Below are 51,773 nucleotides of genomic sequence, written 5' to 3'. Positions count from 1 at the left end.
TAAAAAAACTCCCCCCCCCTGCGGTGGGCGCCCCCCCCCCGCGGGGGGGCCCCCCCCCAACCCCCGGCCCCCGCCGGGGCCGGCCCCCCCGGCCGGGGGGGCGCGCTTCTCGCCCCCCCCCGCGCGGAAGGGCTGATGCGGAGGATGGGCCGGCCCGGCGGACGGGCCGGCGCGGCAGGTCAGTTGGCCGTGTCGTCGAGAACCGCGCGCAGGGCCTCCGCGAACTCCGCAGGAGCGCCCTGCTGGCCGAACTCGCCGCCCAGGAAGCCGCCGTGGTGGCTCGGGAAGACGGCGAGCGGGGTGCCGACACCCTCGGCGACGGCGACCGCCGCGCGGGCGGCGAAGGTGCCCTCGGACTCCTTGCCGGCCGCGACGACGATCCGGGTCGGCGCGGCGCGCAGGGCGGTGAAGTCGGGGGCGTAGGAGGTGCAGCCGCGCATGTTCTGGCCGAGCAGCGGGTCGCCGCGCGAGCCGTCGTCCTCGACCGGCAGGCCGAACGCGGCCGGGGAGGGGGCCGGCTCCTCGGCCCAGTTCGCCGGGAACTCGCCCTTGCGGGCGGTCAGCGCCAGGAACTTGGCCATCGCCGGCCCCCAGCCGTCCCGCAGATAGGTGGCGTGGACGTCCGCGCAGACCTCCAGGGCCGCCTCGCGGTCCGGGACGACCTGGGCGGTCGGCGGCTCGTGCGCGACCAGGGTGTGCACCAGGTCGCCGCGCCGGGCGACCAGCGCGAGGGCGTTGACCGCGCCGCCGCTGCTCGCGAAGACGTCCACGGGGCCGGCGCCGAGCGCCTCGACCAGCCGGGCCAGGTCGTCGGCGTGCTCCTCGGGGAGCGTCTCCGTGGCGCCGTCGGTGCGCTCGCTGCGGGACACCCCGCGCGGGTCGTACGTGACGACGGTCCGGTCGGCGAAGTGGGAGGCGAGCGTGGTGAAGCCGGTGGCGTCCATCGGGGAGCCGATCATCAGCAGGGGGCGCTCGTCGGCCCCGGTGCCGGGGCGTACGTCGTAGCGCAGGGTCGCGCCGGCGGTGTCCAGGACGCGGGTGTCGGTCTCGACCATGGTCGTCTCCTCGGTGGTGGGCCTCGCTGCTGTTCATGGGGGTAGACCCCCGGCCCCACCGGAACTCATCGGTCGTACGCGCCCTCCGGGAGGTTCCTCCTCACCCGGCGTCGCACTCGTGATCGGCCGCGTCCACGACGACCCGGTCCAACAGGCCGCGCAGCAGGACCTGTTCGGCTTCGGTGAGGTCGCCGAAGAGCTCGCGCTCGGCCGCGCTCACGGCCGCGTCGACCCGGTCCAGGGCGGCCGCGCCCGCCTCGGTGATCTCCACGATGTGACGGCGCCGGTCGGCCGGGTCGCGCCGCCGCTCGGCGAGCCCCTCCGCCTCCAACTCGTTGAGGATCGCGACCAGTTGGCTGGGGTCGACCTCCATGGCGGCGGCCAGCTCGCGCTGGCTCATGGACCCGGGAGCGAGCTGCATCAGCGTCATCGCGTTCCTCGGGTGCAGTCCGGCGACGCCCAGGGCGGCGCGGATGCGCGCACCGGTGAGCTCCCCGCGGAAGGAGAGGAGGAAGCCGAGGCGGTCGGTCGGGAGAGCTGCCATGTCCTCCACCGTAGCAGCGGCCCTATTGTGGAGCGCGAGAAATCGTTGATACAGTTCAACGATTGAAGCTCACGAATCATTGGAGAACGTCCATGTTCATCGGTTATGCCGTCGTCGCCGCGCTGCTCGCCCTGGCGCTCTCGGCCTCGGCCTTCCTCACCTTCACCCGCAACCCGCAGATCGTCGGCAGCATGACCAAGCTCGACGTGCCGGAATCCTGGCTGCCACGCCTCGCGACGCTGAAGGCGGCGGGCGCGCTCGGCCTGCTCGCGGGGCTCGCCGTACCGGCGCTCGGCGGGGCGGCGGCCATCGGCGTCACGCTCTACTTCATCGGCGCCCTGATCACCCATCTGCGGGCGAAGGACTACGAGGTGGCACCGGTCGTGGTCATCACACTGCTCGCGATAGCCGCGCTGGTGCTGCGCACGGCCTCGGCCTGACCCCCGACCGGGCGCCCCGGCGCGGGACCCCGACCCGGCACCCCGACCCGGAACCTCGAACCGGAACCCCGACCCGACACCCTCGATCCGGCGCCCTCGATCCGGCGCCTCCGATCTGGCGAGACGGAACGTCTTGCGAAGAGGGCGCACCCGGGGTACGTTCAGCGACATGAGACGAGACGTCTCGTCTCAGATGCGGCCCGTCTCGCATCGATCTGTCGCCGACGTACAGGAGATCGCCCTTGTTCCGTGTCCACCTCACCGACGTCACCAAGCGCTACGAAGACCGGCACGGGCGGAGCCGCACGGTGCTCGACCGGATCTCCCTGACCGTCCGCCCCGGTGAACGCCTCGGCGTCGTCGGCGACAACGGCTCCGGGAAGTCCACCCTCCTCCGGCTCCTCGCCGGTCTTGAGGCCGCCGACAACGGCACGGTGACCGTCGAGTCCCCCGGCGGCATCGGCCACCTCGCCCAGACCCTGGACCTTCCCCCGACCGCGACCGTCGGCGACGCCGTCGACCACGTGCTGGCGGACGTACGGGAGCTGGAGCGGGCGATCCGGGCGGCCGAGGCGCGGCTCGCCGGGACCGGTGACCTCGCCGGGTACGCGGAGCTGCTCACCGCCTACGAGGCGCGGGGCGGCGCCGGGGCCGACCGGCGGGTCGAGACCACGCTCCGGCGGCTCGGCGAACCCGGCCCGCTCGACCGGACCCGACCCCTGGACACCCTCTCGGGAGGACAGCGGTCCCGGCTCGCGCTCGCCGCCGTCCTCGCCGCCGAACCCGAACTGCTGCTGCTCGACGAGCCGACCAACGACCTCGACGACGAGGCCGTGGCCTGGCTGGAGGAGCGGCTGCGCACCCACCGGGGCACGGTCGTCGCCGTCTCCCACGACCGGGTCTTCCTCGACCGGGTCACCACCGCCGTCCTGGAGGTCGACGAGGACCGTCACACCGTCCGCCGCTACGGCAACGGCTACAGCGGCTATCTGGCCGGGCGCGCCGCAGAACGGGCCCGCAGACAGCGGGAGTACGAGGAGTGGAAGGCCGAACTCGCCCGGTACAGGACGCTCGCCGACACGAACATCGACCGGTTCTCGGCCATCCCGCGCAAGGCACCGGCCGCGTTCAGCGGGGCGGGCGCCTTCCGGGCCCGGTCACGGGCGCACGGGGCGATGAGCCGGATCCGGGCCGCCCGCGAGCGGCTCGCCCGGCTGACCGCCGACCCGGTGCCGGCGCCCCCGGAACCGCTGCGGTTCCGCGCGGAACCCAGCGGGGAGGGCGCGCCCGTCGACCTCGCCGGAATCCGCGTGGACGGCCGGCTCCGGCTCGACGCCCTGCACCTCGACGCGGGCGAGCGCCTCCTGGTCACCGGGCCCAACGGCGCCGGGAAGAGCACCCTCCTGAAGGTGCTCGCCCGTGAACTCGCCCCGGACGCGGGCACGGTGGCGGTACCGGCCCGGGTGGGGACGCTGCGCCAGGAGACGGCCCCGCCCACCGACCCCCGTACGGTGGGCGAGGCCTTCGGAGCCGATCGCACGGACGAACTGCTCGCCCTCGGCCTCTTCTCCGCCGGAGACCTGACGACCCCGGTCCGGTATCTGTCGACAGGACAGCGCCGGAAACTCGAACTGGCGCGTCTCGTCACCGAACCGGCCGATCTGCTCCTCCTCGACGAGCCGACCAACCATCTGGCCCCGGCGCTCGTGGAGGAGATCGAGGCCGCGCTCGCGCACTACCCGGGCACGCTGGTCGTGGTCACCCACGACCGGCGCCTCAGGGAGGGCTTCCGGGGCCGCCGCCTGGAACTGGCGCCGGCCCCCGCCCTGGTACGGACCGTGAGGACCTAGTCCTCGTCGGAGGAGCCTTCGAGGTCGCCCTCGGTCTCCAGGAACACCTGGCGCAGCGCGGCCAGGGTCTCCGGGTCCGGCTTCTCCCACATGCCGCGCGACTCGGCCTCCAGGAGCCGCTCCGCGATGCCGTGCAGGGCCCAGGGGTTGGCCTCCTTCAGGAAGGCCTGGTTCTCCGGGTCGAGGACGTACTCCTGGGTGAGCTTGTCGTACATCCAGTCGGCGACGACGCCGGTCGTGGCGTCGTACCCGAAGAGGTAGTCGACGGTCGCCGCCAGCTCGAACGCGCCCTTGTAGCCGTGGCGGCGCATCGCCTCGATCCAGCGCGGGTTCACCACACGGGCGCGGAAGACCCGGGAGGTCTCCTCGACGAGCGTCCGGGTGCGGACGGTCTCGGGGCGGGTCGAGTCGCCGATGTACGCCTCGGGCGCCGTGCCCTTGAGCGCGCGGACGGTCGCCACCATGCCGCCGTGGTACTGGAAGTAGTCGTCGGAGTCGGCGATGTCGTGCTCGCGGGTGTCGGTGTTCTTCGCGGCCACCGCGATCCGCTTGTACGCCGTCTCCATCTCGGCGCGCGCCGGGCGCCCTTCGAGCCCGCGCCCGTACGCGTAACCGCCCCACACCGTGTACACCTCGGCGAGGTCCGCGTCGGTGCGCCAGTCGCGGGAGTCGATCAGCTGGAGGATGCCCGCGCCGTACGTGCCCGGCCGGGAGCCGAAGATGCGGGTCGTGGCGCGCCGCTCGTCGCCGTGCTCGGCGAGGTCGGCCTGGGCGTGCGCCCTGACGTAGTTGTCCTCGGCGGACTCCTCCTCCAGGCCGGCGACCAGCCGCACGGCGTCGTCGAGGAGACCGATGACGTGCGGGAACGCGTCCCGGAAGAAGCCCGAGATGCGCAAGGTGACATCGACGCGCGGGCGGCCCAGCTCGGCGAGCGGGATCGGCTCCAGGCCGTTCACCCGGCGCGAGGCCTCGTCCCACAGCGGGCGGACGCCCAGCAGGGCCAGCGCCTCGGCGACGTCGTCGCCGGCGGTGCGCATCGCGCTGGTGCCCCACAGGGAGAGGCCCACGGACGTCGGCCACTCGCCGTTGTCGGTGCGGTAGCGCTCGAGGAGCGAGTCGGCGAGCGCCTGACCGGTCTCCCAGGCGAGCCGGGACGGCACGGCCTTCGGGTCGACCGAGTAGAAGTTCCGGCCGGTCGGCAGGACGTTGACCAGGCCGCGCAGCGGCGAACCGGACGGGCCGGCCGGGACGAAGCCGCCGTTCAGGGCGTGCACGGCGTGGCCGAGCTCGTCGGTGGTGGCGGCCAGCCGCGGCACCACCTGCTCGCAGGCGAAGCGGAGCACGGCGTGCACCTCGGAGCCGTACGCGGCGGCGACCGCCGGGACGGCGTCCACGGACCAGTCCGCCGCCTCCATCGCCTCGACCAGCTCGCGGGCCTTCGCCTCCGCCTCGTCGGCGGTGGTGCGGGTCGCGGCCGACTCGTCGAGACCGAGGGCCTCGCGCAGCCCGGGCAGGGCCTGCGTGCCGCCCCAGATCTGGCGGGCGCGCAGGATGGAGAGGACCAGGTTGACCCGGGCCTCGCCCTCCGGGGCGCCGCCGAGGACGTGCAGACCGTCACGGATCTGGGCGTCCTTGACCTCGCACAGCCAGCCGTCGACGTGCAGCAGGAAGTCGTCGAAGCCGTCGTCCTCCGGACGCTGCTCAAGACCCAGGTCGTGGTCGAGCTTGGCGGCCTGGATCAGCGTCCAGATCTGGGCGCGGATCGCGGGCAGCTTCGCCGGGTCCATCGAGGAGATCTGCGCGTACTCGTCGAGCAGCTGCTCCAGGCGCGCGATGTCGCCGTACGAGTCGGCGCGGGCCATCGGCGGCACCAGGTGGTCGACGAGCGTGGCGTGCACGCGGCGCTTGGCCTGGGTGCCCTCGCCCGGGTCGTTGACCAGGAACGGGTAGATCAGCGGGATGTCGCCGAGCGCGGCGTCGGGGCCGCAGGCGGCGGACAGGCCGGCGTTCTTGCCGGGCAGCCACTCCAGGTTGCCGTGCTTGCCCAGGTGCACCATGGCGTCGGCGCCGAAGCCGCCGTCCTCGGCGCGGGCGGCGATCCAGCGGTAGGCGGCCAGGTAGTGGTGGGACGGCGGGAGATCGGGGTCGTGGTAGATCGCGATCGGGTTCTCGCCGAAGCCGCGCGGCGGCTGGATGAGGACCAGCAGGTTCCCGCGGCGGAGGGCCGCGAGGACGATGTCCCCCTCGGGGTTGCGCGAGCGGTCGAGGAACATCTCGCCAGGCGCCGGACCCCAGTGCTCCTCGACATGGGTCCGCAGCTCCTCGGGGAGCGTCGCGTACCAGCGCTTGTAGTCGGCGGCCGGGATGCGGACCGGGTTCTTGGCGAGCTGCTCCTCCGTCAGCCAGTCCTGGTCGTGGCCGCCGGCCTCGATGAGGGCGTAGATCAGCTCGTCTCCGTCGCCGGAGACCAGGCCGGGCAGGTCCTCGACCGGCCCGAAGTCGTACCCCTCCTCGCGCAGGCGGCGCAGCAGCGAGACGGCGGAGGCGGGGGTGTCGAGGCCGACGGCGTTGCCGATGCGGGAGTGCTTCGTCGGGTACGCGGAGAGGACGAGCGCCAGCCTCTTCTCGGCGTTCGGGATGTGCCGGAGCCGGGCGTGCCGTACGGCGATCCCGGCGACGCGGGCGGCGCGCTCGGCGTCGGCGACGTACGCGGGCAGCCCGTCCTCGTCGATCTCCTTGAAGGAGAACGGCACGGTGATCAGCCGGCCGTCGAACTCGGGGACGGCGACCTGGCTCGCGGCGTCCAGCGGGGAGAGGCCCTCGTCGTTCTCCTCCCAGGCGGCGCGCGAACCGGTCAGGCAGAGCGCCTGGAGGATCGGCACGTCGAGGGCGGCGAGCGCGCCCGCGTCCCAGGCCTCCTCGTCGCCGCCGGCCTGCGCCTCGGCGGGCTTGGTACCGCCCGCCGCGAGGACGGTGGTGACGATCGCGTCGGCGGTGCGGAGCCGGTCGAGCAGCTCCGGCTCGGGGGCGCGCAGCGAGGCCACGTACAGCGGGAGGGCCTGGGCGCCGGCGTCCTCGATCGCCGCGCAGAGCGCGTCGACGAAGGCGGTGTTCCCGCTCATGTGGTGGGCGCGGTAGTAGAGCACGGCGATGGTCGGGCCGGCCGTCGTGCGGGCGGTGCGCTCCAGGGGGCCCCAGGTGGGGGCGGCCGCCGGGGACTCGAAGCCGTGCCCGGTGAGCAGGACCGTGTCGGAGAGGAAGCGGGCCAGCTGCTCCAGGTTGGCGGGACCGCCGTGCGCCAGGTAGGCGTGCGCCTCGGTGGCGACGCCGACGGGGACGGTGGACGCCTCCATCAGCTGGGCGTCGGGGGCCTGTTCACCGCTGAGGACGACCACCGGCTTCCCGGCGGCGCGCACCGCGTCGAGGCCCTCCTCCCAGGAGCGGAGGCCGCCGAGGAGCCGTACGACGACGAGCTCGGCCTCGGCGAGGAGGCCGGTCAGCTCGGCCAGGGGGAGACGGGAGGGGTTGGCGAAGCGGTACTCCACCGGGCCGCCGGCCGCGCGGGCGCTGAGCAGGTCGGTGTCGGAGTGCGACAGCAGCAGAAGCATGGCGAGCGCAGGCCTTCCTCGGGGTTGTCCGCGCCCCGGGTGGTCGTGTGGGTTGGGGCCTCCCCTTGCTCGAGCGAAGCCGAGAGCTTGGGGAAGGGAGTTCCTGACTCACCCGTTCCGGTTCGTGCCGAGGCACGTCCGATACGGGCTCACAGTGGCGGGACCGCGCCGGATTCTCACCGGGCTTCCTCCCCGGGGTCCTGGGACCCCATGCCGTCTGCATAGTAGATCGTGCGGTCGACGGGCCGGGCCGGGTGGCGGAGTCTGCCGGATCACACTGCGGATCACCTGCGGATCACCTGCGGGCGGGATCGTGCACCGGGCCCGCTTCCGGCCCCGGGCCAACCGGCCTCCGCTCCCGAACCCGACCGGCCTCCGCCGCCGGACCGACCGGCCACCGCCCCCGAACCCGACCGGCCTCCGCCCCCGCGGTCGGCGGGCCCACGGCCGATGGGCGGGCCGCTCCGGCGGCCGGATCGTGCCCGGTGGCCGCCCGGCGACCCGTCGGTATGCTCGCCGCCATGCCGCCCACCCCGCCCCCGACGCCCGACCCGGGCGAAGCTCGCATACGGGACCGTGGCGACGCGTGCCCCGGGGCGCTGCGCCTGCACTCCGCCGACGACGGCCGCCTCGCCCGACTCCGCCTGCCAGGCGGCCGTTTGACGTCTCGTCAGGTCGAGACCCTGGCGGACGCGGCGGAGACGCTGGGTGACGGACGGCTCAGCATCACCTCGCGCGGCAACGCAGAGCTGCGCGGCCTCGCCGACGACTGCGGGGCCGAGCTGGCGGCGCTCCTCGACGCGGCGGGACTGCTGCCCTCCCCCACCCACGAACGCGTCCGCAACATCGTCGCCTCCCCCGCCTCGGGCCTCGACGGACTCGGCGCCGCCGACGTGCAGTTGTGGGCCCGCGAGCTGGACAGCCACCTGCGCTCCGCGCCCTGGGCGGCGGCGCTTTCCGGCCGGTTCCTCTTCGTCCTCGACGACGGGCGCGGTGACGTCGCCGGGCTCGGCGGGGATGTGACCTTGGTCGCAGTGGGCGGCGGAGAGGCCGAGCTGCACGTCGGCGGACGGGCCGTCCGCCTCGCGAACTCCGACGCGCCCGGCGCCGCCCTGGCGGTGGCGGGCGGGTTCCTGGCCGCGGCGCGGAAGGCCGGCACCGGGGCCTGGCGGGTCCGGGAGCTCCCGGAGGGGTACGCGGTGGACGTGGCGGAGTCCGGGGTGACGGCGGAGCCCGTACCCGCGCCGGAACTCCCCCAGGGCCCTCCCCTCTCTCCCGGCGTCCTCGGACCCGCCGCCCTCTCCGTACTCGCCCCGCTCGGCCGGCTCACCGCCGCCCAGCTCCGGGCGCTGCTCCCCGCCGACGAGGTCCGGCTCACGCCCTGGCGCGGGGTCGTCGTGGCCGGGGCCGGCGCCGACCGGCTGCCCGCCCTCGACGCGGCCGGGCTGATCACCCGCCCCGACTCCCCCTGGGCCGGTGTCACCGCCTGCACCGGGCGGCCCGGCTGCGCGAAGTCCCTCGCCGACGTCCGCGCCGACGCCGCCCGCGGACTCCCGGAACGCCCCGGGCACCCCGGGCACCCCGGACCCGTCGAGCACGCCGCCGCCCCCGTCCTCCCCGCACCCGCACCCGTCCTCCCCGTGCACTTCTCCGGGTGCGAGCGCCGCTGCGGACACCCGCACGGCGCCTGGACCGACGTCCTCGCCACCGCCGGCGGCGACTACCTGGTGGACGGCGTCCCCACCCCCCGTACCGCCCTGCCCGAAGCCGTGACCGCGGCCCGCACGACGAGATGAGCGAGAGCAACAGGATGTTCGACTACGAGAAGGACGGGGCGGAGATCTACCGCCAGTCCTTTGCCACGATCCGCGCCGAGGCGGATCTGGCGGGCCTGCCCGCCGACGTCGCCCAGGTGGCGGTCCGGATGATCCACGCCTGCGGCATGACCGACCTCGTACGCGACATCGCCTGGTCGCCGCAGGTCGTCACGAACGCCCGCGCCGCCCTCCGGGCCGGAGCGCCGATCCTCTGTGACGCGCAGATGGTCGCGAGCGGTGTCACCCGGCGCCGGCTGCCCGCCGACAACGAGGTGATCTGCACCCTCTCGGACCCGTCCGTGCCGGCCCTCGCCGCCGACCTCGGCACCACCCGCTCCGCCGCCGCCCTCGAACTGTGGCGGGACCGCCTCGAAGGCTCCGTCGTCGCCATCGGCAACGCGCCGACCGCCCTCTTCCACCTCCTGCAGATGGTCGCGGAAGGGGCCGGAAGGCCCGCCGCCGTCCTCGGCATACCGGTCGGCTTCATCGGCGCCGCCGAGTCCAAGGACGCCCTGGCCGCGCAGGACCTGGGCCTCGACTACCTCGTCGTACGGGGCCGGCGCGGCGGCAGCGCCATGACGGCCGCCGCGATCAACGCGATCGCCCACGAAGCGGAGATTCAGAAGTGACCGGCAAGCTGTACGGCGTGGGGCTCGGCCCCGGCGACCCGAACCTGATGACCGTGGCCGCCGTGAAGGCCATCGCCGCCGCCGACGTGATCGCGTACCACTCGGCCCGCCACGGCCGGTCCATCGCGCGCTCGATCGCCGCCGAGCACCTCCGCGAGGACCACATCGAGGAGCGGCTGATGTATCCGCTCACGGTGGAGACCACGGACCACCCGGGCGGCTACCGGGGCGCCCTGAACGACTTCTACGAGGAGGCCGCGGCCCGCCTCGCCGCGCACCTCGACGCCGGGCGCACCGTCGCCGTCCTCGCCGAGGGCGACCCGCTGTTCTACGGCTCGTACCAGCACATGCACAAGCGGCTCGCGGACCGCTACGACACGACCGTCATCCCCGGTGTGACCTCGGTGTCCGCCGCCGCCGCCCGGCTCGGCGAGCCGCTGTGCGAGGCGGAGGAGGTCCTCACGATCATCCCCGGCACCCTGCCGGAGGACGAGCTGACGGCCCGTCTCGCGGGCACCGACTCGGCGGTCGTGATGAAGCTCGGCCGCACCTTCCCCACCGTGAAGCGGGCCCTGGAGCGGGCCGGCCGGCTCGACGACGCCCGGTACGTGGAGCGGGCGTTCATGGCCGGCGAGCGGACCGGCGACCTCGCGGACGTCGACCCCGGGTCGGTCCCCTACTTCTCCGTCGCCGTGCTGCCCTCCCGTATCGACCGCGAACCCGCCGTACGCGAGCGGGGCGAGGTCGTCGTCGTCGGCACCGGCCCGGCCGGCGCGCCCTGGCTCACCCCCGAGTCGCGCGGCGCCCTCGTCAACGCCGACGTCCTCGTCGGCTACACCACCTACCTGGACCGGGTGCCGGTGCTGCGCCCCGGGCAGATCCGGCACGGCTCGGACAACAAGGTGGAGTCCGAGCGCGCCGAGTTCGCGCTCGACCTGGCCCGCCGCGGCCACCGGGTCGCGGTCGTCTCCGGCGGCGACCCGGGCGTCTTCGCGATGGCCACGGCCGTCCTGGAGGTCGCCTGCGAGCCGGAGTACGCGGACGTCCCCGTACGGGTCCTCCCGGGGGTGACCGCGGCCAACGCGGCCGCCGCCGCCGCGGGCGCCCCGCTCGGCCACGACTACGCGACGATCTCGCTCTCCGACCGGCTCAAGCCCTGGGACGTCATCGAGGCGCGGCTGCGCGCCGCGGCCGCCGCCGATCTGGTGCTCGCGCTCTACAACCCGGGGTCGAAGTCCCGTACGCACCAGGTGGCCGCCGCCCGCGAACTCCTGCTCGGACTCCGCTCCCCCGAGACCCCGGTGGTCGTCGCCCGTGACGTCGGCGGCCCCGAGCAGTCGGTCCGGGTGGTGACCCTGAAGACCCTGGAGCCCTCCGAGGTCGACATGCGCACCCTGCTCCTCGTCGGCTCCTCGCAGACGCGGGCGGTCGAGCGGGCCGACGGCCGGACGATCACGTGGACGCCGCGCCGCTACGGGTGACGGCCCCGGCCATCGGCGGAGGTCCGGTCAGTCGCGCGTGAAGGTGCCGAGACCCGTCTCGTCCAGGTACTCGACGCGGACGGTCTTGCCGTCCGGGGAGAACGTGACGCCGGTGAGGCCGACGGCGTTCTCCCCGCGCGTCGGGAAGCTGAACGTGTCGCCGGTGTAGTGCGTGAGCCGGTACGACTGGGGCTCCGGCCCCAGTCGCAGGACCAGACCGCCGTTCTCCTCGGCCACCGTCAGACGTCCGTAGTAGTCGCTGCTGTACGTGCCGGTGTAGGCGCTGTCGGCCTTCGCGGGCGTCGCGTCGGCCGGCGGCTTCGCGAAGTCCGTGTCCGAGCGGCCGGCCTCCGCCTCCTGCTCGTACAGCGCGTTGACGAGCGGCAGCCAGTCCCGGCTCGGCTTCCCTTCCTGCGCGGTGTCGAAGAAGTCGAGGGCGACGGCGTCGGCGACGCCGACCGGCGCGCCGTTGGTGAGGACGACGATGCCGAGCTGCTCGCCCGGCAGCATCGTGACGTTGGTGTGCGCGCCGAGCGCGAACGCGCCGGTGTGGGAGAGGCGGAGCCTGCCCTCGTCGTCGTACGACACGTTCCAGCCGAGGCCGTAGAAACCGGTCCTCGCGGCGGGTGCGTGCGCCGGGTTGGCGACGGACTCGGGGTGGTGGGTGAGGTCCAGGGCGTCCTCGGCGACGATCCGCTTCCCGTCGAGCGAGCCGTTGGCGAGCTGGAGCCGCAGCCAGATCGCCATGTCACGGGCCGAGGAGCTGACGCCGCCGGCGGGGGACTGGGCGTCCGGGTCCCGGACGAACTGCGCCTTCCAGGTCCCGTCGGCCTGCTTGACGTGGCCGTGGGCGCGGTCGGGGTTCGAGACGAAGTCCTGGAAGCTGGAGCTGGTGTCGTTCATTCCGGCGGGCTTGTAGAGGGTGTCCTCGGCGAGCTTCGCCCAGGTCACGCCCTTCTCCGCCGCGACGGCCTCGGCGGCCGCCGTCAGACCGAAGTTGGTGTACGCGTAACTGGCGCGGAACGGCGCGAGGGGCTCGTACCGCAGGTGGGACAGGATGTACTCCTGGTCGTATCCGAGGTCCTCGAGCAGGTCGCCCGCGTGGTCGGGGAGGCCGCTGCGGTGCGAGAACAGGTCGGCGACGGTCACGTGGTCGGTCACCCACGGGTCCTTCAGCCGGAACTCGGGGAGTTCGGGGTTGACCGGCTTCTGCCAGCCCTCCACGCCGACCGCTCCGGAGACGACGGTGGAGGCGATCGGCTTCGACACGGAGGCCAGCTGGAAGACGGTGTCGGCGTCGACCCTGCCCTCCTTGCCGACCTCGCGCACGCCGTACCCCTTGATGTGGACGACCTCGCCCTTGTGGACGACGGCGACGGAGACCCCGGGCACCCCGGTCTTCCTCATCAACTCCGCGACGCTCGGGTCGACCCGGGCGACGGCCCGGTCCACGTCCGCCCGGTCGAGCAGGGGCGGCGGCTGGGCCGGCGGAGGCTCGGGCGTGGGGGTGGGGGTCGGGGGCGGGGTCGGGGCGGTCCCGGCGAGGGAACCCATGCCGAGCACGGCCGCGACCCCCGCTGTGACCAGCCATCGGACGGTAACCACGCTTCCATTGAACGCCCGGAGGAAGCCGCTGTCGCGCCGGGCGGACCGGAGACCGGAACTCGCTGGTCCAGCGACGGAACCGGCCGGTAGAGTCCGCATCCGGCGGTGACCCGGCCCCACCCGGACCGCCCGGCTCCCCCACGAGTCCGCACCCCATCACCTGTCTCCCGCAGGTCCGGAAAGGGCCCTCTCTCTGTGATGACTCGTAACCGGTTGAGCGCCCTGGCCACGACGGCCGCGCTCGCCGCCTCCGGCGGTCTGCTGACCGCCACCCCGGCCGCCGCCGCCGTCTCCTGCGCGGCCCCCGTGTGGAAGGCGGAGTTCTTCGCCAACTCCACCTTCAGCGGCACCCCGAAACTGACGTCGTGCGACAGCGTCATCGCCGAGAACTACGGCTCCGGCGACCCGGCCGGCGGACGGCTGCCCAAGGACGACTTCTCCGTCCGCTGGTCCGTCACCAGGGACTTCGGCTCCGGCGGTCCCTTCACACTCGCCGCGGAGGCGCAGGACGGCATCCGCGTCCACGTCGACGGCGTGCGCAGGATCGACCTGTGGAAGGACGTCTCCACCACGCAGAAGAAGGCCGTCGCCGTGACGATCCCGGCGGGCCGGCACACCGTCAGCGTGTACTACGCGGCCTGGCGGGGCGCCGCGAACGTCAAGTTCGGCTACACGCCGAACACGTCGGCCGCCGTCGACAAGGTCCGCCCGCTCGCGCCGGCCGGCGCGTCCCTCGCGTACGACGGCGCGCTCAACAAGGTCACCGTGAAGTGGGCCGCCAACAAGGAGATGGACCACGCCGGGTACCGCCTCTACCGGCGGCTCCCCACCACCGCCTGGGCCAGGGTCAGCAGCGCCACCGCCCTGATCACCGGCACCTCGTACGTGAACTCCCCGCCGGCCACCGGCGAATCGTTCCTCTACGAGCTCCGCGCCGTGGACAAGGCCGGCAACGAGTCCTGGGGCGGCACCGACCTCACCGTCACCACGGTCGACCGCACGGCCCCGGCAGCGCCCACGTCCCTGACGGCGGTGGAGAACGACACCTCGGGCGCCGTCCTCACCTGGACCGCCCCCACCGCCAAGGACGTGGCCGCCTACCGGGTCTACGTCGGTGACGAGCTCGTCGCCACGGTCACCGGCACGAAGCACGTCCAGCCGTGGGTCGACCCCGGCACCACGTACCGGTACACGGTCAAGGCCGTGGACCGGGCCGGCAACGTGTCCGCCGCCGCCACGACCACCCTCACGACCCGGGGCGACCTCGTCGCCCCCGCGCCGGTCACCGGCCTCAGGGCGACCCCGCGCGAGGACGGCGTGCTCCTGGAGTGGACGCCCGGCCCCGAGGACGACATCAAGCTCTACAAGGTCTACAAGGCCGAGTGGTACGACGACGGCGAGGGCACCACGGGCTGGATCGCCCACTCCGTCACGGAGCTCACGGAGCACGCGACGTCGTTCCTCCACGGCAGCGCGGCCGACGGCGAGACCGTGCTCTACGGCGTCGTCGCCATCGACACCTGGAACAACGTCATCGAGGCGACGGACCCGCGCGTGAACTGGGTCGAGGTCACCGAACTCGGCACTCCCAGCGACGGCTGAGCACCCGGGCGGCGGCCTCCTCCGGGGTCGCCGCCACCGGTACGCCCTCCGGGACCGGGGGGCGCCGGACCACGACGACCGGGAGGCCCGCCTCGCGGGCCGCGGCCAGTTTCGGGGCGGTCGCCGCGCCGCCGCTGTCCTTCGTCACCAGGACGTCGATCCGGTGGCGGGCCAGGATCTCCCGCTCCCCGTCCAGGGTGAACGGCCCCCGGTCGAGGAGGATCTCCGTGCGGGCCGGCATCGGGGCCTCCGGGGCGTCCACCGAGCGGACCAGGAACCACTCCCGGCGGTCCGCGAAGGCCGCGAGGCCCATCCGGCCGGTCGTCAGGAAGACCCGTTCGCCGAGGCCGCCGAGGGCCCCGGCCGCCGCCTCCAGGGAGGCCACGGAGCGCCAGTCGTCGCCCTCCCCCGGGACCCAGCCGGGTCGGCGCAGCGCCAGCAGGGGAACATGGGCGGTGGCGGCCGCCCGGGCCGCGTTGAAGCTGATCCGCTCGGCGAAGGGATGCGTGGCGTCGATGACCGCGTCCACGGCGTGCCCGCCGATCCACTCCACGAGCCCGTCGACGCCGCCGAACCCGCCGATCCGCACCTCGCCCTCGGGCAGCCTCGGGCTCGCCACCCGCCCCGCGAGGGAACTGGTGACCCGGGCCTCGGCGTGCAGCAGTCCCGCCAGGGCGCGGGCCTCGGTGGTCCCCCCGAGAATGAGTATGTGCACAGGAGCCTCTTCGTGACTTCAGGCGGCGGGCGTGAGGCCCAACTCAAGCACACGGGTCTCCGCCCGGGGTGGACGACGGGTGCCTGCGCGACGGCGGCGACGACGGCCGCGTACACCGCGCTCCTGACCGGCGATTTCCCGGACCCGGTGACCGTCACACTGCCGAAGGGCCAGACGCCGTCCTTCGCGCTCACGGCGGAGTCCCTCGACGCCGGCGCCGGTACGGCCATGGCAGCCGTGACCAAGGACGCGGGGGACGACCCGGACGTCACGCACGGCGCCGTGATCCGCTCGACGGTACGGCTCCTGCCGGCCGGCGCGGGCGTCGTCTTCCGGGCCGGTGACGGCGTCGGCACGGTCACCCTGCCCGGCCTGCCCCTGGAGGTCGGCGAGCCGGCGATCAACCCGGTGCCCCGGCAGCTCATGCGGGAGCACGTGGCGCAGGTGGCGGCCCGGCACGGCGGGAGCGGTGACGTCGAGATCACCGTCTCCGTCGACGACGGCGCCGAGATCGCCCGCTCCACCTGGAACCCCCGGATCGGCATCCTGGGCGGCCTGTCGATCCTCGGTACGACGGGGATCGTGGTCCCGTACTCGTGCTCGGCGTGGATCGACTCGATCCGCCGGGGCGTGGACGTGGCCCGCGCGGGCGGTCTGACGCACGTGGCGGGCTGCACGGGCTCGACGTCGGAGCGGACCGTCGCGGCCCTCTACGACCTGCCGGAGATCGCGCTCCTCGACATGGGCGACTTCGCGGGCGCGGTCCTCAAGTACATCCGCCGCCATCCCGTCGGCCGCCTCACGATCTGCGGCGGCTTCGCGAAGCTCTCCAAGCTGGCCGCCGGCCATCTGGACCTCCACTCGGCCCGCTCCCAGGTCGACAAGGGCTTCCTGGCGGAGCTGGCCCGCGCGGGGGGCGCGTCGGAGTCCCTCGCGGCGGAGATCGCCGGGGCGAACACGGGCCTTGCGGCCCTCCGCCTCTGCGAGGCCGCGCACGTGCCGCTGGGCGACCTGGTGGCCGCCCGGGCCCGCGACGAGGCCCTGGAGGTGCTCAGGGGCGCCCCGGTGGCGGTGGACGTGATCTGCATCGACCGGGCGGGGACGGTGGTGGGCCGGTCGACGGCGAAGGGACCGGCCGGCTCCTAGCCGACGGCCTGCGGCGAGACAGGCCGGCCCTTGGCAGGCCTGTCTGCGCCGGGACAGGGCGGTTCCTGGCCGGCCGTCTGCGCCGGGACAGGGCGGTTCCTGGCCGGCCGTCTGCGCCGGGACAGGGCGGTTCCTGGCCGGCCGTCGCCCGGCCGGACGGAGCCGCGCGACAGCCGGCCCCCGGCGGTGGCGGGAACGGGCGGCCCACCGCCGGGCCCTGGCGGTGGCGGGAACGGGCGGCCCTTCGGCGGTCCTCGGCGGGGGCCGGGCCGGGCGGTCACCACGTGCGGCTCCTTCGCCGTCCGCGCTCGTCAGGCCGTGGGGTAGCCGATCTCCTGTGCGTCCTCGGCGAGGTCCGCGAGCGTCACCTCCGGGTTGAGGGCGGCGACGATCTCCGCCGTCAGCGGGCGCAGGGCGAGGACGTGCCGGACCGCGTCGAGGTCGACCGACCGCTCGTAGTAGTCCGACGCCCACTCCGCGTACGCCTCCGCCGAGCGGTCCGTCAGGTGGTGGAAGAGGCCGCCGGAGCCGTCCGGGTCCTCCTGGTCCTCCAGGTCGGTGAACTCGACCGGGCCCGTGTGCCAGGCCGTGTCGGCGGTCTCGCGCCACAGACACGCGGTGGTCACGTGGATCCCGTCCTCGTCCGTGAAGGCGGGCTCCGTCAGGTACTCCCGGAACGCCTCCGGGACCCCGTCGAGCACCCCGGGCCAGGTCTCCCCGTCGGCGACGGCCCCGTACGGGCTCATCGGCGACTCGTGGTCGAAGCCGCGCGCGAAGGCACCCGCCTCGGACAGGACGATCGTGTACTCGCCGCCCTGGCCGTCCTTCATCGACGCCAGCTGCTCGGTCTCCGACCAGTAGGCGTCGAAGGAGTAGTACCGGCTCTCCCACTCCGGGCTCAGCACGGCCTCCACCATCGCGAGCCCCCGGCTGTGGTCGCGCAGTTCCTCGATGCCCGGCAGCGCCCGGGCCACGTCGTAGACAGTCACGTCTCCATGAGACCGCATGCCTCTGACGGCCGACATGCGGCCCCCGGGTCACGAACCTAGGCTTACCAGCACATCACCCCCGTAGCGAGAGGGAGCCCCATGGCCAAGCGAGGCAACAAGAGGCGCGCCCGCAAGAAGAAGAACGCGAACCACGGCAAGCGTCCCAACGCCTGACCGCACGACGTCGGAGCCCTGACGTCCACGCGCGGGGCCCCGGGGATCGGACTCCCCGGGGCCCCGGCGCGTCCGTGCGCCGGCGACACCGACAGGCGTCGGCACGCCTCGGCAGACGGACAGGAAGACAGGCGGACAGGGAGACAGGCGGACAGGCAGGCGCGTCAGCAGGTGTGGCGGTCGCGTGCCGGGTCGTACAGGTGACTGTCGCGGAACTCCGATGCGGCCAGCGTGCGGCCGACCAGGATGACGGCCGTCTTCGTGATGCCGGCCTCCTTCAGCTGCGCCGCGATGTCCTCGAGCGTGCCCCGCAGCACGATCTCGTCGGGGCGGCTGGCCATCGCCACGACCGCCGCCGGGCAGTCCGTGCCGTAGTGGGGGACGAGTTCGGCGACGACCCGGTCCACGTACCGCGCTGCCAGGTGCAGGACGAGCAGCGCGCCGCTGCGGCCCAGGGTCGCCAGGTCCTCGCCCTCGGGCATGGGCGTGGCCTGCTGGGCGATGCGGGTGAGGATGACCGTCTGGCCGACCGTCGGGACCGTGAGCTCCCGCTTCAGCGCGGCAGCGGCGGCGGCGAAGGCCGGGACGCCGGGGACGACCTCGTACGGGATGCCGGCCGCGTCGAGGCGGCGCATCTGCTCGGCCATCGCGCTGAACACCGACGGGTCGCCCGAGTGCAGCCGGGCCACGTCCTGGCCGGCCTCGTGGGCGGCGGCGATCTCGGCGACGATCTGGTCCAGGTCCATCCGCGCCGTGTCGACGAGCCGCGCGTCCGGCGGGCACTCGGCGAGCAGCTCGGTCGGGACGAGGGAGCCCGCGTACAGGCACACCCCGCACGTCGCGAGCGTCCGCGCGCCGCGCACGGTGATCAGGTCGGCCGCGCCGGGACCCGCGCCGATGAAGTAGACGGTCATCGCTCTTCAGAACCTTTCGTTACGGACCACTGCGTGACCGGCATCGCCTGGCGCCAGCCGGTGAAGCCGCCCACGGGGACGGCGGCGGCCACGGCGAGCCGGACCAGTTCGCCGCCGTGGCGGCGGTAGCGGTCGGCGAGCAGCGCCTCGGACTCCAGCGTCACGGTGTTCGCGACGAGCCGGCCGCCTGCGGGCAGCGCGTCCCAGCAGGCGTCGAGGAGGCCGGGGGCGGTGAGGCCGCCGCCGATGAAGACGGCGTCGGGGGCCGGGAGACCGGCGAGACCGTCGGGGGCCGAGGCCGTCACCACCCGGAGGGCGGGCACGCCGAGGCGGTCGGCGTTCCGGGTGATCCGCGCCGCCCGTTCCTCCGACTTCTCGACCGCGACCGCCCGGCAGGAGCGGTGGGCCCGCATCCATTCGATGCCGATGGAGCCGGAGCCGCCGCCGATGTCCCAGAGGAGTTCGCCGGGCGCGGGTGCGAGGGCGGCGAGGGTGGCGGCGCGCACGTACCGCTTGGTGAGCTGGCCGTCGTGTTCGTACGCCTCGTCCGGCAGGCCCGGCACCGTGCCGAGCCGCAGCGCGTCCCGGTCCCGTTCGCAGTCGAGGGCGAGCACGTGGAGCGCGTCGGTCCGCTCGTACGGCCAGTCGGCGGCGGTCCCGTCGAGGACCCGCTCGCGGTCCCCGCCGAGCTGCTCCAGGACCCGGATCCGGGTGCCGCCCCAGCCGGTCTCCCGGAGCAGGGCCGCGACCCGCGCGGGAGTCCCGGGGCCCTCGCCGAGGACGAGGAGCCGGCGCCCGGGGTGGAGCGCGGCGGACAGCGCGGCGAGGGGCCGGGCGACGAGCGAGACGGTCTCGACGGCTTCCAGGGGCCAGCCGAGGCGGGCGGCGGCGTACGAGACGGAGGACGGGTGCGGGTGGATCCGGAGGCGGTCGGCGCCGACGGTCTCGGCGAGGGTGCGGCCGATGCCGTAGAAGGAGGGGTCGCCGCTGGCGAGGACGGCGATCGTCCGGCCCTGGTGGGCGGCGAGCAGTCCGGGGACGGCGGGGCGGAGCGGAGAGGGCCAGGTGACGCGCTCGCCGGGGCAGTCGCCGCCGGGGAGGAGGCCGAGCTGGCGGGGGGCGCCGATCAGGACCTCGGCGGTCCGCAGGACACGGCGGGAGTTCTCGGGGAGCCCGTCCCAGCCGTCCGCGCCGATTCCGACGACCGCTATCGCACCGTTCACCTGCGCGACTTTACGTGAGGGCCGCTTTCCGGCGGTACGTGGCGGGCCCCACTGGGGAACCCGCGCGCGGGCCTCTGGGCGGCTCCTACTTCTGGGCGTTCTGCCCGACGTAGAACAGGATCCAGACGAAGCCGGCGAACGCGTGCGTCGCGAAGACGTAGACGAAGACGCGGAGCATCACGCCGCGCTCTTTCCAGCGCTCCAGATCGGTCATGCGCCCCAGAGTACGGGCCGGAATAGACGGAGGGGTGGCACCGTTGAGCCTGATAGTTTAAGCTTCAACCACTAGCCGCCAGGCACCAGGAACGCGAGAGGTGAGCACGATGCAGTTCGGGATCTTCACCGTCGGCGACGTGACGACCGACCCCACCACTGGCCGCACCCCCACCGAGCACGAGCGGATCAAGAACACCGTCGCCATCGCGCTCAAGGCCGAGGAGGTCGGGCTGGACGTCTTCGCGACCGGTGAGCACCACAACCCGCCGTTCGTGCCCTCCTCCCCCACCACCCTCCTCGGGCACATAGCCGCCCGCACGGAGAACCTGATCCTCTCCACCTCGACCACGCTGATCACCACCAACGACCCGGTGAAGATCGCCGAGGACTACGCGACCCTCCAGCACCTCGCCGACGGCCGTGTGGACCTGATGATGGGCCGCGGCAACACCGGCCCCGTCTACCCGTGGTTCGGTCAGGACATCCGGCAGGGCATCCCGCTCGCCATCGAGCACTACGCGCTCCTCCACAAGCTGTGGAGGGAGGACGTGGTCGACTGGGAGGGCAAGTTCCGCAGCGCCCTCCAGGGCTTCACCTCCACCCCGCGCCCGCTCGACGACGTCCCGCCGTTCGTCTGGCACGGCTCCATCCGTTCCCCCGAGATCGCCGAGCAGGCGGCCTACTACGGCGACGGGTTCTTCGCGAACCACATCTTCTGGCCCAAGCAGCACACCGAGAAGATGGTCCGCCTCTACCGCCAGCGGTACGCCCACTACGGCCACGGCACGCCCGAGCAGGCGATCGTCGGCCTCGGCGGCCAGGTGTTCATGCGCAAGAACTCGCAGGACGCGGTACGGGAGTTCCGTCCGTACTTCGACAACGCGCCGGTCTACGGCCACGGCCCCTCCCTCGAGGAGTTCTCCCGGGAGACCCCGCTGACCGTCGGCTCCCCGCAGGAGGTCATCGAGCGCACCCTGTCCTTCCGCGACTACGTGGGCGACTACCAGCGCCAGCTGTTCCTCGTCGACCACGCGGGACTGCCGCTCAAGACCGTCCTGGAGCAGCTCGACATCCTCGGCGAGGAGGTCGTGCCGGTGCTCCGCAAGGAGTTCGCCAACCTGCGCCCGGCCGGCGTCCCGGACACGGCGCCGCTCCACCCGGCCGTCCTCAAGACCCGTACGCAGAAGGAGTCGTAAGCCATGCAGACCCTGAAGCTGGTCGCCGTCTCCGCCGGCCTCAGCTCTCCCTCCTCCACCCGGCTGCTCACCGACCGGCTCCTCCAGGCCGCGCGGTACCGGCTCACCGAGCAGGAGTACGCCGTCGACGTCCAGGTCGTCGAACTGCGCGACCTGGCCGTGGACATCGCGAACAACTTCGTGACCGGCTTCCCCTCCGGGCGGCTCCAGGACGCGATCGACGCGGTGACCGGCGCCGACGGGGTCATCGCGGTGACCCCGGTCTTCACCGCCTCGTACAGCGGTCTGTTCAAGTCGTTCTTCGACCTGATCGATCCGGCCGCGCTGACCGGCACCCCGGTCCTCATCGGGGCGACCGGCGGCACCGCCCGGCACTCGCTCGTCCTGGACCACGCCCTGCGGCCGCTCTTCGCCTATCTGCGGGCGCTCGTCGTACCGACCGCCGTCTACGCGGCGTCGGAGGACTGGGGCACCGGCGGCGGCGAGGCCTCCCCGACGGGATGGGGCGAGGGGCTGCCCACCCGGATCACCCGGGCCGGGAACGAGTTCGCGGACACGGTCGCGGCCCGGCCGTCCCGGCGGCTCGACGACGACGAGGTCGTCCCGTTCGAGAAGCAATTGGCCGATCTGCGACTGGATTGATCCTTTTGTTACGTTGTGGGGGAGGGTTCCCGACAACGAACGGAGGTCGGCGATGGCCGGCAGGATCGTGGTGGGCGTGGACGGCTCGGAACCGTCCCTGAAGGCGCTGCGGTGGGCGGCCGGGCAGGCCGCCCTCACCGGGGACTCCCTCCAGGCGGTCATCGGATGGGAGTACCCGGCGTCCTGGGCGGCGGCGCCCGGGGTGCCGCCGGACTTCAACCCCCAGATGCTCGCCGAGCAGTCCCTGGACGAGTCCCTGGCCGAGGCACTCGACCCGGCCGTCGCCGCCGGCGTGACCCGGACGGTCGTCAGCGGCAACCCGGCCCAGGCCCTGATCGACCAGGCCGAGGGCGCGTCCCTGCTGGTCGTCGGCGACCGCGGCCACAGCGGCTTCAAGGCGGCGGTCCTGGGCTCCGTCTCCACCAGGGTGACCCAGCACGCCCCGTGCCCGGTGGTGGTCGTACGGGGCGCGGGGGACTGACGGGGCGTCCTCAGGCGGGCACCACGTCCGCCACCACGCACGCCACGTTGTCCGGGCCGCCCAGGTCCCGCGCCAGCGCGACCAGGGCCTCCGCCGCCTCGTCCGGACCGACGCCCGCGGCGAGCGCGCGGCGGATGTCATCGGCCGCCGCGACCGCCGAAAGGCCGTCCGTGCACAGCAGATAGCGGTCGCCGGGCCGCGTCTCGTGGACTCCGAGCTCCGGCTCGGGCGGCACGTCCCCGCCGTCCAGGGCCTTCAGGAGCAGCGCCCGGTCGGGGCGGTCCGCCGCCTCGGCCGGGTCCAGTTCGCCCGCGTCGACGAGGGCCTGCACGACGGTGTGGTCACGGGTGAGGCGGACGAACGCGCCGTCCCGCAGCAGGTACGCCCGCGAGTCGCCCACGTGTGCGAGGGCCAGACGGCCGCCCGTCCACACGGCCGCGGTCAGGGTCGTGCCCGACCCGGCGAGTCCGGAGACCGCGCCGTCGGCCGTGCGCACCGCGTCCTCCAGGGTGTTGAGCACGTCCCCGGCGCGCGCCGAGCGGGCCGGCGGCGGTACGGCCTCCAGCGCTCCGACCGCGGCCAGCGCGGCCCGCTCGCCCTCGGGGCCGTACCCGTCGGCGACGGCCAGCAGGTGCGGGCCCGCGTGGGCCGCGTCCTGCTGGGCGGCGCGGACGAGGCCGCGGTCGAGCCGTACGGCGGTCCGCAGGACGAAGGCGGGTCGCCCGGGCACCCCGGTGGCCGCCCGGGCATCCGCCCCGGCGTACGCGGCGCCCACCCGCCCGGTCACCCGCCCGGTCACCCGATCGCGCACCCCGTCGGCCGTCTCGTCGGTCGTCTCACCGGTCGTCTGGTCGGTCGTCTCACCGGTCGTCTGGTCGGCCGTCTCGTCGGTCGTCTGGTCGGTCGTCTCACCGGTCGTCTGGTCGGTCGTCTCTTCGGTCATCTCGGCGGGTCCCTTCAGCCGGTCCACCAGGGAGGCCGCCAGATCCCGCCGCGCCGCGGTCTCCGACTCGACCCGCGCCCAGTAGCCGCGGATCGCGCGGGCCGCGCCCGACGCGTCCGACGCGTACAGCGCGCAGACCCGTCCCACCTCGGCGAGCGGCATGCCGATGCCGCGCAGCCAGGCGATCAGCCGGGCCCGTTCGAGCTGTTCCACGGCGTAGTAGCGGTAGCCGGTGAACGGGTCGACGCGGGCGGGCGGCAGCAGGCCGAGCTCGTCGTAGCGGCGCAGCGCCTTGGCGGAGAGCCGGGAGGCGCGGGCGAAGTCCCCGATGGTCAGCATCGGCCCGGACACGTTCGCGGGCCTGGGCTCTTCGTCGCGCACAGCTCGATTCTCCTCCCTGTACCGGGCCTTCCGCCCGGCACGCCCGATGCTGTGCCTTCCCCGCGGGGGAAGGTCAACCACCAGGCGGCGCACGCCGTGCGCCGGGTCGGCTCCCGTCGCATGATGCCTTCATGGACATCAAGCTGGAACTGATCGCCGTCCCCGTCACCGATGTCGACCGCGCCAAGGCCTTCTACGAGCAGGTCGGCTTCCACGCCGACCACGACGTGCCCGTCAACGACGACATCCGGTTCGTGCAGATGACCCCGCCGGGCTCGGCCTGCTCGATCGCCTTCGGCAAGGGCCTCACCGAGATGGCGCCGGGCTCCCTGGACAACATGCAGGTGGTCGTCGCCGACATCGAGGAGGCGCATCGCGAGCTCACCGCGCGCGGGATCACGGTCAGCGACATCGCCGACATGCCGTGGGGCTCGTTCGTCTTCTTCGCCGACCCGGACGGCAACCGCTGGGCGGTCCAGCAGACCGCCCCGCGCGGGTAGGAGCGGTCCGTCACTTGCGGTTGTAGAGCCGCATGGTGATCGCTCCGAAGACGAGCACGAGCACCGCCGACCACCCGAGCGACCAGGCGATGTCGGCGGCCGGCCAGTTGCCCGCCATCAGTTCGCGCACCGCCGTCGCCAGGTGGGTCACCGGGCTGTTGTTGACGAAGGCCTGGAGCCAGCCCGGCATCGTCTTCGGGTCGACGAAGACGTTCGACAGGAACGTCAGCGGGAAGATCACCATCATCGAGACGCCCATGACGGACTTCTCGCTGCGCAGCAGCAGTCCGAACATGGTCCAGATCCACGAGAACGCGAACGAGAAGACCACGAGCAGCGCGACCCCGAGCAGCACGCCCACGATCCCGCCGTCGGGCCGGTAGCCGATGAGCATGCCGACGGTCAGCATCACGGCCGAGGCGATCAGATAGCGGACGACGTCGCCGAGGAGATAGCCGACCATCGGCGCCGGCCGCCAGATCGGCAGGGTGCGGAAGCGGTCGAAGACGCCCTTCTCGATGTCGGTGTTGACCGAGACCCCCGTGTACATCGTGATCATCACGACGCTCATCACGAGGATGCCGGGCAGCAGGAACTGGATGTACGACGAGACGGAGCCGGCCAGCGCACCTCCGAAGAGGTACGTGTACATCAGCACCATCATGATCGGGAACGCCGTCACGTCGAACAGCTGCTCCGGCACGTGCTTGATCTTCAGCATGGCCCGCCAGCCGAAGGTCATCGAGGCGGAGAGCGCGCTGGGGCGCGGCGGGCGGGCGTGGCCCACGAGCAGCGCCGCGAGTTCGTCGGCCTTCGGGGCGACGAAGTCGAGCGTGTCGGTCGTCGGGGTGTCCTTGCCGGTGGTGACGGTCATGCCGCCGTTCCTTTCCTGTCCGTCAGTGCCAGGAAGACCTCGTCGAGGCTGGGCTGGCCCAGCGCGAAGTTGTCGACGGTGATCCCGGCCCGCGCCAGCTCGGCCAGGGCCCGCGCGGCCTGCTCGGCGGCGCCGAGGTCCGTCCCGTGGCCGTTGACGGTGGCGGTGAGCGCGACCGGGTCGGCGTCCAGCTGGACGGTGGCGTTCAGGGCGTCCACGAGCACCTGCCGGGCCTCGGGCCGCTGCTCGGGGTCCCGGAGGCGTACGTGCACGGAGCCGGAGCCGACGGAGGCCTTCAGCTCGCCCTTCGTCCCTTCGGCGATCACCCTGCCGTGGTCGATGACGGCGATCCGGGAGGCCAGCTGGTCGGCCTCGTCCAGGTACTGGGTGGTCAGCAGGACGGTGGTGCCCTGGGCGACCACCGCGCGGACGATGTCCCAGACCTGGTTGCGGCTGCGCGGGTCGAGGCCGGTGGTCGGCTCGTCGAGGAACAGCAGGTCGGGGGTGTTGAGGATGGACGCGGCGATGTCGATGCGGCGCCGCATGCCGCCCGAGTAGTTCTTGACCTGCTTGTCGGCGGCCTCCGCGAGCCCGAACGCGGCGAGCAGCTGCGCGGAGCGCTCGCGGGCGGCGGGGCGGGTGTGGCCGAGCAGCCGGCCGAGCAGGACGAGGTTCTCGGTACCGGTCAGGTCCTCGTCGACGGAGGCGTACTGCCCGGTGAGGCTCACCCGGCCCCGCACGGTGTCGGCGTCCTTGACGACGTCCTTGCCGAAGACGCGGGCCCGGCCGGCGTCGGGGCGGAGCAGGGTGGCGAGCATCTTGACGGCGGTGGTCTTGCCGGCGCCGTTCGGCCCGAGGACCCCGTACACGGTCCCGGTGGGCACGCGGAGGTCGATGCCGTCGACGGCACGGTTGCTGCCGAAGACCTTGACCAGGCCCTCGGTCTCGATGGCGAGGTCGGTCATACCGTGGATCCTCCGGGGGAAGAGGGCGCGGAGCAGACGCGCGCGAAAGAGAGCGCTCCTCCCAGTCTCCGTCGACCGCCGCCTGATCGCCAGAGCGGCGGAGGCGGCTCTTCCGCGTGGCGGTGGCTCTTCCGCGTGGCGGCGTCCTCCGGGAGGAGCGCGCCTCCCCCGCCCGGCGGAGGCGGAACGGCCTCCGGGGCGACGGCCGGGGGCGGGGTCCGGCGGGACGCTGGTCCCATGATGAGAATCAAGGCCCTTCCCGACGTGCCCCGTTGGGCCGCCCTCGCCGCCCACGCCGTTCCGCTCGTCGTCCTCCCGTCAGGGCTGTGGCGGCTCGCGCTCGTCGCCGGGCTGCCGGTCATGGAGGACGCCGGGTGGAACGCCATGGGTGTGGGGGAGTCCCTGTACGTCGTCTCCCTCAGCCTCGTGTCCGAACTGCTCGCCTTCCTCACCCTGGGGCTCGTCCGTCCCTGGGGCGAGGTCTTCCCGCGCTGGATGCCGTTCCTCGGCGGGCGCCGGGTGAACCCGGCCGCCGCGACCGGCGCGGCCCTGGCCGGGGTGGCCGGGCTGTGCGCGATCGTCGCCTGGGGCGTGTACGCCGCGTACGCGGACCTGGGTCCCGGTACCCCCTCCACACCGGCGCAGGACGCCCTGCTGGTCGTCTGCTACGCGCCGCTCCTGGCCTGGCCGGTGCTGCTCGCGGCCGTGGCGGTCGCCTACCACCGGCGCCGCCGCGACGGCCGGCGCCGCGACGGCGGGAGGGGTCCTGCCGGGGGTGGGGCCCCTCAGTACGGCGCGGGCCGTCCTTCGGCGTCCTCGTGGGTGTAGAAGAGGTAGTAGGCGGCGGCGCCGTTGAGCGCGCCGAAGGCCAGTCCGAGTCCGCTCGACGACAGGACGCTGGCGCCCGAGAGGCTGTAGAGGAAGCCGACCGCGATGCCGGTCAGGGACGCCCAGGCGGCGGCCCGTGCCTCGCGGGGCAGGGCGCGGCCGTAGCGCCGGAGGACGTAGATCCCGGCGGCGAGGACCACGGCCGAGATGATGCCGAGCCACAGCTGCCCCAGGGTGGTGGGGCCGCCCTGGCGGGCCACGGTCGCCGCGTAGAGGCCGTACAGGACACCGATGACGATCGGGGTGGCCAGGCCGTGCGTGCTGAACGGCTTCCGGACGGGTATCGCTGCGTGTGCGGCCATGGCAGGAGCTCCTTCGTCTCTCGCCCCCCTGCTGCTTCCCGCACCCTCAAGGGCACACCCGCGCCCGGCACCCCGCAAGTGGATCAGGCGGAGGCCGGGCGTGGGGAGCGGGCGAGGCGGAGGCCGGGCGTGGGGTCGGGGCCGTGAGGTCAGGCGGCCGGGCGCACGGCGACCGCGTCGATCTCGAAGAGCATGCCCGGCAGGGCGAGCGCAGCGACGCCGCTGAGGGTCTGGGCCGGCAGCCGCTCGCCGAAGTGGGCGTGCAGACCCTTGCCGAGGGCCTCCAGCTTGGCCATGTCGTGGTCGACGATGTACGAGCCGAGGCGGACGACGTGTTCCGGACCGAGGCCGACGCCTTCGAGGGCGAGCCGCAGGTTGATGAGCGAGAGCTCGACCTGGGCGGCGAAGTCGACGGGGATGGGCGCGCCGGACGCGTCGGAGGCGTACTGACCGCCGATGAAGACGAGCTCGCCGGGCGCGGACACGGCGTGGCTGTAGCCGAAGGGGGTCGGGTCGTGGAGGGTGCCGGGGTTGGTGATGACCCGCTGGTCGACGACGGTCCGAGCGGTGGTGGAGGACTGGGCGGCGGTGGAGGACTGGGCGGTCATGAGTGATCGTTCCTTCCGGAGAGTACGGCCACGGGGAACGCGGCCAGGGTCAGTGCGGCGCCCGCGAGGAGCACCGTGTCGAGGGAGTACGCGTCGGCCAGGAGCCCGCCGAGGAGGGCGCCGAGCGCGATCGCGAGGCAGAAGACGCTCACGTTGAGACCGGTGGCCGTCTCGACGTCGTCGGGGGCGGCGGCCATGAACCAGGACTGGAGCGCGACCGAGACCCCGCCGTAGGCGAGCCCCCAGAGGAGCAGCAGCCCGGCGCCCGCGATCGCCGAGTCGCCGATGAGGAAGCCCGCGAGGAGGACGGTGCCGAGCGCGGCGGCGATGCCCGCGAGCGTGCGGCCCGGGGAGCGGGCGGCACGGGAGCCGACGAGGAAGTTCCCGGCGACCCCCGCGACGCCGTAGCCGAGGAGCAGGGCGCCCAGGAGCGAGCCGGAGATCCCGGAGTGGTCGGTGAGCAGCGGGCGGACGAAGGAGTACGCGAGGAAGTGCCCGGTGACGAGGGCGAGGGTGAGCAGCAGCCCGGCCCGCACGCGCCGGTTGCGGCGGGGGAGGGCGAGGAGGGCGGCCGGGCCCGGGCGAGCGGCGGCGGTGCCGGACCCCGGGCCCGCGCGGACGGCGGCGGTGCCGGACCCCGGGCCCGCGCCCCTGTCCGTACCCACGCCGGCGTCCGCTGCCGCGCCCCTCTCCGCTCCCGCGCCCGCGCCCGCTCCCGCTCCCGCTCCCGCGCCCGTTCCTGCTCCCGCTCCCGCGCCCCTTCCCGGCAGGCGCGGCAGCAGCGCCCGGAGTGCGGCCGCCGCGAGCAGGGCGAGGACCCCGGTGGCCGCGAACGCCCAGCGCCAGCCGGCCCGCTCGGTCAGGAGGGTGCCCGCGGGGACGCCGAGGACCGAGGCGGCGGAGACGCCGCCGAAGATCACGGCGGTGGCCCGGCCCACGGCGCCGGCGGGCACGAGCCGGGGCGCGAGGCCGCCGGCCAGCGCCCAGAAGCCGCCGATGGCGATGCCGAGCAGGACCCGGGCGGCGAGGACGACCGCGAGGTGTCCTGCGAGGCCCGAGACGAGGTTGGCGGCCGCGGCGAGGAGCAGGAAGGCGACCAGGAGCGACCTGCGGTCGGCCCCGGCGGCGCGGACGGTGACGAGCGGTGCGGCGAGGGCCGCGACGAGGCCGGGCACGGTCACCATGAGGGCGGCGGTGCCCTCGGAGACGGCGAGGTCGGCGGCGGCCGGTGTGAGCAGTCCGACCGGCAGCAGTTCGGCGGTCATGACGGTGAAGATGCCGAGCGTCACGGCGGCGACCGCGGGTTGCCCCCCGCGCGCCGTGCCCTTCGCCTTCCCCGTCCCCTCGTTCTCAATCTGGACATCTAACATCCAGAATCACCCCCTTCAGAAGCCCTCCCGCAACCGGGAGGGCGGCCGTGTCAGGCGTTGGCGAACCAGCGGCGGAGCCGTTCGGGCGCTGCCGGTGCCTGGAGTTCGGCCCGCGCCCGGACGTCGTCCAGGGTCTGGGCCATGAGCTCCCGGCGCCAGGCCAGGTCGGCCCGCCCCATGGCCCCGGCGATGGCGCACTCCGCGGCGTACGTCTCCGGCGCCCCCGCGCCGGGTCCCTTCTGGCGGATCTCGGTGCAGCGGAAGGCCTCATCAGGGCCTTCGACCGCGGCGACGACGTCCATCAGCGTGATCCGGTCGAGCGCGCGCGCCAGCCGGAAGCCCCCCTTGGGCCCGGAGACCGAGGTGACGATCCCGGCACGGGCGAGCGCCTGGAGCTGCTTGTTGAGATAGGCGGGGGGCAGCTCGTGATAGGACGCGAGACGCGCGGCGGTGACCGCCCGCCCGGACCCGATCCAGGCCAGGTTCAGGCAGCTGTGCAGTGCCCATTCCACGCCCTCGCTCATCTTCATATCCTGGACCATACATGTCCAGGATAGGGAGCGCAAGGAACGCGGCCGCGGAGGAGGGCCGTTCAGACCTCCGCCGCCAGCGCCGCCAGTCGCCCCAGCGCCTCGTCGAGCATCGCTCGCGGCGGGGAGGCGAGCCCGATCCGGATCGCGTCCGGCGCCGCCCCCGCACCGTCCCGGCCGCCCACCGCGAAGGCGCCGCCCGGGGTGACCGCCACGCCCGCGCGTGCGGCGGCCGCCGCCGTGAAGGCCTCCGCCCGCCAGGGCGCGGGCAGCTCCCACCAGCAGTAGTACGCGTACGGGGAGGTCCGGACGGTCTGCCCGGCGAGCCGGCTCCGGACCAGGGCGTGCCGGGCCCGCGTGTCGGCCCGCTTGGCCGCGACCACCTCCGCGACCGTCCCGTCCCCGGTCCACCGGGTGGCGGCCGCGAGGGCGAGCCCGCCCGCCGTCCAGGCACCGGAGCGCAGGGAGTCCGCCACCGCCGCGCGGAGCCGTCCGGGGACGACGAGATAGCCGACGGTCAGACCCGGGGCGAGGCGCTTGGAGAGGCTGTCGACGAGGAGGACCCGCTCGGGGGCGTGCGCGGCGAGCGGCGCGGGCGCGTCCGGCACGAGGAAGGCCCAGGTGGTGTCCTCGACCGCCGTCAGGTCCAGGTTCCGCAGCAGCTCGGCCAGTTCGGCCCGGCGCCCTTCCCCCGCGGTCGAGGAGAGCGGGTTGTGCAGGGTGGGCTGGAGGTAGACGGCGGCCAGCGGCGCCGCCCGGTGGGCCGCCGCGAGCGCCTCGGGCCGCACCCCCTCCTCGTCGAGGGCGAGCGGGACGAGCCGGATGCCGAGCGTCTCCGCCACCGCTTTGACCAGGGGATACGTGAGGGACTCCACGCCCAGCCGGCCGCCGGCCGGGACGAGGGCGGAGAGGGCGGCGGCGATGGCCTGCCGGCCGTTCCCGGCGAAGAGCACGCTCTCGGGGTCGGGTGCCCAGCCGGGCCGGGCGAGCACGGTCGCCGCCGCGTCACGGGCCTCCGGGGTGCCGGTGGCGGCGGCCGGCCGGGAGACGGCATCGGCCAGGACGTCGGACCGGGCGAGGGCGGCGAGGGCGCGCGCCATCAGCTCCGACTGCCCTTCGGCGGACGGGTAGTTGAGCTGGAGGTCGACGGGTGCGGCGCCGGTGGCCTCGGCGAGCGCGGGCCCCGGGAGCGGGGGCGCGGCCCGGACGAAGGTGCCGCGCCCGACCTCCCCGACGACGAGACCGCGCCGGGCGAGCTCGCCGTACACGCGGATGGCCGTCGAGTTCGCGATGGCGTGCCGGCGGGCGAAGACGCGCTGCGGCGGCAGCCGGTCACCGGGGCGCAGCCGCCCGTCCCGCACGGCGGCCTCGACCCGGTCGGCGATCCTCCGGTACTCCTCCATGACGCCCCCACCCTCCGTGAGACCGATTGCACCGAGAGCAAAGATCTTATTGCACCGAGCAGTTGCGGCTGCCTAGCCTGCGGACATGGACGTCACCCGTACCGTCAACGCCGAGATCCACTACGCGGACAGGGGCGAGGGCCCCGCCCTCCTCCTCGTCCACGGCCACCCCTTCGACCACACGATGTGGCAGCCCCAGCTCGACCACTTCTCGCGCACGCACCGCGTGATCGCCCCCGACCTGCGCGGCTACGGCACCACGCCGCTCGGCGCGTCCCCCCACTCCACCGATCTCGGCGTCTTCGCCGAGGACCTCACCGACCTCCTGGACGAGCTGGGAATCGACGACTGTGTCCTCGCCGGCCTCTCCATGGGCGGCCAGATCGCCATGGAGCTCTACCGCCGCCACCCGGAGCGCGTCCGGGGCCTCGTCCTCGCCGACACCTTCCCCGCCGCCGAGACCGACCAGGGCAAGGCCGCGAGGAACGCCATGGCCGACCGGCTGATCGCGGACGGCGCGGCGGCGATGCGCGGATACGCCGACGAGGTGCTCGACCGGATGGTGGCCCCGTACAACACCCACGCCGCCCCGCACGTGCACCGCATGATGTGCGCGACCGACCCGGCCGGCGCGGCCGCCGCCCTGCGGGGCCGGGCCGAGCGCCCGGACTACCGGAAGACGCTGACGACGGTCCCGTTCCCCGCGCTCGTCGTGGTCGGCAGGGACGACTCGTACACCCCGGTCGCGGACGCGGAGGACATGCACGCGCTCCTCCCCCACTCCACGCTCGCCGTGATCGAGGAGGCCGCGCACCTGCCGAACCTGGAGCGCCCCGAGGCGTTCAACGCCGTACTGGAGAAGTACCTCCGCTCACTCGTACGGCCCAGCTGAACGTTCGGAACGGTACGAACGCTCCGACGATGGGTCCATGAGCCAGAACACGGCACCACCCCGCAGGCCCTCGTCCTCCTCCGCCGCCTGGGCGAGCGGCGGCACGCTCTTCGCGGGCGTCCTCATGCTCGTCACCGGCTTCATGGACGTCTTCCAGGGCATCGCAGGCATCGCCGAGGACGACGTCTACACCCGGGTCGGCGACTACGTCTTCAAGTTCAACCTCACCACCTGGGGCTGGATCCACCTGATCCTCGGCATCGTGGTCGCGATCGCCGGCTTCGGGATCCTCAAGGGGGCGGAGTGGGGCCGGGTCGCCGGTATCGCGCTCGCCTCCCTGAACCTCCTCTTCCAGTTCCTCTTCCTGCCGTACCAGCCGTGGTGGGCGCTGTTCTCGATGGCCATCTCGGTCTTCGTGATCTGGGCGCTCGCGACGGACGAGGCGTACGGCCGCGAAGAGAAGCTCTGAGGGGCGGGCGGACGATGAGACGCACCACGGCAGCGGCCCTGTCCCTGGCCGCCACCACCGCCCTCACCCTCACGGCCACCGGCTGCGACACCGTCAAGGAGACGGCCGGCGACATCGTCTCCACCGCCACGGCTGCCGTCGCCTCGGCCGCCGAGCAGAAGATGAACGAGGTCAAGGACGGGGTGAACGCCACCGGCGACGTGAAGGCCGGCCCGACGAGCACCGACGGGGACCGGACGGTCGCCGAGATCACGGCGACCAACCCGAAGGACGCGAACGCCGACTACACGGTCATGGTCACCTTCCGCGACGCGGACGGGAACCTCCTCGACTCGGTCGTCCTGAGCATCGACGGAGTGGAACCCGGGAAGTCCAAGACCGGTACGGCGCGCAGCAATCGGACGCTCTCGGGCGAACCGAAGGCGGAGATCGCGCAGGCCCTGCGACACTGACGGGGTGGACCGAGTCGAGACGGCGGAGCACGGGGAGACGGCGGAACCCGTGAACAGCAGCCCCGCCGGAGCGACCCCCGAGCCGAGCCCCGAAACTGCCCCGGAGCAGGCCCGGGGGCCGGCCTCCGGGCCGCCGCCCCTCCGGCCCAGGCACCGCGTCACGGCCTGGGCCGCGGGGCTGCTCATGGTGGTGCCCGCCCTGATCTCGGCCTGCCGCGCCCTGGACACGGACGCGACGACCCCCGTCCCCCAACTCCTCTCGGCCCTCCCCTGGCTCACGGTCCCCGCGGCCCTCGCCCTGCTCCTCGCGGCCGCGGCCCGGCGCCGGGTGCTCACCTTCGTATCGGTCCTGGTGCTGGGCGCGACCGCCTGGAGCACCGTGCCGTACATGCCGCAGACCGTCATCCCGTACGGGCTGCCGCTGACGCGCGTGAAGGTCCTCGCGGCGAACGTCGAATTCGGCCAGGGCACGGGATCCCTGGTCGAGGTGGTGCGGCGGGAACGCCCCCAGCTCGTGTTCGTGTCGGAGTGCGACAGCGCCTGCCGGTCCACCCTCACGAAGACCTTCGCCGGTCCGCTGCCCCACCACGCCTCCGTCCGGGGAGAGGGGTCGGTCGGCTCGATCCTGCTGAGCTCGTACCCGCTGACCGACGGGCGGACGATCCCGGCGGCCATGGGCATGCCCGGTGCCACGGCGGAGATCGCGGGCGTGCCGGTACGGCTCCAGCTGGCGCACCCGCTGCCGCCGGTGCCCGGGCAGGTGTCCCTGTGGAAGCGGGAACTGGGACGGGTGGAGGACGCCGTCGCGGCGCAGCGCACCGGGCCCATGCTGGTCGCGGGCGACTTCAACGCCTCGCAGGACCACGCCGCCTTCCGCGCGATCCTCGCGGCGGGCGGGCTCCAGGACGCGGCACGGCGGGCGGACCGGAGCCGCACGCCGACGTGGCCGATGGAGGGCCCTCCCCTGCCGCCCTTCGTCCAGATCGACCATGTCCTGGTGAGGGACTTCAGCGTCCGCGAGGTGCGCTTCCCTGACCTGCCCGGCTCCGACCACCGGGCGGTCCTGGCGGATCTCGACCTGCGCGGGCCGCGCTGATCGTCCACCCTTGAGGGCATGGAGAACGAGGAGATCCTGGACGACATCGGCGCCCTCGTCGAGGAGGAACGCGCCCTACGGCAGCGCACGGGCGGCCTCCTCCCGGAGGAACGCGCGCGGCTGTCGGAACTGGAGGTCCGGCTGGACCAGTGCTGGGACCTGCTGCGGCAGCGGAGAGCGAAGGCGGAATTCGGCGAGGACCCGGACACGGCGACCCTCCGTCCGGCCACCGAGGTCGAGTCCTACCGCAGCTGACCTCTGCCACGACGCGCGGCGCGACGGCGGACGCCGATGCCGCACGCCGAAGCCGTCCGGCGCATTCCGCCCGGCGATCCCGCGCGCCGATACCGCGGGTGGCGATACAGAGGGTGGCGATACAGAGGGTGGCGATACAGAGGGTGGCGACACCGCGGGGGGCGACACAGAGGGTGGCGACACCGCGGGGGCGACACCGCCGGGGCGACATCGCGGGTGGCGAGCTCCCCTCACCCGGATCTACGCTTGATTCAGCGCTTCTCGTGAGGTGATACCGAGAGCGGGGCACTCGTTCTGAGCCTTCCAGGAGGCTGCCGTGCCGAGAACCAGCCAACCTCCGCCCGATGATTTCGCGCAGTCCGGCGAGGCCGTGGAGATCCCCCAGCCCGAGGTGACATCCGATCACATCGGATTCGACCCCGACCAGTTCCCCACGGAACTGGTCGACGCGCGAGCCGCGCTCGAAGGGGTCCTCAGCGGTCAGGGCGAACAGCGCGGCGGACTCAGGTCCGCGGAGCAGCTGACCGAACTGACCAACGTGCAGGGCGTCGGCATCGGCAGGGCCACACCCTCCGAGTACGGGCCCCGCAGCAGCGTCATCGAGCCGGGCCAACCCACCCTGAGCGTCTATCTGTCCCGGCCGCGGAACGCCGACGTCGTGGAGGCGCTGATCGTCGAGGAGATGGGCCTGCGCGTCGCGACCTCGTCGAGGGTTCCGATCGTTCCCGTGGTCACCGGGGAGATAGCGACGCAGATGTTCAACCTCCAGCGCAGGCCGGCATCGGGCGGCGTATCGATCAGCAGCCCCGCCAGCACCGGCACGCTGGGATGCCTGGCCACGGGCCGGTCGTTCCCGCGCGACCAGAGAACCCTCGCCATCAGCTGCAACCACATCTTCGCGGACGTCAATGCCGGAGTGCTGGGGAACTGCATCGCCCAGCCCGGCCGCGCCGACGGCGGAGTCTGCCCGCAGCATCTCATCGGGGTGCTGGAGCGTTTCACCAGAATGGAGTTCGACGGCGTCATCAACAGCGTCGACTGCGCGACGGCATGGGTGGATCCGGCGCAGGTCAACTCCAACGTCCTGATCAACGGAGTCCTGGGACCGGTGGAGGTGCCCATCAGCACCACGACAGGGGCGGCCACCATCGGGATGCTCGTCTTCAAGAGCGGCCGGACGACCGAGGTGACGACGGGGACCGTCAAGGAGATCGGCGTCTCCCACTGGGTCAACCACTCGGGACAGAACGCCTTCTTCGCGGGCTCCCTCGCGATCGAGGGGACCGGAACCTTCGGACCTCTTCCCTTCAGCAAGAAGGGCGACTCCGGCGCGATCGCGTGGACCTTCGATCTCGTCCGGACTCCGATCGGCCTGGTCTACGCCTCGTCCAGCACGGTGAGCACCAGGTCGTTCGCGAACCCGATCGACATCGTCACGCAGTCCCTCGACGTCTTCATCGTCTGACCTGGGCCGAAAGAACCCGCCCGGGAAGGCTCCCCGGGAAGGACAGCGCGCGGACGGGGGCCGCCGGCGACGGCGACGTAGGTTGGGCCCATGGCACGCCCCGCTCGGCCCGTACGGCTCTCCCCGCCCGCCTGGCTCACCGCCGGGTTCAAGCCCGCACCCACCCCCGTCCCCTGGGCCGCCGTCGGACGCGCCGCCGTCGCGCTGTCCGCGCCGCTCGCCGTCGGGCTGGCCGTCGGGCAGCCGGCCTACGGGGCGCTCGTCTCGATGGGCGCCCTCTCCGGGGTCATCGGCGACACCGCCGACGCCTACCGGATGCGCATCCTCAACATCGCCGTGCCGCAGCTCTTCGGCGCCGTCGGAGTCACCCTCGGCACCCTCGTCTTCGGGCACGGCTGGGTCGCCGTCGCCGTCCTCACGCTCGTCGCGCTCGTCTCCGGGATGATCTCCTCGATCGGCGCCGTCGCCTCCGTCTCCGGGCTGCTCCTGCTCCTCAACGCCGTCGTCGGGGCCGGACTCCCCATGCCCGACCCCTGGTGGAAGGCGCCCCTGCTGCTCGGCGTCGGCGGGCTGTTCGTACTGGCCCTCACCCTGCTCGGCTGGCCCCTCCGCCGCGCCGCGCCAGAACGGTCCGCCGTCGCCGCGACCTACCGTTCCGTCGCCGAGCTGTACGAGGCCACCGGCACCCCCGCGTACGACGAGAAGCGGCAGGCCGTCACCGCCTCCCTCAACCAGTCCTACGACCTCGTCCTCGCCCGCCGCGCCCGCCAGCACGGCCGCGCGCCCTCCCTCGTCCGGCTGCTCGCACAGCTCAACGCCGTCATCCCGCTCGTCGAGGCCGCCCCCGCCGCCCAGCTCCGCGCCCGGCTCCACGGCCCGCTGTCCGGCACGATCCCCGCGGCCGTACGCGAACTCGCCGACGCCGTCGAGGAGGGCCGGGGCCGCACCGGGACACCCGTACTCGAACTGCCCGCCCCGGAACGGCCCGCCGAGAAGGCCGTCGACCACGCCCTGCGATACGCCGCCGCCGTCGTCCACCAGGCCGAGCCCGACGCCTCCAACGTCGACGACCGGCTCGGCCGCCCCGCCGCGCTCCGGATCCGCGTCCGCCGCGCCACCCGCGCCGCCCTGTTCTCGGAGGCGTCCTGGCGGTACGGGCTCCGGCTCGCCCTCTGCATCGGGCTCGCGCAGGCCCTCGTCTCGCTGATCCCCGTCCCCCGCTCGTACTGGGTCGCGCTCACCGTCACCTTCGTCATGAAGCCCGACTTCGGCTCCGTCTTCTCCCGCGCCGTGCTCCGCGCCTTCGGCACCGCCGCCGGGCTCCTCCTCGCCGCCCTCGTGCTCGCCGAAGTGCCGCGCGGCTGGTGGGACGTCCCCGTGATGTGCGTGCTCGCCGCCCTCATCCCGGCCTTCTCCGCGAAGGGGTACGCCTTCCAGACGGCGGCCATCACCCCGGTGATCCTGCTGCTCTCCGACACCCTCAACCAGCAGGGCTTCGACCTCGTCATGCCCCGCCTGTACGACTCCCTGATCGGCTGCGGCATCGCGCTGATCGCCGGCTATCTCCTCTGGCCCGAGTCCTGGCACTCCCGGATCGGCGACCGGCTCGCGGACGCCGTCGCCGACACCGCCGCCTATGTGACCTGCGCGTTCGGAGGGACGGAGGACCAGGGCGGGCGGCTGCGCGCCCGGCGGAAGCTCTACCGCGACCTCTCCACCGTCCGCTCCGAGTTCCAGCGCGCCCTCACCGAGCCCCCGCCGACCGGGACCCGCGCCGCCGCCTGGTGGCCGCTCGTCGTGGCCGTCGAGCGGATCGTGGACGCCACGACCGCCGCCCGGATCCGGGTCAACCACGGCGCCCCCGACCCCGACCCCGCCGAGGTCGCCGCCGTCGAACGTGAGCTGCGCGAACTCGCCCAGGGAATCCGTGCGTCGGACACCCTGGTCGAGGTCCGCAGCGAGCTTCCCGGCGACGAGAACGGAGTCCTCGCACCGCTCCGCCGCGAGGTCAGCGCGGCCCGCGCCATCGCCGGTCCCGACCTGCGGTAAACCTTCCCCCGGGGGCGTACGGGAGGACTTACCGGCGGTCACGGAACGGAACCCTCCCCACCGCCGTTACCCGAAGCCATCCGGGCGACTACGATGCGCTCGATCTCACCGTGATCCGCGCCCGCCGCCGTCGGCAACCGGCGCGGCGGACGGGCGACTTCGTCCTGCCTCACCCCCCGCGCCCCGAGGACACCGCCATGCGTACCACCACGAACAGAGGGCTCCAGCCCAATGTCCTCGGTACCTTCGACACGATCGTGATGGCCGTCGCCGGCAGCGCCCCCGCCTACTCGATGGCCGCGACCACCGCCGTGCTCTTCGGCGCCGTCGGCTACGCGGGGCCCGCCGCCCTGCTGTACTGCGCGATACCGATGTTCGGCATCGTCCTCGCGTACGCCCGGCTCGGGCGGATCGACGTCAACGCCGGCGCCGGCTACTCCTGGGTGGGCCGCACCCTCCACCCCTTCCTCGGCTTCCTGTCCGGCTGGGCCCTCGTCTTCGCCGCCACCGTCTTCATGGTGGCCGGTTCGCTGCCCGCCGGTTCCCTCACGCTCGCCCTGATCGACCAGGACCTCGCCGACAGCACCCCGCTCGCCGCGGCCGTCGGCGCCGGCTGGTTCCTGATGATGCTGCTCGTGGTCCTCGGCGGTGCCCGGCTGACCGTTCGCGCCCAACTGATCATGTCCGGGGTCGAGATGCTGATCCTGGTCGGCTTCATCCTGGCGGCCGTCGCGCACCGCGGTCGGGCCACCGCCTTCGACTGGTCCTGGTTCGGCCTCGGCCAGTTCGACGGGCCGGAGGGCTTCGCCGCCGGCGCGCTGGTCGCCGCCTTCTACTACTGGGGCTGGGACGTCACCAGCAACCTCAGCGAGGAGACCCGGAACAGCCGCCGTACCGCGGGCCTCGCCGCGCTCGTCGGCGTCGGATTCGTCTTCCTCCTCTTCGTCGCCGTCACGGTCGTCGTCAACGTGCTGCTGAGCGCGGAGGAGATCCGTACCGCAGGGCCCAACGTCCTGGCCGTCATCGGCCAGGAGATCTGGCCCGGCATCGGCGGCAAGCTCCTCGTCGTCGCCGTCCTGCTGTCCACCGTCGCCACTCTGGAGACCACCCTCCTCCAGGTCACCCGCTCGCTCTTCGCGATGGGCCGCGACCGGACCCTGCCGTCCGCGCTCGGCACCGTGCACCGCCGCTGGAACACCCCGTGGGTCGCGATCGCCGCCGTCGGCGGCGCCGCCCTGCTGCTGTTCGCGGCCGCCGCGGCCGCCGGCTCGGTGCAGCAGATCCTCCGCGACGCCGTCTCCGCGATCGGACTCCAGATCGCGTTCTACTACGGCCTCGCGGGCATCGCCGCCGTCGTCGCCTACAAGTCGGTCCTCCTCCGCTCCGTGAAGAACCTGCTGCTCGGCGGCCTCTGGCCGCTGCTCGGCTCCGCGTTCATGCTCTGGACCTTCGTCGAATCGCTCGGCGAACTCTCCACCACCGCCCTCGCCATCGGCCTCGGCGGTCTGCTCCTCGGTGTCGTCCCGCTGGTCGTGTACTGGCGCAAGGGCAGCGACTACTACCGCCCGGCCCGCCTGGACGCCGCCCGCGCGATGGCGGCCGCGGAGGGCTCGGGCCCGGCCACGCGCGCGCGGAGCGGAACCCGGGACAAGAGCTACGCAACGGATTTCTGATCCCGGCCGTCACCAAGAGCAGAGCCACGAGCACGGGAACACAAGCGAGTCACCACTTCTGACGGCAGCCGAACCCGAAGGAGGCCCCCGATGGCCGTACGCCGCCGCTCCGCGCGCTCGGCACGTCAGGAGCGCTTCGCTCCCGACTTCGACCCTGACTTCGGGGACCGCGCCCTGACCGAGGCGCGCCACGACATCGTCATCGGCCGCTGGCAGGGCGTACGGGACCTGCTCGCCGCCACCGGTGACCACTGGGCGCGCCGCACCCACCGGCTGCGGCTCCTCTCGCACGCGGCCGCGGGCAGCTCCACCGTGGAGACCTGGCGGGCCGCCGAGCCGGGCAACCCCGACGCGGCCGTACTGCGGGCGGCGACCGAGGTCGTACGGGTCTTCGACGCGGCCATCGCGGCCGGCCGGGGCGCGGCCGTCGAGCGCGGCCGGATCGACGCCGCCGTCGACGCCTGCCGGGGCGCGGCCGAGGCGGCGCCCGCCGACCCGATGCCGTGGGTGTCGCTGCTGTCGGTGGCCCGGCTGTACGAGGGCGGGGTGCCGCGCCGCGAACTGCGGCACTGGTTCGACGAGTTGCGCCGCCGCGACCCGTACAACACGGAGGGGCACATCCAGGTGCTGCGCTACTGGTCGGCGCGGTGGCACGGGACCCACGGCAGCATGTACGACTTCGCGCGGGACGCGGCGGGCGTGGCACCGCCCGGCTCCCCGCTGCCCGTCCTGGTGCAGGTGGCCCGGGTAGAGGAGTACCGGTACATCGCGGACGGCGCGCTCGGCCGGGGCCCGGTGCGCGGCTTCGACCAGCACTGGAAGCACGAGCTCGCGGTGACGGAGCTGCGGCGCACCCACGCGCGCTGGATCGGCGGCCGCGACCCGGAGGCGCCGGTGGCGCCCGAGGAGGTCGGCGACCTCAACTTCCTCGTCCACGCGGCCTGTTACGCGGGCCAGGTGGAGATCGCGCGGGAGCTGCTCGGGATGCTCGGCGCACGGGCGGCGTGGGTGCCGTGGGCGTACACGGGGGACCCCGAGGAGCAGTTCGTCCGGTTCAGGGAGGGCCTGGGGGTGGAGTGAGCAGGCACTCCACCCCCGGGACGCCCTGCTAGACGCCGATGTCGCGACCGTCCGTGCGCCACACGGCGACGACCGACGGACGGACGATCTTGCCGGGTCCGTCGGGCCACTCCGACTTCGGGTTCTCGACGGAGGCGCCGTCGATCTCGCCCGGGTGCTGCACGGCCACCAGGACACGGCGGTCCTGGATGATCGGGCCGCAGGTCTCGGCGCCCTTGGGCACGGTCAGGAACTGCTTCAGCTCACCGCGGCGCTCGCCCTGCGTCGCGACGCCGAACAGGCCGTCGTGCGAGCCGAGCTGGGCGCCGTCCGTGGAGATCCACAGGTTGCCGTGCGGGTCGAAGGCCACGTTGTCCGGGCAGGAGATCTGCGAGACCTTCTCCTTGGGGTAGCCCGCGAAGTAGGTGGCCGGGTCGTTCGGGTCACCGGCGACCAGGAAGAGGCGCCAGGCGAAACCGTCGGAGGACGGGTCGTCCCAGTTCTCGGCGAGCTCGAGGATCTGCCCGTGCTTGTTGAGGTTGCGCGGGTTGGCCTCGTCGGCGCCGGCCTTGCCGGCCTTGCCGCGGTCCGTGTTGTTGGTGAGCGCGACGTAGACGCGACCGGTGCGCGGGGACGGCTCGACGTCCTCGGGGCGGTCCATCTTGGTGGCGCCGACCTTGTCACCGGCGAGGCGCGTGAAGACGTACACCTCCTCGGCGGTCATGCCGGGGACGTGCGAGACGTCGCCGGTGGCGAGCGGGATCCACACGCCGGAGCCGTCGAACTCGCCGTCGGCGGGGTGCTTGCCGGTGCCGTCGATCTCGGCGGCCGGGGAGTCGCCGGTCAGCTTGGCGACGTACAGCGTGCCCTCGTCGAGCAGGGTGAGGTTGTGCTCGCGGGCGGCCCGCGAGTTCCCCTTCTTCATCCGCTTGCTGGAGACGAACTTGTAGAAGTAGTCGAACCGCTCGTCGTCGCCCATGTAGACGACCGGACGGCCGTCGGCGGTCAGACGGGGCTGCGCGGCCTCGTGCTTGAAGCGGCCGAGCGCGGTGCGCTTGCGGGGGGTGGAGTCGGGGTCGAACGGGTCGAGCTCGACGACCCAGCCGAAGCGGTGGACCTCGTTGGGCTCCTGCTTCAGGTCGAAGCGCTTGTCGAACCGCTCCCACTTGCGCTCGGTGGCACCGGTGCCGACGCCGTAGCGCTTGTCGGTGGCGCTGGAGCCGTTGGCGAAGTACTGGTTGAAGTTCTCCTCGCCGTGGAGGGTGGTGCCCCACGGGGTGGTGCCGCCGGCGCAGTTGTTGAGCGTGCCGAGGACGACGCGGCCCTCGGGGTCGGCGGAGGTCTTCAGCAGCGCGCTGCCGGCGGCGGGGCCGGTCACCTCGAACTCGCTCGTCGTGTGGAGGCGACGGTTGAGGTAGTGGCGGGAGACCGGGGTGAGCTTGCCCGTGCGGTGCTCCTCCTGGACGACGACGACCGAGAGGCCGTGCGCGGCCCAGGCGATCTCGACCTGCTCGCGGGTCGGGTTCGCGGCGTCGTAGTTGCGGAACATCAGGACTTCGTCGGTGTACTCGTGGTTCGCGACGAGGACCTGGCGGTCGTGCTCCCCGCGCAGCGGCAGCAGGGAGAGGAAGTCGTTGTTGTAGCCGAACTGGCCGGCCTGGGCCTTCGCCGTCTGCTTCTCGGAGTCGAAGGCCGGGGCGCCGCGGAGGATGGGCTCGCCCCAGCGGATGACGACGTTCTGCGCGTAGCCGGAGGGGACGGTCACCTTGTCGGCGGTGTTGGGCGCGACGGGGGTGAAGCGGAGACCGCGGGCGCCGTCGACCTTGCCGGAGCCGTGGCCGTGACCGTGGCCGAAGGTCTCCTGGCCGGCGACGGCCTCGGGCGCGTTGCCGAACGCGATGGCACCGCCGGCGGCGGAGGCGACCGTCACCACGGCGGCGGCGCGGAGGGCCGAACGGCGGGAGAGGACACCGGCTATGACGTCGCCGGCGTACTCGTTGTCGCTGGTGTTGGGAACCTCGTGGAAGCAAGCGTCACCACAGCGGTAACGGCAGGTGAGAGCGGAACGTCCGCCTCCGTGGGGGTTCGTGCTCAGCAGCGGCAGCAGTTTGCGCACTTCGTCCTCCTCCGGCGCACGCTGCGCCGACATGGTGTCGGGTAGACCTTCGGCGGCGACGCTATGTGCGCACATCTGCACAGGGACGGCGGCAGCGTGAACGACGAATGAATGCACGGCAACCGGGGGCGACCGGGTCGCCGAGGAGGGGAGGGGTGGCCGCTAACCTTACGTGTCCGCCCTGGCCAGGGATGAACGTCCCGAAACACCCAGTACGGACATTCACACGCACCCCACTCATGCGAAAGGGTTCGCCCATGGGTATTCGGAGCATGCTGCGCAAGGTGTTCGGCCGAGACCGCGAGGACTCCCCGGCGACCTCCGTCGTCCCGCCCCAGACGCGTGAGACCACGTCGACGGGGACGGCGACGGCAACGCCTTCGGAGACGGTGACGGCAACGCCTTCGGAGACGGTGACGGCCGAGAAGACGGTTGCGGCCGCGTCCTCGGCCAGGGCCACGGCGTCGTCCGGGTCCGGGACCGGGTCCACGGACACCTCGGAGGCGGTGGCCCGCCGGGCGGCGGACGACCTGGTGGCGGCGTCGTTCGACAACCCGCAGATCCCGCGGGCCCGAGCGAAGACGCCGTCGCCCGCGACGGAGAAGCCGCTTGCCGCCGCCGCTGCCGCTGCCGCTGAGGAGGTGCCGGCCGTCGCGGACGAGAAGCCCGCCGAGGTTGAGGAGGCGGCTCCGGTCGAGGCCGACGCGCCCGCCGCCGCGGAGGTGCCGGTGACGGCCGAGGCCGAGGCGCCCGCCGCCGAGGAGGTGCCGGTGACGGCCGAGGCCGACGCGCCGGCCGCCGCGGTGGAGACGCCGGTGAGCGACGCGAAGACGCCGGACGCCGAGGTGCCGGTGACGGCCGAGGCCGAGGCGCCCGCCGCCCCGGAGGAGGCCGCACCGGTCGAGGCCGCCGAGGCGGACGCCGAAGCCCTGACGGAGACTGCCGCCGCCGAGACCGAGTCGGAGACCGCGTCCCCGGAGGCGGCCGAGCCGCAGGCCGTGGAGCCGGTGGAGGCGCCGGTGGCCGAGGCGCAGGCCGAGGCCGACGAGCCGGAGCCGAAGGCGACCGCCGCCGAGCCCGAGGCCGAGGTGGAGACGGACACGGCGGAGACGACCGCCGCCGTCGAGCCCGAGCCCGAGGCCGACACGGCGGAGGCGACCGCCGACACGGCCGACGTGGAGCCGGAGGCCGTCGCGGCAGCCGTCGAGGCCGAGCCTGAGGCGACCACGGCCGCTGACGCCGACACGGCGGAGGAGCCCGAGGCCGCCCCCGTCGCCGAGGCGACCGACGTCGTCGCCGACGTTGCCGCCGCGGAGGCCGAACCCGCCGCGCAGGAACAGGACACCGAGCCCGAGGCCGCTGTCGTCGCCGACGACACGACCCCGACGGCGGAAGCCGCCGAGGAGCCGCAGGCCGAGCCGGACGAGGCCGTCGCGGCGGAGCCGCAGGCCGACGAGCCCGAGGCCGTCGCGGCAGCCGCCGAGGCCGAGCTCGAGGCGGTCGCGGCCGCCGACGCCGGCACGGCGGAGGTAGCGGCCGAGCCCGAGGCCGTCGTCGCCGAGCCGCAGGCCGACGAGCCCGCCGCGGACGTCGAGCCCGCGCCGGAGGCGACCGTCGCGGCTTCCGGCGGCAGCCTTCCCGCGCACCTGGCCGACGCCCACGCCGCCGCCGCCGCGCAGCTGAAGGCGCAGGGCCTCGCCGGGGCCCGGGCCGCCGTGTACCTCGTCGTCGACCGGTCCGGGTCGATGCGCGGGTACTTCAAGGACGGTTCCGTGCAGCGGCTCGCCGAGCAGGTGACCGCGCTCGCGGCGCACCTCGACGAGGACTCCACCGTCACGACCGTGTTCTTCTCGACGGACATCGACGGGACGGTCGAGCTGACCCCGGCCGACCTCACGCCGACCCGTATCGACGAGGTCAACTCCACCCTCGGCCGCCTGGGCCGGACCAACTACCACCGCGCCGTGGAGGAGGTCCTCGCCCACCACGAGAAGGCCGACCCGACCCGTACCGCCCTGGTCGTCTTCCAGACGGACGGCGCGCCGGAGTCGAAGACCGCCGCCACCGCGGCCCTGGCCGAGGCGGCGGAGCGTCCGCTCCACTGGCGTTTCGTGGTCTGGGGCGAGGAGGACAACAAGGCCTTCGACTTCGTCCGGAAGCTCGACGGCACTCCCCGTACCGGCACCTACTTCGCGGGCACGGCCCCGGCCGAGACCGCGCACGCGGCCTTCTACGCCGGCCTGCTCGCGGGCCTGGAGTTCTGAGGGGACGAGCAGGAGTTCCACGGCGCGGGCCGGGTCCGGGATCTTCCCGGGCCCGGCCCGCGGGCATGAGGGCACACGCGTGAGTCCGCGCGCGTGAGTCCGCGCGCGTGATCCTCGGCAGAATCCTTTTTCTCTTACTGTGCGGCATTCGGGTGATATTCAGCATCCGCTGAGTTTCACCGCCCCTAAGATCCATTCTCGTGACAGCAAGTCAACATCCTTTATCCGCACCGGACATGACCCGTTCCGCAGACGTGGTCATCCTCGGCGCGGGCCCCGCCGGGCTGGTGCTCGGAAACCTCCTCCTGCGCAGCGGCGTCGACTGTGTCGTCCTGGAGCGGGCGAGCCGCGAGCACGTGCAGCAGCGGGCGCGGGCGGGTTTCCTCGCCCCGCACACCGCACGGGTGCTGGCCCGGCACGGCCTCGACGAGGGGCTGCGGAAGCGCGGGCAGGAGCACGGCGTCTGCGAGTTCCGCACCGAGAGCGGGCGGTTCCGCCTCGACTACGGCCGGCTCGGCAAGGGCGAGCCGCACACCGTCTATCCGCAGCACGACCTGGTCACCGATCTCGTCGGGATCTTCCTCGGGGCCGGCGGGCGGATCCACTTCGACACCGAGGCCGTCGAGGTGACCGGCCTCGACGGACCGCGCCCCTCGGTGGCCGTACGGGAGCCGGACGGAGGCACCGCGCACTGGCGGGCGCGGTACGTCGCCGCCTGCGACGGTCGGTACGGCGCGGGACGCCGCTCGCTGCCGCCCGGCGCGGTGCGGCACCACCACCGCGACCACGGGGTCTCGTGGCTCGGACTGCTCGCGGAGGCGCCCCCGAGCCTCGACGCCGTCGGATACGCCACGCACGCCAGGGGATTCGCGGGCCACATGGCGCGCTCGCCCGAGGTCACCCGGTACTACCTCCAGTGCCCGCGCGGCACCGTGCCGGACGACTGGCCCGACGAGCGGGTGTGGGACGAGCTCGACCTGCGGATGCGGGCCGAGGAGTTCGGGCCGCTGAGGCGGGGGAGCATCCTGCAGCGGACGGTGGTCGACTTCGAGTCGGACGTCCTCGAACCGCTGCGCCACGGCCCGCTGTTCCTCGTCGGCGATGCCGCGAGCCTGCTCAGCCCCTCCGCCGCGAAGGGGGCCAACCTCGCCGTCCTGGAGGCCGACCTCCTCGCCCGCGGCCTCGCCGACGACCTGCTGCACGGGGACTCCGTGAGCCTCGACGCGTACTCGGCACGCTGTCTCGAACACATCTGGCGTGCCCAGGAGTTCTCGCACTGGATGATCCAGCTCCTCCACCGCGTGCCCGGCGCGGACGGCTCCGCCTCCCCCTTCCAGGAGGGGTTGCGGCGCGCCCGTATGGAGGCGCTGCGGAGTTCGCGTACCCATCAGGACTGGTTCGCCGAGAACTACGTCGGCGTCTGACCCCCGTCCCCCTCACGCCTTCGTTCCCTCCCCCACTCCCCCTCCCGTACGGCCGTGGAGAGCCAGGTCCCACCCCCGAGGCCGTGGCTCCGCCCTCCCCTGCCCGCGTTCCGCCGTCCCTTCCCCTCCCCGAAGGAACCCCCGCGATGACGACCACCACCCAGGCCCCCACCGACGTCGAGCGGCTGCGCGCCGCCGCCGATTTCGTACGGCAGCAGGAGACGCCCGACCTGTTGGCCCGCGTCCTGCCCGGACTCGACGGTCCCGAGCTGCGGGCGACGACCGAACGCTGCCGGTTCGCGCACGCCGCTCTGCTCGTCTCCCCGCCCGACGAGCGGGCCCTCCGGGCGGAGCTGGCCGCCGCCGGGCTGTCCCCGGACGGCGAGGCGCGGCCGAGCGTGGTGGTGCGGGACCGGCTGGCGGCACGGCACGGACTGGGCGCCGGAGAGCTGGACGTACGGATCCTCCGCCCGGCGGTGTACGGGCCGGGCGGCGAGCGGCGTGCGGTCGAGGTGTTCGTGCTGACCGATCCGGCGGGATCGGCGGCGGCGGTCGCCGCCGAGGAGCGGGCCGCGGACCGGGAGGCGCATCTGGCCTTCGACGTCGAGCGGCCGGACCCGCTGGTGCTGCGCGGACTGCGGGCCGGGTTCCTGCGGCACGGCGCGGCACCGGACGGGGGCGGGTACAACCCGCACGAGGACGGGACCGTGTTCTACTTCGCCGCGCCCGACGAGACGAAGACGCCCTACCGGCGGGTGGAGCTGTACGCCCGGGGTGACCACCGCGAGGTCCTGGCCGAGCACCTCGCCGGGCAGCGGTCCTCCCATCCGGCGGAAACGCTCCTTCGCCTGCTCACCGGCGCCTGGACGACGCAGGCGCTGGCCGCGTGCGCGGAGCTGCGGCTGCCGGAGGCGATGAGCCCGTCCACCGCGCGCGGGGCCGAGGCGCTGGCACCGGTGGTGGGGGCCCGGCCGGAGAACCTGGCGACGCTGCTCCGGTACCTCGCCATGGTGGGTGTGGTGGCCGAGGACGGCGGCGCGCGGGGCACGTTCCGGCTGACGGACGCGGGGCTGCTGCTGCGCGAGGACGCCGAGGGCTCGGTGCGGGCGCTGGCGCTGATGTACGGGGGGCCGTTCTACGAGTCCTTCGGCCGGCTCACGCACACCGTGCGGACGGGAGAGCCGGGGTTCGAGGACCGGTACGGCGAGAACCACTTCGACCACTTCGCGCGCGACCCCGAGCTCGCCGCCCGGTTCGACCGGTCCATGACGGCGAGCGCCCCGATGTTCGATCCGCTGCCTCAGCACCCGGTCGTCGCGGCGGCCGCCGCCGGCGGCCGTACCGTCGTGGACATCGCCGGAGGCACCGGGGAACTCCTCGGGCGTCTCCTCACCGCGCACCCGGCCCTGCGCGGGGTCCTCCTCGAACGCGCCCACGTGGTCGAGGCGGCCCGGACCCGGCTCGGCGGCGTCGCGGAGCGGTGCGCCTTCGTGACCGGCGACTTCGCGGACGTACCGCCGGACGGGGACGTGTACGTGCTCTCCCGGGTCCTGCACGACTGGGACGACGAGCGGTGCCGGGAGATCCTGCGCCACTGCGCGGCCGCGATGCCGCCGGAGGCCGACCTGCTGATCGTGGAGCGCCTCCTGCCCGTGGACCCCACGCCTTCACTGGCGACGGCCTGGGACCTCCACATGATGTGCAACACGGGAGGGCGGGAGCGCACGGCCGCCGGGTACGCCCGGCTGCTCGCCGACGCCGGGCTCACCCTCGTCGGCCACAGCCCGCTGCCCCTGGAGGCCCACGTGCTGCACGCCCGCCGGCGGTAGGGCGTCAGGAGACGGCGGTAGGGACGGGCCGGGCCTGCCCGACCGGGCTTCACGCCGAGGCGGTGACGGTGACCGGCAGGGCGTCAGGGCGAGGCGGTGGCGGCGGTGACGGTGGCGACGGTGACCGGCAGGGTCACCGTCACCACCAGGCCGCCGCCCTCCCCCGCGCCCCGGGCCACCGCCCGCACCCGTCCCCCGTGCGCCTCCGCGATCGACCGCACGATGGAGAGGCCGAGCCCCGCGCCCGGCCCCATCCGGTCCCGCCCCTCGCCGCGCCGGAAGGGTTCGAAGAGCCCGGCCACCTCGTCGGGCGGGACGACCGGTCCCGTGTTGGTCACCGTGAGCACGCCGCCCTCGGCGCGTACGCCGACCGTGCCGTCCGGCACGTTGTAGGCGACCGCGTTCGCGACGAGGTTCCGTACGAGCTGCCCGAGCAGCACCCGGCTGCCCCGTACGACACCGCCGTCGGCCGCCACGTACGCGTCCGCCCACTCCTCCTCGGCGAGCTCCCCGAGCCGCACGTCCTCGCGCTCGGCGAGCCCCCGCTCGCTGCGGGCGAGCAGCAGCAGACCGTCGATGAGGCGTTCGCTGCGGCGGTTGGCGTCGAGGAGCACCTGCCGTACGTCGCAGCTGTCGTCCAGACCCACCTGGATCGCGGCGCGCTGGGTGGCGAGGGGGGTGCGGAGCTCGTGGGAGGCGTTGGCGATGAACCGGCGCTGGCTGTCGAAGGCGGTCTCCAGGCGGCCGAGCAGCGCGTCGATCGTGTCGCCGAGTTCCTTCAGCTCGTCGTCGGGTCCCGTGACGGCGATCCGGTCGTGCAGGTTGCGTTCGGAGAGGCGGGCGGCACGGGCGGTCATCTCGTGCACGGGCCGGAGCACGCGACCGGCGGTCCACCACCCCACGACGACGGCGCAGCAGGCCATGACCAGCAGGGCGAGGCCCGACCACATGAGCATCTGCTCGCCGGCGGCGCGGCTGATGTCGTCCCCCAGCTCGTACGCCTCGACGACGGCGACCCGGTTCGTGACACCGTTCCCGGCACCGCTCCCGGCACCGTCGGCGAGACCGTGGGCGCGGGCCACGATCGCGTCGGTCTCGTCGTCCGTCCCGGCGAGGACGAGCAGGTTCACGACGAGCAGCAGCACCGTCCCGAGGACCAGGAAGGCACCCCCGTACACGAGCGCGATCCGCGTCCGGATGGTGGAGCCGGACCCCAGGTATCCGGCGTCACCGCCCGGCCTCACAGCTGGTACCCCACGCCCTGCACCGTCCTGATCAGCGCCGGTTCGCCCAGCTTCGCGCGCAGCTTGCTCATGCAGACGCGTACGGCGCCGGTGAAGGGGTCGGCGTGGGCGTCCCAGGCGCGGTCGAGGAGCTCCTCGGCGGAGACGGCCGCCCCGTCGGCCTCCAGGAGGATCTGGAGGACGGAGAACTCCTTGGGGGAGAGGTCGAGGTCCCGCCCGTCGCGGGCGGCGGTCCGCCGGACGGTGTCCATGCGGAGCCCGTACCGCTCCAGGAGCGGGGGCAGGGCCGCGCGGGCGGACCGGCGGCGCAGGGCGCGGACCCGGGAGACCAGCTCGGGGAACTCGAAGGGCTTGCCGAGGTAGTCGTCGGCGCCCAGGTCGAGGCCGGTGACGCGGTCCTCGGTGGCGGTGGCGGCGGTCAGCATGAGGATGCGGGTCGGGGAGCCCTCGGCGACGAGGCGGCGGGCGACGTCGTCGCCGTGGACGCGGGGCAGGTCGCGGTCGAGGACGAGGACGTCGTACGGGTGGAGCCCGAGGTGGTCGAGCGCGGCGTCGCCGCTGTGGACGGTGTCGACGGCGAAGCCCGCGCGCCGCAGTCCGGTGGCGACGAGCTCGGCGAGGGGTCGTTCGTCCTCGGCTACCAGTACGCGCATGCCCGCCATCCTCCTCGTGCCCGGCCCGTCGTCCGCCCCCGGGTCATCGATGTGAGTGGATCTTCGTACGACCGTTAGGATTTCGACCATGGCGGCCACTGGATCCGAGAAGCAGGGGGCGAAGGCGTTCTACGTCACGACCCCCATTTACTACGTCAACGACGCTCCTCACCTGGGCCACGCCTATACGACCGTCGCAGGCGACGTGCTCACGCGCTGGCACCGTCAGCGCGGCGAGAAGGTGTGGTTCCTCACCGGCACGGACGAGCACGGTCAGAAGATCATGCGCACGGCCGAGGCGAACGACGTCACGCCCCAGGCCTGGTGCGACAAGCTCGTCGAGGAGGCGTGGAAGCCCCTCTGGGAGCACCTGAACATCGCGAACGACGACTTCATCCGCACCACGCAGAAGCGTCACACGGACCGCGTCCAGGAGTTCGTGCAGGACCTGTACGACAAGGACGAGATCTACAAGGGCGGCTACGAGGGCCCGTACTGCGTGGGCTGCGAGGAGTACAAGCTCCCCGGCGACCTCATCGAGGCCGAGGACGGCACGAAGCTGTGCGCCGTCCACAAGAAGCCGGTGGAGATCCTCAAGGAGGAGAACTACTTCTTCAAGCTGAGCGAGTACGGCCCGAAGCTCCTGGAGTTCTACGAGGCCAACCCGGGCTTCATCCAGCCGGAGTCGGCCCGCAACGAGGTCGTGAACTTCGTCAAGCAGGGCCTGGAGGACCTCTCCATCTCGCGCTCGACGTTCGACTGGGGCGTCCCGGTGCCGTGGGACGAGAAGCACGTCATCTACGTGTGGATCGACGCGCTGCTCAACTACGCCACGGCCGTCGGCTACAACGAGAACCCGGAGAAGTTCGACGAGACCTTCCCGGCGAACGTCCACCTCATCGGCAAGGACATCCTGCGCTTCCACGCGGTGATCTGGCCGGCGATGCTGATGGCGCAGGGCCTGCCGGTCCCGGGCCGGGTCGCGGCCAACGGCTGGCTGATGGTCGGCGGCGAGAAGATGTCGAAGTCGAACCTGACCGGCATCAAGCCGCAGGACCTGACCTCGCACTTCGGCGTGGACGCGTACCGCTGGTACTTCCTGCGGGCGATCGCGTTCGGCCAGGACGGCTCGTTCTCGTGGGAGGACTTCACGGCCCGCTACACGAGCGAGCTGGCGAACGACTACGGCAACCTCGCGTCCCGCGTCGCGGCCATGGTCGGCAAGTACTTCGACGGCGCGCTGCCGGCCTCGACGGCCGACGGCGACGCGGAGAAGGCGATCCACGAGGGCCTGGCCAAGGCCGTCGCGACGGCCGACGCGAAGATCGGCGAGGAGCTGGACTTCCAGGCCGGCATCCTGGCGATCTTCGACTTCGTGAAGCAGGTCAACGGCTACATCACGGAGCAGGAGCCGTGGAAGGTCGCGAAGGACGAGTCGGAGGAGGGCCGGGCCCGCCTGGCGACGATCCTCTACACGGCCGCCGAGTCCCTCCGCGCCGTCGCCGTCCTGCTGAACCCGATCATGCCGGAGACCTCGCAGGCACTGTGGGAGTCCCTCGGCGCCGAGGCGTCCCTGGGCACCCTGGCCACCCAGCCGGTCCAGTCCTCCGCCACGTGGGGCCAGCTCCCCGCGGGCGCGACGGTGACGAAGGGCGCGGTGCTGTTCCCGCGCCTGGAGGAGCCGAAGAAGGACTGACGTCCGTCTGATGTACGGCGAAGGCCGCCGGCCCTGTGAACAGGGC

46 protein-coding genes, 2 pseudogenes and 1 riboswitch are annotated in these 51,773 nt (G+C 73.5%); of the genes and pseudogenes, 26 read left to right on the top strand and 22 right to left on the bottom strand.

Annotation, left to right across the window (positions count from 1 at the left end; all coding sequences use genetic code 11):
• Positions 1–179: 179 nt before the first annotated feature.
• Together ACFQ79_RS17500 and ACFQ79_RS17495 are read right to left on the bottom strand one after the other, a co-directional pair.
• On the bottom strand, positions 180–1,055 hold the full coding sequence (locus tag ACFQ79_RS17500; RefSeq protein WP_383584179.1) for an alpha/beta fold hydrolase: 876 nt from the start codon (positions 1,053–1,055) through the stop codon (positions 180–182).
• Positions 1,056–1,155: 100 nt separating this feature from the next.
• Positions 1,156–1,599: a MarR family winged helix-turn-helix transcriptional regulator gene (locus ACFQ79_RS17495; RefSeq protein WP_383584177.1), complete on the bottom strand. Its 444-nt coding sequence runs from the start codon at positions 1,597–1,599 to the stop codon at positions 1,156–1,158.
• A gap of 92 nt (positions 1,600–1,691) precedes the next feature.
• Here ACFQ79_RS17495 and ACFQ79_RS17490 point away from each other — a divergent pair, with 92 nt between their 5' ends.
• Together ACFQ79_RS17490 and abc-f are read left to right on the top strand one after the other, a co-directional pair.
• Complete coding sequence (locus ACFQ79_RS17490; protein WP_383584174.1) at positions 1,692–2,039, top strand: DoxX family protein; 348 nt, start codon at positions 1,692–1,694, stop codon at positions 2,037–2,039.
• A gap of 242 nt (positions 2,040–2,281) precedes the next feature.
• Positions 2,282–3,889 carry a ribosomal protection-like ABC-F family protein gene (gene abc-f / locus ACFQ79_RS17485; protein WP_383584172.1) on the top strand — a complete coding sequence of 536 codons (1,608 nt, stop codon included), beginning with the start codon at positions 2,282–2,284 and terminating at the stop codon, positions 3,887–3,889.
• On the opposite strand, the gene cobN is transcribed toward abc-f, so the two are convergent.
• Complete coding sequence (cobN, locus tag ACFQ79_RS17480; protein WP_383584170.1) at positions 3,886–7,497, bottom strand: cobaltochelatase subunit CobN; 3,612 nt, start codon at positions 7,495–7,497, stop codon at positions 3,886–3,888. The two genes, abc-f and cobN, sit on opposite strands and share 4 nt — an antisense overlap.
• Positions 7,498–7,575: 78 nt before the next feature.
• A riboswitch (cobalamin riboswitch) is annotated at positions 7,576–7,724 on the bottom strand.
• A gap of 282 nt (positions 7,725–8,006) precedes the next feature.
• Between cobN and ACFQ79_RS17475 the strand changes: the two genes are divergently transcribed.
• Genes ACFQ79_RS17475 through ACFQ79_RS17465 form a run of 3 tightly spaced genes read left to right on the top strand, consistent with a single transcriptional unit; the run spans position 8,007 to position 11,424 of the window.
• Entirely contained in the window at positions 8,007–9,293 is a 1,287-nt protein-coding gene (locus ACFQ79_RS17475) for a cobalamin biosynthesis protein CobG (protein ID WP_383584258.1), read from the top strand.
• A gap of 14 nt (positions 9,294–9,307) precedes the next feature.
• Positions 9,308–9,943 (top strand): precorrin-8X methylmutase, encoded by a 636-nt coding sequence (locus ACFQ79_RS17470; RefSeq protein WP_266973609.1) that lies wholly within the window; start codon positions 9,308–9,310, stop codon positions 9,941–9,943.
• A complete protein-coding gene (locus ACFQ79_RS17465) occupies positions 9,940–11,424 on the top strand; it encodes a precorrin-2 C(20)-methyltransferase (protein WP_383584167.1) in 1,485 nt (494 codons plus the stop codon). The genes ACFQ79_RS17470 and ACFQ79_RS17465 overlap by 4 nt, the downstream gene beginning before the upstream one ends.
• 27 nt (positions 11,425–11,451) lie before the next feature.
• On the opposite strand, the gene ACFQ79_RS17460 is transcribed toward ACFQ79_RS17465, so the two are convergent.
• A complete protein-coding gene (locus tag ACFQ79_RS17460) occupies positions 11,452–12,978 on the bottom strand; it encodes a serine hydrolase (protein WP_383584255.1) in 1,527 nt (508 codons plus the stop codon).
• A gap of 249 nt (positions 12,979–13,227) precedes the next feature.
• Here ACFQ79_RS17460 and ACFQ79_RS17455 point away from each other — a divergent pair, with 249 nt between their 5' ends.
• Positions 13,228–14,631: a fibronectin type III domain-containing protein gene (locus ACFQ79_RS17455; RefSeq protein WP_383584251.1), complete on the top strand. Its 1,404-nt coding sequence runs from the start codon at positions 13,228–13,230 to the stop codon at positions 14,629–14,631.
• On the opposite strand, the gene ACFQ79_RS17450 is transcribed toward ACFQ79_RS17455, so the two are convergent.
• Entirely contained in the window at positions 14,600–15,346 is a 747-nt protein-coding gene (locus tag ACFQ79_RS17450) for a cobalt-precorrin-6A reductase (protein WP_383584165.1), read from the bottom strand. The genes ACFQ79_RS17455 and ACFQ79_RS17450 overlap by 32 nt on opposite strands.
• 12 nt (positions 15,347–15,358) lie before the next feature.
• Here ACFQ79_RS17450 and ACFQ79_RS17445 point away from each other — a divergent pair, with 12 nt between their 5' ends.
• Positions 15,359–16,492: a cobalt-precorrin-5B (C(1))-methyltransferase gene (locus ACFQ79_RS17445; RefSeq protein ID WP_383584163.1), complete on the top strand. Its 1,134-nt coding sequence runs from the start codon at positions 15,359–15,361 to the stop codon at positions 16,490–16,492.
• Between the two features lie 311 nt (positions 16,493–16,803).
• Here the strand turns inward: ACFQ79_RS17445 and ACFQ79_RS17440 are convergent, their stop codons facing one another.
• On the bottom strand, positions 16,804–17,517 hold the full coding sequence (locus tag ACFQ79_RS17440) for a hypothetical protein (RefSeq protein WP_383584160.1): 714 nt from the start codon (positions 17,515–17,517) through the stop codon (positions 16,804–16,806).
• A gap of 63 nt (positions 17,518–17,580) precedes the next feature.
• Here ACFQ79_RS17440 and ACFQ79_RS17435 point away from each other — a divergent pair, with 63 nt between their 5' ends.
• The gene (locus ACFQ79_RS17435; protein WP_015034725.1) at positions 17,581–17,655 is read left to right on the top strand and encodes a 50S ribosomal protein bL37; all 75 of its coding nucleotides are present in this window, start codon (positions 17,581–17,583) and stop codon (positions 17,653–17,655) included.
• A 164-nt stretch (positions 17,656–17,819) separates the two neighbouring features.
• Here ACFQ79_RS17435 and cobM read toward each other — a convergent pair whose 3' ends face one another.
• The 3 genes from cobM to ACFQ79_RS17420 all read right to left on the bottom strand — a co-directional run bounded on the left by cobM (position 17,820) and on the right by ACFQ79_RS17420 (position 20,006).
• Positions 17,820–18,569: a precorrin-4 C(11)-methyltransferase gene (gene cobM, locus ACFQ79_RS17430; protein ID WP_383584157.1), complete on the bottom strand. Its 750-nt coding sequence runs from the start codon at positions 18,567–18,569 to the stop codon at positions 17,820–17,822.
• On the bottom strand, positions 18,566–19,792 hold the full coding sequence (cbiE, locus tag ACFQ79_RS17425) for a precorrin-6y C5,15-methyltransferase (decarboxylating) subunit CbiE (protein WP_383584155.1): 1,227 nt from the start codon (positions 19,790–19,792) through the stop codon (positions 18,566–18,568). Before cbiE ends, cobM begins: the two co-directional genes overlap by 4 nt.
• Before the next feature lie 85 nt (positions 19,793–19,877).
• A complete protein-coding gene (locus tag ACFQ79_RS17420) occupies positions 19,878–20,006 on the bottom strand; it encodes a DUF6126 family protein (protein ID WP_229312591.1) in 129 nt (42 codons plus the stop codon).
• 109 nt (positions 20,007–20,115) lie between these two features.
• Here ACFQ79_RS17420 and ACFQ79_RS17415 point away from each other — a divergent pair, with 109 nt between their 5' ends.
• Genes ACFQ79_RS17415 through ACFQ79_RS17405 form a run of 3 tightly spaced genes read left to right on the top strand, consistent with a single transcriptional unit; the run spans position 20,116 to position 22,327 of the window.
• Positions 20,116–21,204: an LLM class flavin-dependent oxidoreductase gene (locus ACFQ79_RS17415; protein ID WP_383584249.1), complete on the top strand. Its 1,089-nt coding sequence runs from the start codon at positions 20,116–20,118 to the stop codon at positions 21,202–21,204.
• 3 nt (positions 21,205–21,207) lie between these two features.
• Positions 21,208–21,846, top strand: coding sequence for an FMN reductase (locus ACFQ79_RS17410; RefSeq protein WP_383584152.1), 639 nt, complete (start codon positions 21,208–21,210; stop codon positions 21,844–21,846).
• Positions 21,847–21,898: 52 nt separating this feature from the next.
• Complete coding sequence (locus ACFQ79_RS17405; protein ID WP_383584150.1) at positions 21,899–22,327, top strand: universal stress protein; 429 nt, start codon at positions 21,899–21,901, stop codon at positions 22,325–22,327.
• Between the two features lie 10 nt (positions 22,328–22,337).
• Here the strand turns inward: ACFQ79_RS17405 and ACFQ79_RS17400 are convergent.
• From ACFQ79_RS17400 to ACFQ79_RS17390, 3 genes and pseudogenes are all read right to left on the bottom strand, one after another.
• Positions 22,338–22,976, bottom strand: a pseudogene (locus ACFQ79_RS17400) (PP2C family protein-serine/threonine phosphatase); the annotation flags it as partial.
• Between the two features lie 146 nt (positions 22,977–23,122).
• The gene (locus tag ACFQ79_RS17395) at positions 23,123–23,191 is read right to left on the bottom strand and encodes a hypothetical protein (protein ID WP_383584247.1); all 69 of its coding nucleotides are present in this window, start codon (positions 23,189–23,191) and stop codon (positions 23,123–23,125) included.
• A gap of 223 nt (positions 23,192–23,414) precedes the next feature.
• Positions 23,415–23,609: pseudogene (locus tag ACFQ79_RS17390) on the bottom strand (MerR family transcriptional regulator); the annotation flags it as partial.
• Between the two features lie 173 nt (positions 23,610–23,782).
• Here ACFQ79_RS17390 and ACFQ79_RS17385 point away from each other — a divergent pair.
• Positions 23,783–24,151, top strand: coding sequence for a VOC family protein (locus ACFQ79_RS17385; protein WP_383584147.1), 369 nt, complete (start codon positions 23,783–23,785; stop codon positions 24,149–24,151).
• A gap of 10 nt (positions 24,152–24,161) precedes the next feature.
• Here ACFQ79_RS17385 and ACFQ79_RS17380 read toward each other — a convergent pair whose 3' ends face one another.
• Positions 24,162–25,025, bottom strand: coding sequence for an ABC transporter permease (locus ACFQ79_RS17380; RefSeq protein WP_383584144.1), 864 nt, complete (start codon positions 25,023–25,025; stop codon positions 24,162–24,164).
• Entirely contained in the window at positions 25,022–25,990 is a 969-nt protein-coding gene (locus tag ACFQ79_RS17375; protein ID WP_383584141.1) for an ATP-binding cassette domain-containing protein, read from the bottom strand. Before ACFQ79_RS17375 ends, ACFQ79_RS17380 begins: the two co-directional genes overlap by 4 nt.
• Before the next feature lie 237 nt (positions 25,991–26,227).
• Between ACFQ79_RS17375 and ACFQ79_RS17370 the strand changes: the two genes are divergently transcribed.
• Complete coding sequence (locus tag ACFQ79_RS17370) at positions 26,228–26,818, top strand: hypothetical protein (protein ID WP_383584139.1); 591 nt, start codon at positions 26,228–26,230, stop codon at positions 26,816–26,818.
• Here ACFQ79_RS17370 and ACFQ79_RS17365 read toward each other — a convergent pair.
• From ACFQ79_RS17365 to ACFQ79_RS17345, 5 genes are all read right to left on the bottom strand, one after another.
• Positions 26,776–27,180 (bottom strand): hypothetical protein, encoded by a 405-nt coding sequence (locus ACFQ79_RS17365; protein ID WP_383584136.1) that lies wholly within the window; start codon positions 27,178–27,180, stop codon positions 26,776–26,778. The genes ACFQ79_RS17370 and ACFQ79_RS17365 overlap by 43 nt on opposite strands.
• A gap of 149 nt (positions 27,181–27,329) precedes the next feature.
• On the bottom strand, positions 27,330–27,788 hold the full coding sequence (locus ACFQ79_RS17360) for a RidA family protein (protein WP_383584133.1): 459 nt from the start codon (positions 27,786–27,788) through the stop codon (positions 27,330–27,332).
• On the bottom strand, positions 27,785–29,158 hold the full coding sequence (locus ACFQ79_RS17355) for an MFS transporter (protein ID WP_383584131.1): 1,374 nt from the start codon (positions 29,156–29,158) through the stop codon (positions 27,785–27,787). Before ACFQ79_RS17355 ends, ACFQ79_RS17360 begins: the two co-directional genes overlap by 4 nt.
• A gap of 50 nt (positions 29,159–29,208) precedes the next feature.
• A complete protein-coding gene (locus tag ACFQ79_RS17350) occupies positions 29,209–29,682 on the bottom strand; it encodes an RrF2 family transcriptional regulator (RefSeq protein ID WP_383584245.1) in 474 nt (157 codons plus the stop codon).
• A gap of 68 nt (positions 29,683–29,750) precedes the next feature.
• On the bottom strand, positions 29,751–31,091 hold the full coding sequence (locus ACFQ79_RS17345) for a PLP-dependent aminotransferase family protein (protein WP_383584129.1): 1,341 nt from the start codon (positions 31,089–31,091) through the stop codon (positions 29,751–29,753).
• An 85-nt stretch (positions 31,092–31,176) separates the two neighbouring features.
• Between ACFQ79_RS17345 and ACFQ79_RS17340 the strand changes: the two genes are divergently transcribed.
• The 9 genes from ACFQ79_RS17340 to ACFQ79_RS17300 all read left to right on the top strand — a co-directional run bounded on the left by ACFQ79_RS17340 (position 31,177) and on the right by ACFQ79_RS17300 (position 40,522).
• Entirely contained in the window at positions 31,177–31,983 is an 807-nt protein-coding gene (locus tag ACFQ79_RS17340) for an alpha/beta fold hydrolase (RefSeq protein WP_383584127.1), read from the top strand.
• Positions 31,984–32,020: 37 nt separating this feature from the next.
• Positions 32,021–32,452, top strand: coding sequence for a hypothetical protein (locus tag ACFQ79_RS17335; RefSeq protein WP_383584125.1), 432 nt, complete (start codon positions 32,021–32,023; stop codon positions 32,450–32,452).
• Positions 32,453–32,466: 14 nt separating this feature from the next.
• Positions 32,467–32,904, top strand: coding sequence for a hypothetical protein (locus ACFQ79_RS17330; RefSeq protein ID WP_383584124.1), 438 nt, complete (start codon positions 32,467–32,469; stop codon positions 32,902–32,904).
• 4 nt (positions 32,905–32,908) lie between these two features.
• Positions 32,909–34,000: an endonuclease/exonuclease/phosphatase family protein gene (locus ACFQ79_RS17325; RefSeq protein WP_383584122.1), complete on the top strand. Its 1,092-nt coding sequence runs from the start codon at positions 32,909–32,911 to the stop codon at positions 33,998–34,000.
• Between the two features lie 18 nt (positions 34,001–34,018).
• Positions 34,019–34,255 (top strand): DUF2630 family protein, encoded by a 237-nt coding sequence (locus tag ACFQ79_RS17320; RefSeq protein WP_383584120.1) that lies wholly within the window; start codon positions 34,019–34,021, stop codon positions 34,253–34,255.
• 316 nt (positions 34,256–34,571) lie between these two features.
• On the top strand, positions 34,572–35,720 hold the full coding sequence (locus ACFQ79_RS17315) for a hypothetical protein (protein WP_383584118.1): 1,149 nt from the start codon (positions 34,572–34,574) through the stop codon (positions 35,718–35,720).
• 90 nt (positions 35,721–35,810) lie between these two features.
• A complete protein-coding gene (locus ACFQ79_RS17310; RefSeq protein WP_383584115.1) occupies positions 35,811–37,769 on the top strand; it encodes an FUSC family protein in 1,959 nt (652 codons plus the stop codon).
• A gap of 197 nt (positions 37,770–37,966) precedes the next feature.
• Positions 37,967–39,442 carry an APC family permease gene (locus ACFQ79_RS17305; protein WP_383584112.1) on the top strand — a complete coding sequence of 492 codons (1,476 nt, stop codon included), beginning with the start codon at positions 37,967–37,969 and terminating at the stop codon, positions 39,440–39,442.
• Positions 39,443–39,532: 90 nt separating this feature from the next.
• The gene (locus tag ACFQ79_RS17300) at positions 39,533–40,522 is read left to right on the top strand and encodes a hypothetical protein (protein WP_383584110.1); all 990 of its coding nucleotides are present in this window, start codon (positions 39,533–39,535) and stop codon (positions 40,520–40,522) included.
• A 28-nt stretch (positions 40,523–40,550) separates the two neighbouring features.
• Here ACFQ79_RS17300 and ACFQ79_RS17295 read toward each other — a convergent pair whose 3' ends face one another.
• Complete coding sequence (locus tag ACFQ79_RS17295; RefSeq protein WP_383584242.1) at positions 40,551–42,617, bottom strand: PhoX family protein; 2,067 nt, start codon at positions 42,615–42,617, stop codon at positions 40,551–40,553.
• A gap of 257 nt (positions 42,618–42,874) precedes the next feature.
• Here ACFQ79_RS17295 and ACFQ79_RS17290 point away from each other — a divergent pair, with 257 nt between their 5' ends.
• The 3 genes from ACFQ79_RS17290 to ACFQ79_RS17280 all read left to right on the top strand — a co-directional run bounded on the left by ACFQ79_RS17290 (position 42,875) and on the right by ACFQ79_RS17280 (position 48,134).
• Positions 42,875–44,881 (top strand): VWA domain-containing protein, encoded by a 2,007-nt coding sequence (locus ACFQ79_RS17290; protein WP_383584107.1) that lies wholly within the window; start codon positions 42,875–42,877, stop codon positions 44,879–44,881.
• Between the two features lie 236 nt (positions 44,882–45,117).
• The gene (locus tag ACFQ79_RS17285; protein WP_383584105.1) at positions 45,118–46,305 is read left to right on the top strand and encodes a 4-hydroxybenzoate 3-monooxygenase; all 1,188 of its coding nucleotides are present in this window, start codon (positions 45,118–45,120) and stop codon (positions 46,303–46,305) included.
• A gap of 146 nt (positions 46,306–46,451) precedes the next feature.
• On the top strand, positions 46,452–48,134 hold the full coding sequence (locus ACFQ79_RS17280) for a methyltransferase (protein WP_383584102.1): 1,683 nt from the start codon (positions 46,452–46,454) through the stop codon (positions 48,132–48,134).
• A gap of 83 nt (positions 48,135–48,217) precedes the next feature.
• Here the strand turns inward: ACFQ79_RS17280 and ACFQ79_RS17275 are convergent, their stop codons facing one another.
• Complete coding sequence (locus tag ACFQ79_RS17275; protein ID WP_383584100.1) at positions 48,218–49,378, bottom strand: ATP-binding protein; 1,161 nt, start codon at positions 49,376–49,378, stop codon at positions 48,218–48,220.
• Positions 49,375–50,031, bottom strand: a complete 657-nt coding sequence (locus tag ACFQ79_RS17270) for a response regulator transcription factor (RefSeq protein ID WP_266966972.1) — start codon at positions 50,029–50,031, stop codon at positions 49,375–49,377. Before ACFQ79_RS17270 ends, ACFQ79_RS17275 begins: the two co-directional genes overlap by 4 nt.
• 88 nt (positions 50,032–50,119) lie before the next feature.
• On the opposite strand from ACFQ79_RS17270, the gene metG reads away from it, so the two are divergent.
• Positions 50,120–51,727 carry a methionine--tRNA ligase gene (gene metG / locus ACFQ79_RS17265; RefSeq protein ID WP_383584098.1) on the top strand — a complete coding sequence of 536 codons (1,608 nt, stop codon included), beginning with the start codon at positions 50,120–50,122 and terminating at the stop codon, positions 51,725–51,727.
• The last annotated feature ends 46 nt before the right edge of the window (positions 51,728–51,773 follow it).

Origin of the sequence: Streptomyces sp. NPDC056480 (genome assembly GCF_042795405.1) — a bacterium.
In the GTDB taxonomy this organism is placed as follows: domain Bacteria; phylum Actinomycetota; class Actinomycetes; order Streptomycetales; family Streptomycetaceae; genus Streptomyces.
The sequence above is the reverse complement of the archived record's forward strand: the minus strand, read 5'-3'. Positions and strand labels throughout refer to the sequence as shown.

What these genes read in the sequence shown, in the direction of transcription:
- ACFQ79_RS17500 (WP_383584179.1), bottom strand. Translation starts at nt 1,055, where the DNA reads ATGGTCGAGACCGACACCCGCGTCCTGGACACCGCCGGCGCGACCCTG.
- ACFQ79_RS17495 (WP_383584177.1), bottom strand. Translation starts at nt 1,599, where the DNA reads ATGGCAGCTCTCCCGACCGACCGCCTCGGCTTCCTCCTCTCCTTCCGC.
- ACFQ79_RS17490 (WP_383584174.1), top strand. Translation starts at nt 1,692, where the DNA reads ATGTTCATCGGTTATGCCGTCGTCGCCGCGCTGCTCGCCCTGGCGCTC.
- cobN (WP_383584170.1), bottom strand. Translation starts at nt 7,497, where the DNA reads ATGCTTCTGCTGCTGTCGCACTCCGACACCGACCTGCTCAGCGCCCGC.
- ACFQ79_RS17475 (WP_383584258.1), top strand. Translation starts at nt 8,007, where the DNA reads ATGCTCGCCGCCATGCCGCCCACCCCGCCCCCGACGCCCGACCCGGGC.
- ACFQ79_RS17470 (WP_266973609.1), top strand. Translation starts at nt 9,308, where the DNA reads ATGTTCGACTACGAGAAGGACGGGGCGGAGATCTACCGCCAGTCCTTT.
- ACFQ79_RS17460 (WP_383584255.1), bottom strand. Translation starts at nt 12,978, where the DNA reads ATGGGTTCCCTCGCCGGGACCGCCCCGACCCCGCCCCCGACCCCCACC.
- ACFQ79_RS17455 (WP_383584251.1), top strand. Translation starts at nt 13,228, where the DNA reads ATGACTCGTAACCGGTTGAGCGCCCTGGCCACGACGGCCGCGCTCGCC.
- ACFQ79_RS17440 (WP_383584160.1), bottom strand. Translation starts at nt 17,517, where the DNA reads ATGTCGGCCGTCAGAGGCATGCGGTCTCATGGAGACGTGACTGTCTAC.
- cobM (WP_383584157.1), bottom strand. Translation starts at nt 18,569, where the DNA reads ATGACCGTCTACTTCATCGGCGCGGGTCCCGGCGCGGCCGACCTGATC.
- ACFQ79_RS17420 (WP_229312591.1), bottom strand. Translation starts at nt 20,006, where the DNA reads ATGACCGATCTGGAGCGCTGGAAAGAGCGCGGCGTGATGCTCCGCGTC.
- ACFQ79_RS17415 (WP_383584249.1), top strand. Translation starts at nt 20,116, where the DNA reads ATGCAGTTCGGGATCTTCACCGTCGGCGACGTGACGACCGACCCCACC.
- ACFQ79_RS17410 (WP_383584152.1), top strand. Translation starts at nt 21,208, where the DNA reads ATGCAGACCCTGAAGCTGGTCGCCGTCTCCGCCGGCCTCAGCTCTCCC.
- ACFQ79_RS17405 (WP_383584150.1), top strand. Translation starts at nt 21,899, where the DNA reads ATGGCCGGCAGGATCGTGGTGGGCGTGGACGGCTCGGAACCGTCCCTG.
- ACFQ79_RS17385 (WP_383584147.1), top strand. Translation starts at nt 23,783, where the DNA reads ATGGACATCAAGCTGGAACTGATCGCCGTCCCCGTCACCGATGTCGAC.
- ACFQ79_RS17380 (WP_383584144.1), bottom strand. Translation starts at nt 25,025, where the DNA reads ATGACCGTCACCACCGGCAAGGACACCCCGACGACCGACACGCTCGAC.
- ACFQ79_RS17375 (WP_383584141.1), bottom strand. Translation starts at nt 25,990, where the DNA reads ATGACCGACCTCGCCATCGAGACCGAGGGCCTGGTCAAGGTCTTCGGC.
- ACFQ79_RS17370 (WP_383584139.1), top strand. Translation starts at nt 26,228, where the DNA reads ATGATGAGAATCAAGGCCCTTCCCGACGTGCCCCGTTGGGCCGCCCTC.
- ACFQ79_RS17365 (WP_383584136.1), bottom strand. Translation starts at nt 27,180, where the DNA reads ATGGCCGCACACGCAGCGATACCCGTCCGGAAGCCGTTCAGCACGCAC.
- ACFQ79_RS17360 (WP_383584133.1), bottom strand. Translation starts at nt 27,788, where the DNA reads ATGACCGCCCAGTCCTCCACCGCCGCCCAGTCCTCCACCACCGCTCGG.
- ACFQ79_RS17355 (WP_383584131.1), bottom strand. Translation starts at nt 29,158, where the DNA reads ATGTTAGATGTCCAGATTGAGAACGAGGGGACGGGGAAGGCGAAGGGC.
- ACFQ79_RS17350 (WP_383584245.1), bottom strand. Translation starts at nt 29,682, where the DNA reads ATGAGCGAGGGCGTGGAATGGGCACTGCACAGCTGCCTGAACCTGGCC.
- ACFQ79_RS17345 (WP_383584129.1), bottom strand. Translation starts at nt 31,091, where the DNA reads ATGGAGGAGTACCGGAGGATCGCCGACCGGGTCGAGGCCGCCGTGCGG.
- ACFQ79_RS17340 (WP_383584127.1), top strand. Translation starts at nt 31,177, where the DNA reads ATGGACGTCACCCGTACCGTCAACGCCGAGATCCACTACGCGGACAGG.
- ACFQ79_RS17335 (WP_383584125.1), top strand. Translation starts at nt 32,021, where the DNA reads ATGAGCCAGAACACGGCACCACCCCGCAGGCCCTCGTCCTCCTCCGCC.
- ACFQ79_RS17330 (WP_383584124.1), top strand. Translation starts at nt 32,467, where the DNA reads ATGAGACGCACCACGGCAGCGGCCCTGTCCCTGGCCGCCACCACCGCC.
- ACFQ79_RS17320 (WP_383584120.1), top strand. Translation starts at nt 34,019, where the DNA reads ATGGAGAACGAGGAGATCCTGGACGACATCGGCGCCCTCGTCGAGGAG.
- ACFQ79_RS17310 (WP_383584115.1), top strand. Translation starts at nt 35,811, where the DNA reads ATGGCACGCCCCGCTCGGCCCGTACGGCTCTCCCCGCCCGCCTGGCTC.
- ACFQ79_RS17305 (WP_383584112.1), top strand. Translation starts at nt 37,967, where the DNA reads ATGCGTACCACCACGAACAGAGGGCTCCAGCCCAATGTCCTCGGTACC.
- ACFQ79_RS17300 (WP_383584110.1), top strand. Translation starts at nt 39,533, where the DNA reads ATGGCCGTACGCCGCCGCTCCGCGCGCTCGGCACGTCAGGAGCGCTTC.
- ACFQ79_RS17290 (WP_383584107.1), top strand. Translation starts at nt 42,875, where the DNA reads ATGGGTATTCGGAGCATGCTGCGCAAGGTGTTCGGCCGAGACCGCGAG.
- ACFQ79_RS17285 (WP_383584105.1), top strand. Translation starts at nt 45,118, where the DNA reads ATGACCCGTTCCGCAGACGTGGTCATCCTCGGCGCGGGCCCCGCCGGG.
- ACFQ79_RS17280 (WP_383584102.1), top strand. Translation starts at nt 46,452, where the DNA reads ATGACGACCACCACCCAGGCCCCCACCGACGTCGAGCGGCTGCGCGCC.
- ACFQ79_RS17270 (WP_266966972.1), bottom strand. Translation starts at nt 50,031, where the DNA reads ATGCGCGTACTGGTAGCCGAGGACGAACGACCCCTCGCCGAGCTCGTC.
- metG (WP_383584098.1), top strand. Translation starts at nt 50,120, where the DNA reads ATGGCGGCCACTGGATCCGAGAAGCAGGGGGCGAAGGCGTTCTACGTC.